42 protein-coding genes and 2 pseudogenes are annotated in these 43449 nt (G+C 66.6%); 23 read left to right on the top strand and 21 right to left on the bottom strand.

The genetic code is table 11. The features are described from left to right. Positions 1-409 (top strand): annotated as a pseudogene (locus A5788_RS24135) (HNH endonuclease); the annotation flags it as partial. A 160-nt stretch (positions 410-569) separates the two neighbouring features. Here the strand turns inward: A5788_RS24135 and A5788_RS20890 are convergent. After that, complete coding sequence (locus A5788_RS20890; RefSeq protein WP_064870438.1) at positions 570-1589, bottom strand: glycine betaine ABC transporter substrate-binding protein; 1020 nt, start codon at positions 1587-1589, stop codon at positions 570-572. A 13-nt stretch (positions 1590-1602) separates the two neighbouring features. Here A5788_RS20890 and A5788_RS20885 point away from each other — a divergent pair, with 13 nt between their 5' ends. Then, positions 1603-2673: a magnesium and cobalt transport protein CorA gene (locus tag A5788_RS20885; protein WP_049699499.1), complete on the top strand. Its 1071-nt coding sequence runs from the start codon at positions 1603-1605 to the stop codon at positions 2671-2673. Between the two features lie 48 nt (positions 2674-2721). Here A5788_RS20885 and A5788_RS20880 read toward each other — a convergent pair whose 3' ends face one another. Together A5788_RS20880 and A5788_RS20875 are read right to left on the bottom strand one after the other, a co-directional pair. Next, on the bottom strand, positions 2722-3297 hold the full coding sequence (locus A5788_RS20880) for a suppressor of fused domain protein (RefSeq protein WP_197494579.1): 576 nt from the start codon (positions 3295-3297) through the stop codon (positions 2722-2724). A 24-nt stretch (positions 3298-3321) separates the two neighbouring features. After that, positions 3322-3609, bottom strand: a complete 288-nt coding sequence (locus A5788_RS20875) for an FmdB family zinc ribbon protein (RefSeq protein WP_049699501.1) — start codon at positions 3607-3609, stop codon at positions 3322-3324. A gap of 75 nt (positions 3610-3684) precedes the next feature. Here A5788_RS20875 and fmdA point away from each other — a divergent pair, with 75 nt between their 5' ends. From fmdA to A5788_RS20860, 3 genes are read left to right on the top strand one after another with little or no spacing between them, the layout of a single operon-like run. Continuing rightward, positions 3685-4938, top strand: coding sequence for a formamidase (gene fmdA, locus A5788_RS20870; RefSeq protein ID WP_064870441.1), 1254 nt, complete (start codon positions 3685-3687; stop codon positions 4936-4938). Between the two features lie 44 nt (positions 4939-4982). After that, entirely contained in the window at positions 4983-5669 is a 687-nt protein-coding gene (locus A5788_RS20865; RefSeq protein ID WP_064870442.1) for a metallophosphoesterase family protein, read from the top strand. After that, positions 5659-6516: a ParB N-terminal domain-containing protein gene (locus A5788_RS20860; protein WP_064870443.1), complete on the top strand. Its 858-nt coding sequence runs from the start codon at positions 5659-5661 to the stop codon at positions 6514-6516. The genes A5788_RS20865 and A5788_RS20860 overlap by 11 nt, the downstream gene beginning before the upstream one ends. Positions 6517-6653: 137 nt before the next feature. On the opposite strand, the gene A5788_RS20855 is transcribed toward A5788_RS20860, so the two are convergent. The 5 genes from A5788_RS20855 to A5788_RS20835 all read right to left on the bottom strand — a co-directional run bounded on the left by A5788_RS20855 (position 6654) and on the right by A5788_RS20835 (position 12238). After that, positions 6654-7829 carry an ABC transporter ATP-binding protein gene (locus A5788_RS20855; RefSeq protein WP_049699505.1) on the bottom strand — a complete coding sequence of 392 codons (1176 nt, stop codon included), beginning with the start codon at positions 7827-7829 and terminating at the stop codon, positions 6654-6656. Between the two features lie 5 nt (positions 7830-7834). Further along, a complete protein-coding gene (locus tag A5788_RS20850) occupies positions 7835-8665 on the bottom strand; it encodes a carbohydrate ABC transporter permease (protein ID WP_049699506.1) in 831 nt (276 codons plus the stop codon). Positions 8666-8671: 6 nt separating this feature from the next. Continuing rightward, a complete protein-coding gene (locus tag A5788_RS20845) occupies positions 8672-9982 on the bottom strand; it encodes an ABC transporter permease subunit (protein ID WP_082938066.1) in 1311 nt (436 codons plus the stop codon). Further along, complete coding sequence (locus A5788_RS20840) at positions 9979-11397, bottom strand: extracellular solute-binding protein (protein WP_064870444.1); 1419 nt, start codon at positions 11395-11397, stop codon at positions 9979-9981. The genes A5788_RS20845 and A5788_RS20840 overlap by 4 nt, the downstream gene beginning before the upstream one ends. Before the next feature lie 352 nt (positions 11398-11749). Beyond that, on the bottom strand, positions 11750-12238 hold the full coding sequence (locus tag A5788_RS20835; RefSeq protein WP_049699508.1) for a general stress protein: 489 nt from the start codon (positions 12236-12238) through the stop codon (positions 11750-11752). 35 nt (positions 12239-12273) lie between these two features. Between A5788_RS20835 and A5788_RS20830 the strand changes: the two genes are divergently transcribed. The 4 genes from A5788_RS20830 (at position 12274) to A5788_RS20815 (ending at position 16873) form a co-directional block, all read left to right on the top strand. Next, positions 12274-13605: a magnesium transporter MgtE N-terminal domain-containing protein gene (locus A5788_RS20830; RefSeq protein ID WP_049699509.1), complete on the top strand. Its 1332-nt coding sequence runs from the start codon at positions 12274-12276 to the stop codon at positions 13603-13605. Next, positions 13602-14144, top strand: coding sequence for a DUF1003 domain-containing protein (locus A5788_RS20825; protein WP_064870445.1), 543 nt, complete (start codon positions 13602-13604; stop codon positions 14142-14144). The genes A5788_RS20830 and A5788_RS20825 overlap by 4 nt, the downstream gene beginning before the upstream one ends. 365 nt (positions 14145-14509) lie before the next feature. Beyond that, entirely contained in the window at positions 14510-15622 is a 1113-nt protein-coding gene (locus A5788_RS20820; protein ID WP_197494580.1) for a lytic transglycosylase domain-containing protein, read from the top strand. 105 nt (positions 15623-15727) lie between these two features. After that, positions 15728-16873, top strand: coding sequence for an Mrp/NBP35 family ATP-binding protein (locus A5788_RS20815; protein ID WP_049699512.1), 1146 nt, complete (start codon positions 15728-15730; stop codon positions 16871-16873). Positions 16874-16915: 42 nt separating this feature from the next. On the opposite strand, the gene tatB is transcribed toward A5788_RS20815, so the two are convergent. From tatB to sigE, 4 genes are all read right to left on the bottom strand, one after another. Next, positions 16916-17386 carry a Sec-independent protein translocase protein TatB gene (gene tatB / locus A5788_RS20810; RefSeq protein WP_064870447.1) on the bottom strand — a complete coding sequence of 157 codons (471 nt, stop codon included), beginning with the start codon at positions 17384-17386 and terminating at the stop codon, positions 16916-16918. A gap of 55 nt (positions 17387-17441) precedes the next feature. Next, positions 17442-19025: a trypsin-like peptidase domain-containing protein gene (locus tag A5788_RS20805; protein WP_064870448.1), complete on the bottom strand. Its 1584-nt coding sequence runs from the start codon at positions 19023-19025 to the stop codon at positions 17442-17444. 17 nt (positions 19026-19042) lie between these two features. After that, the gene (locus tag A5788_RS24630) at positions 19043-19837 is read right to left on the bottom strand and encodes a hypothetical protein (RefSeq protein WP_442902900.1); all 795 of its coding nucleotides are present in this window, start codon (positions 19835-19837) and stop codon (positions 19043-19045) included. Between the two features lie 152 nt (positions 19838-19989). Next, positions 19990-20628: an RNA polymerase sigma factor SigE gene (gene sigE / locus A5788_RS20795; protein ID WP_049699515.1), complete on the bottom strand. Its 639-nt coding sequence runs from the start codon at positions 20626-20628 to the stop codon at positions 19990-19992. A 357-nt stretch (positions 20629-20985) separates the two neighbouring features. Between sigE and A5788_RS20790 the strand changes: the two genes are divergently transcribed. Further along, positions 20986-21642, top strand: coding sequence for an O-methyltransferase (locus A5788_RS20790; RefSeq protein WP_049699516.1), 657 nt, complete (start codon positions 20986-20988; stop codon positions 21640-21642). A 6-nt stretch (positions 21643-21648) separates the two neighbouring features. Here A5788_RS20790 and A5788_RS20785 read toward each other — a convergent pair whose 3' ends face one another. The 3 genes from A5788_RS20785 to rfbD all read right to left on the bottom strand — a co-directional run bounded on the left by A5788_RS20785 (position 21649) and on the right by rfbD (position 24755). Then, the gene (locus A5788_RS20785; RefSeq protein ID WP_231894289.1) at positions 21649-22719 is read right to left on the bottom strand and encodes a sugar phosphate nucleotidyltransferase; all 1071 of its coding nucleotides are present in this window, start codon (positions 22717-22719) and stop codon (positions 21649-21651) included. A gap of 59 nt (positions 22720-22778) precedes the next feature. Further along, the gene (locus A5788_RS20780) at positions 22779-23684 is read right to left on the bottom strand and encodes a glycosyltransferase family 2 protein (RefSeq protein ID WP_197494581.1); all 906 of its coding nucleotides are present in this window, start codon (positions 23682-23684) and stop codon (positions 22779-22781) included. 81 nt (positions 23685-23765) lie between these two features. Next, positions 23766-24755 carry a dTDP-4-dehydrorhamnose reductase gene (gene rfbD, locus A5788_RS20775; protein WP_082938067.1) on the bottom strand — a complete coding sequence of 330 codons (990 nt, stop codon included), beginning with the start codon at positions 24753-24755 and terminating at the stop codon, positions 23766-23768. A 193-nt stretch (positions 24756-24948) separates the two neighbouring features. Between rfbD and A5788_RS23630 the strand changes: the two genes are divergently transcribed. The 5 genes and pseudogenes from A5788_RS23630 to A5788_RS20755 all read left to right on the top strand — a co-directional run bounded on the left by A5788_RS23630 (position 24949) and on the right by A5788_RS20755 (position 29085). Further along, the gene (locus tag A5788_RS23630; protein ID WP_082938068.1) at positions 24949-25296 is read left to right on the top strand and encodes a hypothetical protein; all 348 of its coding nucleotides are present in this window, start codon (positions 24949-24951) and stop codon (positions 25294-25296) included. Continuing rightward, the gene (locus tag A5788_RS20770) at positions 25293-27029 is read left to right on the top strand and encodes an LCP family protein (RefSeq protein ID WP_231894287.1); all 1737 of its coding nucleotides are present in this window, start codon (positions 25293-25295) and stop codon (positions 27027-27029) included. Before A5788_RS23630 ends, A5788_RS20770 begins: the two co-directional genes overlap by 4 nt. Further along, positions 27029-27739: a TIGR03089 family protein gene (locus A5788_RS20765; RefSeq protein ID WP_064870451.1), complete on the top strand. Its 711-nt coding sequence runs from the start codon at positions 27029-27031 to the stop codon at positions 27737-27739. The genes A5788_RS20770 and A5788_RS20765 overlap by 1 nt, the downstream gene beginning before the upstream one ends. Positions 27740-27813: 74 nt before the next feature. Then, positions 27814-28236 (top strand): nitroreductase family deazaflavin-dependent oxidoreductase, encoded by a 423-nt coding sequence (locus tag A5788_RS20760; protein WP_064861537.1) that lies wholly within the window; start codon positions 27814-27816, stop codon positions 28234-28236. Then, positions 28233-29085: pseudogene (locus A5788_RS20755) on the top strand (dienelactone hydrolase family protein). Before A5788_RS20760 ends, A5788_RS20755 begins: the two are co-directional and overlap by 4 nt. 31 nt (positions 29086-29116) lie before the next feature. On the opposite strand, the gene purE reads toward A5788_RS20755, so the two are convergent. The 5 genes from purE to A5788_RS20730 all read right to left on the bottom strand — a co-directional run bounded on the left by purE (position 29117) and on the right by A5788_RS20730 (position 33884). Further along, positions 29117-29638, bottom strand: coding sequence for a 5-(carboxyamino)imidazole ribonucleotide mutase (gene purE, locus A5788_RS20750; RefSeq protein WP_269449580.1), 522 nt, complete (start codon positions 29636-29638; stop codon positions 29117-29119). 257 nt (positions 29639-29895) lie between these two features. Next, positions 29896-31185 carry a 5-(carboxyamino)imidazole ribonucleotide synthase gene (locus tag A5788_RS20745; RefSeq protein ID WP_082938069.1) on the bottom strand — a complete coding sequence of 430 codons (1290 nt, stop codon included), beginning with the start codon at positions 31183-31185 and terminating at the stop codon, positions 29896-29898. Between the two features lie 58 nt (positions 31186-31243). Continuing rightward, positions 31244-32599 carry a sensor histidine kinase gene (locus A5788_RS20740; protein WP_064870452.1) on the bottom strand — a complete coding sequence of 452 codons (1356 nt, stop codon included), beginning with the start codon at positions 32597-32599 and terminating at the stop codon, positions 31244-31246. 14 nt (positions 32600-32613) lie between these two features. Beyond that, positions 32614-33288: a response regulator transcription factor gene (locus A5788_RS20735; protein WP_064870453.1), complete on the bottom strand. Its 675-nt coding sequence runs from the start codon at positions 33286-33288 to the stop codon at positions 32614-32616. Beyond that, entirely contained in the window at positions 33285-33884 is a 600-nt protein-coding gene (locus A5788_RS20730) for a PH domain-containing protein (protein WP_064870462.1), read from the bottom strand. The genes A5788_RS20735 and A5788_RS20730 overlap by 4 nt, the downstream gene beginning before the upstream one ends. A 108-nt stretch (positions 33885-33992) precedes the next feature. Between A5788_RS20730 and A5788_RS20725 the strand changes: the two genes are divergently transcribed. Next, positions 33993-34643, top strand: a complete 651-nt coding sequence (locus tag A5788_RS20725) for a DUF6069 family protein (protein ID WP_064870454.1) — start codon at positions 33993-33995, stop codon at positions 34641-34643. A gap of 49 nt (positions 34644-34692) precedes the next feature. On the opposite strand, the gene A5788_RS20720 is transcribed toward A5788_RS20725, so the two are convergent. After that, positions 34693-35526 carry a biotin--[acetyl-CoA-carboxylase] ligase gene (locus A5788_RS20720; protein ID WP_442902902.1) on the bottom strand — a complete coding sequence of 278 codons (834 nt, stop codon included), beginning with the start codon at positions 35524-35526 and terminating at the stop codon, positions 34693-34695. 143 nt (positions 35527-35669) lie between these two features. On the opposite strand from A5788_RS20720, the gene A5788_RS20715 reads away from it, so the two are divergent. From A5788_RS20715 to A5788_RS20685, 7 genes are all read left to right on the top strand, one after another. Beyond that, on the top strand, positions 35670-37298 hold the full coding sequence (locus A5788_RS20715) for an acyl-CoA carboxylase subunit beta (protein WP_064870455.1): 1629 nt from the start codon (positions 35670-35672) through the stop codon (positions 37296-37298). Then, a complete protein-coding gene (locus tag A5788_RS20710; protein WP_064870456.1) occupies positions 37295-37540 on the top strand; it encodes an acyl-CoA carboxylase subunit epsilon in 246 nt (81 codons plus the stop codon). The genes A5788_RS20715 and A5788_RS20710 overlap by 4 nt, the downstream gene beginning before the upstream one ends. 34 nt (positions 37541-37574) lie before the next feature. Beyond that, positions 37575-38264: a Maf family protein gene (locus A5788_RS20705; RefSeq protein ID WP_064870464.1), complete on the top strand. Its 690-nt coding sequence runs from the start codon at positions 37575-37577 to the stop codon at positions 38262-38264. A gap of 174 nt (positions 38265-38438) precedes the next feature. Continuing rightward, positions 38439-39329, top strand: a complete 891-nt coding sequence (locus tag A5788_RS20700) for a sulfurtransferase (protein WP_049699787.1) — start codon at positions 38439-38441, stop codon at positions 39327-39329. Between the two features lie 9 nt (positions 39330-39338). Further along, positions 39339-39770 (top strand): SufE family protein, encoded by a 432-nt coding sequence (locus A5788_RS20695; RefSeq protein WP_064870457.1) that lies wholly within the window; start codon positions 39339-39341, stop codon positions 39768-39770. Continuing rightward, positions 39767-41263 carry a condensation domain-containing protein gene (locus A5788_RS20690; protein ID WP_064870458.1) on the top strand — a complete coding sequence of 499 codons (1497 nt, stop codon included), beginning with the start codon at positions 39767-39769 and terminating at the stop codon, positions 41261-41263. The genes A5788_RS20695 and A5788_RS20690 overlap by 4 nt, the downstream gene beginning before the upstream one ends. 261 nt (positions 41264-41524) lie before the next feature. Then, the gene (locus A5788_RS20685) at positions 41525-43354 is read left to right on the top strand and encodes an acetyl/propionyl/methylcrotonyl-CoA carboxylase subunit alpha (RefSeq protein WP_197494582.1); all 1830 of its coding nucleotides are present in this window, start codon (positions 41525-41527) and stop codon (positions 43352-43354) included. Positions 43355-43449 lie beyond the last annotated feature (95 nt).

The following is a 43449-nucleotide window of genomic DNA, read 5'->3' as shown; positions in this document are numbered from 1 at the left end:
GCCGGAGAATCCCGAACGCATCAACCGCATCGCCGACGTCAAAGCCGACTTCCACGACTACCTCGCCGCCGAACACATCAGCAACGAGGCCGCCGCCGCGGCACGCGCGGCTGGTACCGACAAAGACACAGACATAACCGTCACCGCGATTGTGCCTCCGCCCTTAGTGTCCAACCCGCCCGCCGGGCGGGTCGAGCTCGCTCTGGTGGGCGCAATGCCCTCCGGCGACACCGTGCGCCTCAGCTCGCGGGTCGACATCGGGTGGAACCTACCGCCACTCGAACTTGACCCCGAGCCACCCACAGACCCGGACGCGCCAACAGGTCCCGCCCCACCAGGCGGCCCCAACCGCATCGGCGGCGTCGACCCACCCGGAGGCGTCGACCCACCGTTGTCCGACGCCGCCTGACCAACGGTCACCTGACCGACGCGCCAACCCCCTAGCCTGGGTGAACCGTCGAATCAGGTTGTGCTGCAACCCGTCTACACCCCGCCACCACACCCCGGTGGCGTGGCAGACGTGGTTGGGCAACGTGGTTTGGGCGACGAAACCTCCTGCCCCGCTCCAACTAGAGGCCGTGCTCGCCGAGCCACCCGACCGCGAGGTCGCGTGGTTCGGCGCCCGCGTCTGCGCGTCGTGCCAGTTCGGCCAGATCGGCGGTGGTGATCTCCCCCGCGACACGATTGATCTGCTTGACCTCGCTGCGGGTCAGCGCGGCGGTCCGATACACCGGCACGAGATTCTGCGCGCGCGGACCGCTCTGCGGAGACGGAGTCGGAGACTGAGGTGAAGTCGCCGGGTTGGAGGGGGTCGACGGCTGTCCCGCGTCGTCCTGCGTCGGCGCGGGGACTCTGAGCGCCTGGATCTGTGGCGCTGCGGGGTCGAGAGCGACCGCGGCGTCGAGTGCCGTCACCACTCCGACAGCCCGCGCCGTCCCGACTCGTGCGATCACCTCGCGGGCCGATCCGACCGACTCCACCGCACCGAAGCGGCAACCCTGCGCTGCGAACGCAGCCATATCCGCGGGCTCCGGACGTCCGACGACAACGACGGGTAGCCCCTCGGGCAGTCGCCCACACTCCGATAGATCGGTGACATTGCTCGACTGCGCCAGCGACGTCGCGACAAAGACCTGTGGTGTCGCACTGACGGGTGTCGCATCGCCCACCGAAACACTCTGGGGCAGAGAGCGATTGAGCTCTTCGTAGACGTCGTCCGACGACGTGACCGTGGCCTTCGGTGCCAGCGAGGTGAGTAGTTCGCCACTGAACGCGGGAAACAGGTCGACCCGCGCGCGATCCATCTCGTCGAGCAATGCGGTGTCGTCGCCGCGGATCAAGTCATCTGCAACAGGTGCACCGACGTCGCGCAATGCTCCCGCGTAGATCTCGGCCATCACCCGCAGCGCAGGGTCGTCGGCCGAGCCGAGATGCAACAGCCGACTCGACGACGCGGAGTCACGCGACGAATCCGAACATCCCGCGAGCACCCCGGTGACAACCGTCGCAACCGCAATGACGACAGCGGTGGCCCACACACGATTCCGCACGGCTCTCACGGTATAACGATGCCCCTGCACGAGTAGCATCCACCTCGTGCCAATGCCCAACCTCCGCCCAGGTGCACGGAACGCGCGTGGGGCGCGTCCGCTCCCCCGGATTCCGGTCCCCGTCGCACGGGCGGTCGTCGACTGCGCGGTCTATGTCGACGGAATCAGACAGCCGGGGCGCATCACCTACGCTGACGCATTCGCGCAGGTACGCGAGACCGGCAAGGGGTTCGTGTGGCTCGGACTCGCCGCGCCCGACGACGAGCAGATGACCGGCGTCGGCGAGGTGTTCGGCCTGCATGAGCTGGTCGTCGAGGACGCGGTGCACGCTCACCAACGTCCCAAGCTCGAGGTCTACGACGACACGCAGTTCCTCGTGCTCCGGACGGTCAAGTACGTCGAGCACGAGTCGATGGAGAAGGCCAGCGAGGTCGTCGAAACCGGCGAGATCATGGTCTTCGCCGGCCGCGACTTCGTCATCACCGTTCGCCACGGCGACCACACCCATCTACACAATCTGCGTCGACGACTCGAAGCCCGACCAGAACGCCTCGTGCTCGGACCGACCGCCGTGCTGCACGCCATCGCCGACAAGGTCGTCGACTCCTACCTCGCCGTCTCCGAACGGATGGAGGACGACGTGGTGTCGATCGAGAGCACCGTCTTCTCCCGACAGCAGCGTTGGCTCAACATCGAACCGGTCTATCTGCTCCGCCGCGAGGTTCTCGAACTGCGCCGCGCGGTCACACCGCTGGCAGGCCCGCTGTCACGGCTGGCGTCGGACAACACGTTGGTGCCCAAAGAGATTCGACGCCAGTTCCGCGATGTGTCCGACCACCTCAGCACCGTGATCGAGCATGTCGTCGAATACGACGAGGTCCTCAGTTCGCTACTCGACGCCGCCGCGACGAAGGTGAGCATCCAGCAGAACAGCGACATGCGCAAGATCTCGGCATGGGTGGCAATCGCCGCGGTGCCGACGATGGTCGCGGGCCTGTACGGAATGAATTTCGACATCCTGCCCGGCATGCACGACCGGCAGGGCTTCGGCATTCTCTGCCTGACGATGTTCCTCATCTGCGGCGCCCTGTGGGCGACGTTCCGGCGAAGTCACTGGCTGTAAGCGCCGCCCCCGGCTGCCTAGACAGAAGGGCCGCCTCGATTCACCGGGTCACATGCTGGCAGGCGAACGCCTCGCGTCGGCGATGTCGATGCTCGCCTCTGCCCACGCCTCGCGCAGGGCGTCGGCTCCCTTGAGGCGCACCCACGCGGCTTCGTTCGCCGTGATCGGGATGGCGCGCAGGAACCGCACCGGTTCCATGGGGTCGGGAAGCACCACCTCGCCGAGGTCGTCGGCAGCGGTCAGTAGTGCGGTGAACGGCGCACCATCCCAGAGGGGCTCGCCGAGATCGACGAGTGCGTCCGGTGCGAGGATGAGCCCCTCGACCGCCGGTGCCGCGGCGACGGTTGCCAAACGTCGGTGCAGCCCCGGCATCGCAACCCCCGTGTGCATCCGCACCACGAGCTCGACGCGCGGGCCGCGCAGCGGGTCGGCATGAATGTCACTGGGGTCGGTCATCGGATGACGAGCGCACCCGACGGTCACGAACACCACGTCGTCGTCGAGTGCGAATCGTTCGACGTCGATCGGCTCGACACCGAGGAAGGTCACAGACGCCCGCTGCGGCTCGACGCCGAGTTCGGAGACGACATATTCGTGCACGGTGTCGGTGACGGAAGGACTCACGACACTCAACGGTAGCCGGGCGGTTCAGGGACGCGGTAGCCGCCGGTGCAGCGGGTTGGTGGTCACCGGCGTCGACCGTCGAGGCGAACCGGGCACCGATGACACCACCGTCGGCGCGTCCGCAGTCGCGCGCGTCGCGTCATGTGCCCGCATGGCAGCACTGTCGCCGACGCCGAGCCTCGCTGCGGTGACGATTCGTCGAGCGCGCTCCGAACAGACCGGACACTCCACGTCGTCGGGGACAGTGAGCATCGAGTGCACCTGTTCGACGTCATCGCATGCCTGCCGGCACCGGAAGACGTAGGTTGGCATGTGCAGACCATAGCGCGACCTGTGCGTCGCGGGATCTCGAAAGGCACTGCACCGTCGCGCCACCAGGAGGCTGTCATGCCGGAGTTGCTCTTCTCGTTGGACTCATCGAAGCCGTTCACCGCGCAGCAGATCGTCGGCCACAACCGGTGGCATCCCGATATTCCGCCTGCGGTGACGGTGAAACCGGGCGACACCTTTCGCGCGCACTGCCGCGAGTGGTTCGACGGCGCGATCCACAACGACGATTCGGCCGATGACATCCTCAACGCGCCGCTGAACAACGTGCACACACTCTCCGGACCGTTCGCTATCGAAGGGGCGCAACCCGGCGACCTGCTGATCGTCGACATTCTCGACGTCGGTCCCATCCCCCAGGAGGATTCGGGTCCGCTCGCAGGCCAGGGCTGGGGTTACACGGGCATCTTCGCCAAGCTCAACGGCGGAGGGTTTCTCACCGAGCAGTTCCCCGACGCGTACAAAGCGATCTGGGATTTCGCCGGGCAGCGTGCGACGAGTCGCCATGTGCCGCATGTGAAGTACACCGGAATCGTGCATCCGGGCCTTATGGGCACGGCCCCGAGCCCGCAGTTGCTGGCAACCTGGAACGCGCGAGAGGGCGCGCTGATCGCCACCGACCCCGAACGTGTTCCGCCACTGGCACTTCCACCCGAACCGGACGGCGCCATCCTCGGATCGCTGAGCGGGGCCGAGTTCGATCGAGTCGCCGCAGAGGCTGCACGAACGGCACCGCCTCGTGAAAACGGCGGCAATCAGGACATCAAGAATCTCACCAAGGGCAGTCGCGTCTTCTATCCCGTCTTCGTGCCGGGCGCCAACCTGTCGTTCGGCGATCTCCACTTCTCGCAGGGCGATGGTGAGATCACCTTCTGCGGGGCCATCGAAATGGGCGGCTTCATCGATCTGCACGTCGACCTGATCAAGGGCGGCATGGAGACCTACGGCGTCACCGAGAATGCAATCTTCATGCCCGGCAACACCGATCCGCAGTACTCGGAGTGGATCGCCTTCTCGGGCACGTCGGTGACGCTCGACGGCGAGCAGCGCTACCTCGACTCCGACCTCGCCTACCAACGGGCATGTCTGCACGCGATCGAGTACCTCACGAAGTTCGGATACAGCCCCGAACAGGCCTATCTGCTTCTCGGTTCTGCGCCGATCGAGGGGCGACTGTCCGGAGTCGTCGACATTCCCAATTCCTGTGCGACCGTGTACATTCCGACCGCGATTTTCGACTTTCCGGTCGCGCCTTCCAAGGACGGGCCGGTGCGGATCGACCCGGGAATCGGCGCCCCGCACGCCAGCTTCTAGGAGCTCGGCACCGTGCGCCGCGCTCCGGGCTTACGCTGACTCACATGGTGAGTGTTCTTGCTGTCGCCGACGAGGTGGTCGACTCCCTCGTTCTCGGCATCGGCGTTCAGGGTCGCCCCGACCTGATCGTCGCAGCGGGCGACCTCCCGTTCAAGTATGTGGACGGCCTCATGGCGACCTACGACGTTCCCGCCGTATACGTGCCGGGAAATCACGACCCGGACCTTCGCGGCTATCGGCAATCGCGCACCGGATGGCTGCGCGCCGGACTGCCCGCAGCAGACCCCGGCCCGCTCGGCGCCCTCAACGCCGACGGACGGACCGTCGAGGCTGCCGGGCTGCGCATCAGCGGACTCGGCGGCTCAATTCGCTACAACGACGGCCCGAACCAGTACACCGAGGCTCAACAGCGGTGGCGCAGCTGGAGAGTTCGCGTCGGTGCACACCTGACGCGGCGTCGGCCCGACATCGTCTTGACGCACAGCCCGGCGCAGGGCGTCGGCGACGGAGACGATCCGGCGCACAGGGGTTTCGCCTGCTTTCACCCGCTCGTCGACGATCTCGAGCCGACGCTATTGGTGCACGGACACGTACATCCCTACGGCGGACACCCGACCGACAAGGCGATCGGCACGCACACCACATCGGTCAACGTGGTCGGATACTGCCAGTTCGACATCGATCCCGGGCACCGCGACTTCACGATCGTGAGGCGACGATATGGCGCGTGACACCGGATTTCCCGACGCCGACGCCGAGAACGACTTCGCGCGCATGCGGCGCCAGGCCGAACTGGCCCGTCTCACGCACTGGTTCACCCGCCAACCCGCCGACGTCAACACGATCCTGCCGTTCGACGAAGTGGTGCGCGCACTGGGCAGAACCGGCGAGACCAACCTGGGCCTGCAGCAGGTCAACGTGCGCGACATCGTCGGAAGTGTCGACCGCACAAAGGATTTCGACAAGTACTTTCGCCCGACGTCGTCGCGCATCCGGCAACGTTGGCAACGTCTTGCCGCCGCGCAACGTCGGGGCGAGTCGGTGCCGCCGGTCTTGCTGTACACGATCGGATCGATGTACTTCGTGATCGACGGCCATCATCGTGTCTCGATCGCGATCGCCCGCCATCTCGAGACGATCGACGCCTACGTCACCGAGATCCACACACGCATCACACCAGACGGAATCAACGCTCCGTCCGACCTCGTGCTCAAAGACCACCGTCGACTCTTTCTCGCACGCGTTCCCCTCGCGGGCGCGCAGGCGGATGCCGTGCGCCTGTCCGACCCGTTCTCTTACGCAGAACTGGCAGAAGCCGTCGAGGCGTGGGGTTTTCGGCTCAGCCAGGAAGTCGGAGAGTTCCTGAGCAGGCCCGAGGTCGCGCGCCGGTGGTTCGGCGAAGAGTTTCTACCGGTGGTCCGCATGGCACGCCGCGCCGAGGTTCGGCCGGACATCACCGACGACGCCGAGCTCTACATGTGGGTCGCGGGCGAACGCTATCGCCTTGTGCGCAGGCACATCTGGGACGACGAGATCATCGAGGAGCTCCGCGAGCAGTCGCAGCGCCGCCGGCGGTAGTGGTCTCGACAGGCTCGACCAGCGGGTTGATGCTCGAGCAGCGGGTGGGCGCTCGAGCAGCGGTGGTCTCGACAGGCTCGACCAGCGGATGGCACTCGACCAGCGGTGGTCCCGACAGGCTCGACCAGCGGGGGCGATCACCTGCGGCGCAGGCTCACTCCCGACTGCTGGTCGAACACGGCGATCTTGTCGGTGTCGAACACCAACTCGGCACGCGAGTTCTTCGTCACCGCAGACTCCGGCGAGAGCCTGGCGACCATCTCACCGGTGCCGAGGTCTGAGCCCGAATCCGCCGCCAGTTCGGCCAGGGCGTCGTTGGCTGCGCGGCCGGAATCGATGGTGAAGTAGGCGTACTTGTCCGAACCCATCGATTCGAGAACGTCGATGTCGGCGGTGAACGTCGTGCCACGCGCCTTCACGGCCGGGTCGATGAGCGAAGCGTCTTCGATCTGCTCGGGCCGGATGCCGATCAGCACCTCGCCGTTGCTGCCTTCCTTCTTCGCCTCGGCCGCAATGGCATCGTGGTCGTCGAGAACCAATCGTCCCAGCGGAGTGTCGATCGCGTCGGCACTCAGGGTGCCCGGCAAGAAGTTCATCGACGGCGAACCGATGAACCCTGCGACGAACACGTTGACCGGGTTGTTGTAGAGCTCGTTGGGTGCTCCGACCTGCTGGACGTATCCGTTGCGCATCACCACCACGCGATCACCGAGGGTCATCGCCTCGGTCTGATCGTGCGTGACGTAGACGGTCGTCGTACTCAGCCGCGTCTGCAGGCGTGAGATCTCGGTGCGCATCTGCACGCGAAGCTTGGCGTCGAGGTTCGACAGCGGCTCGTCCATGAGAAATGCCTTGGGCGACCGCACGATCGCGCGCCCCATGGCGACGCGTTGGCGCTGGCCGCCGGATAGATTCGACGGTTTGCGGTCGAGGTACTGAGTCAGATCGAGAATCTTGGCGGCCTCGTCGACCTTCTTGTTGACCTCGTCCTTGGGCAGCTTCGCCAGGGTGAGCGGGAACGCGATGTTCTGTCGGACCGTCATGTGCGGGTAGAGCGCGTAGCTCTGAAAGACCATGGCGATGTCGCGGTCCTTGGGCGACTTGTCGTTGACCCGCTCTCCACCGATGTACAGGTCGCCGCTGCTGATGTCCTCGAGACCCGCGATCATGTTGAGGGTCGTCGACTTTCCGCAGCCCGACGGCCCCACGAGGATGATGAACTCGCCGTCGGCGATCGTGAGGGTGAAGTCGTGAACGGCGACAGTGCCGTCCGCGTATTTCTTGCTGACGTTGTCGAGCACGATCTCTGCCATGGGGACTATCCCTTCACCGCGCCGGAGGTCAAGCCGGCGACGATTCGACGTTGGAAGAAGAGCACAAAGATGATGATGGGGATGGTGATGACGACCGCCGCAGCAGCGATGGAGCCGGTCGGCTCCTCGAATTGCGAACTGCCGGTGAAGTTCGCGATCGCGACGGGAGCGGTGATCGCCCGCTCGGTCGAGGTCAACGACAGTGCGAGGAGCAGGTCGTTCCAGGCGAAGATGAACACCAGGATCGCCGCGGTCACAACACCGGGCGCTGCGAGCGGCGCGATGACCTTACGGAACGCCTGAAATGGCGTGGCGCCGTCCATCTTTGCCGCTTTCTCCAACTCCCACGGGATCTCCCGGAAGAAGGCCGACAGCGTGTAGATGGCCAGCGGCAGAGCAAACGTGATGTACGGAAGGATCAGGCCGAGCCAGGTGTCGAAGAGTCCGATGCTGCGCTCGATGTTGAACAGCGGTGTGACCAGCGAGATCTGGGGGAACATCGCAATCAACAGTGCAGCGCCGACGAGCAGCTTCTTGCCGGGAAAGTCCAGGCGCGCAACCGCATAGGCGGCCATCGTGCCGATCGCGACGGCGATCAGCGTGGTGATGAGGCCGATACCGAGCGAGTTACGCAGCGCAGAGGTGAACGCGCTCGTCTGGAAGATCCCCGAGTAGTTCTCCAGGGTCCACTGCGTCGGGATGAATTTGCCGTCGGTCACGCTGCTCGCCGGCTTGAACGACAGGCTGATGATCCACAGCAGCGGAATGATCGCGTAGAGCACGACCAGGATGTCGGCGATCAGCCAGCCGACCCGAGATTTGGCGGTGCGATTCATGGCGTCCTACCTCCCCTCGTTGTCGGAACCGGGCGCGGCTGTGCCGAAGCCCTTGATGAAGATGAAGGCGATGATCGCGACACAGATGAAGATGAGTATCGAAATCGCTGATCCCACACCCAGATTGAACGCCTTGAACAGGTTGTCGTAGCCGAGCATCGAGACCGAGTACGTGTTGTTGTTGCCTGCCGTCAACACATAGATGTTGTCGAAGATGCGGAACGCATCGAGCGTACGGAACAGCAGCGCGACCAGGATCGCGGGCTTCATCATCGGAATGATGATGCGCCGCAGGCGGGTCCATGCACCCGCGCCGTCGACCTCAGCGGCCTTGAGTAGTTCGTCGGGCACCAACGCGAGACCGGCGAGCAGCAGCAGCGCCATGAACGGCGTGGTCTTCCAGACCTCGGCGAGCACAATGATTGCCAATGATGGCCACTGCTGCGTCAGCGGCGCACTACCGTCTGGCAGGAGGTTGGCGAGGTAACCGGTTCCGGGTGTCCACGCGTAGTACCACGAGAACGCGGCCGCGACCGTCACGATGCCGTACGGGATCAGCACGACGGTTCGGATCACACCGCGCCCGAAGATCGTGCGGTGCATCACGATCGCGATCGCCATGCCGAGCACCAACTCGATGACGACCGAGACCACCGTGATGCCGAGCGTGACGAAGAAGGCCGTCCACCAGTAGTTGGAACTGAGCACCGTGCCGTAGTTGCTGAACCACGTGAACTCGCGCTCGCCCGGCGCGGACAGGCTGGACTTGTTGAGCGACAACCAGAATGCGTAGACGATCGGATACGCCGTGACAACCAGCATGAGGATCACGGCCGGAGCGATCAACCAATACGCCAGTCGACGTTCCTGCTTCTTGCCCTCACTCACCTCACCGGATCGCTTCGCGCGCTTCGACGACGTCGCCGGCCGCTCCAGAGTCGCCGTGGACGTCCCGCCTGCCGACCGTGTGGCATCCGCGCGGGAAGCGGCCCCGACCACGGTCGCTTGCGCGGCGGTGGGCGTCAGCGGCGCCGACTTCTCCAAGGACGAGGTTTCGGAGGACGGAATCTCGGAGGACGGGGTACTCGACGTCGGCGCGGCGTGCTCGGGTGCGCCTCCGGTGGGCTGACCGAGACGCTCTGGTGGCGTCCACGCGTCCGAATGCACTGTGCGACCGTACGATCCGGGCCCGTGCCCCGATCCGGACCCCTGCGCCGCCGACGATCCCCCGGTGTCGTCGCCGTCGCCGGGCATCGCGTGCCTACCCCTGCGCTCCTCGGCCGGGTCGTTGCCCGTGCCGTCGTTACCGGATGTCATGGGATGAGTCCCTCCCCGTCGATCGCCTTTTGTACCTGCTCGGCAAGCTGGTCGACCAGAGTCTCGGGGTCCCACGAGCCAACCGGAGAGAGCTTGGCCTGCAGCAGCGTCGAGATCGCTTGGTAGTCAGGCGATTTCGGACGCAGTGCCGCATGCTCGGGTTCGAGCTGGAGTTTGATGTCGTCAGCCATCGGATACGCCGCACGGAAATCGGGATCGCTGTAGAGCGACGAGATGACCGGCGGGGTGCCCGCGTCGATCGAATAGAACTTCTGCGCCCGCGCGTTCGTCAGACACATCGCCGCCTCGAACGCCAGGTCCTTCTGCTGCGAGGTGTTCGCCACCGCGATATTCAACCCGCCGACCGTGCTCTTGGCCGGAATTCCCTCCGTCACACCGGGATAGGGAGCGAAATCGAACTTCTGCCGTACCGCGCGAGTCACCGGCGCCAGTTGTTCGTCTGTCGGAGTGTTGTCCTTGTCGGCGAACAGACCGGCATACTGCTGCATGTCGGTCAGGAACGGCACGCTGCCCGAGGCGGCGTTCTCTCGCATCGAGGAGAGCACGAACGGCCAGTTGACCTGGTAGATCGCCTTTCCCGTCTCCATGCCCAGACGCGAACTGGTCTCGTCGCCGTTGGTCAACGATGGATCATGTCCCGGCGCGGTCGCGACGGCCTTGAGCACGCTGAGCGCCTTCACCGTGGCGGCGCGGTGCTCCGGGGTGTCGTTGAGCGTCACCTTGTTCGGATCGTTGGGGTCGACCACCTCGCCGCCTGCGCTCGCGAGGACCGAGTTGAACCACACCATCAGGCCCTCGTACTGCTTGCCCTGCACCATGATGTAGCTCGGCCCGCCCTTGGCGAGGCTGCGGGTCGCGTCGGCCACCATGCCGTCCCACGTCTTGGCGGGCTGCCCCTTGTCGAGGGTGTCGCGCAGAACATCCTTGCGGTACCAGAGCAATTGGGTGTTGGTCCAGATCGGGATCGCGTAAAGCCGTTCCGCGTCATCGCTCTTCGTCTTCCACTTGGCGGTCTCGAGCGGACCACCCAGTGTTCGACCCTCCACCTCACCCGCGATGCTCTCGGGCACCGGTGTGAGCCATCCGGCGTCGGCGAACTCCGCGGTCCACACGACGTCCATGCCCATCAGGTCGAGACTCTTGTCGTTGCCCGAAAGTCGTCGCGCCAACTGCAGACGCTGGTCGTCGGCCGCCTTGGGCAAGGCCGTCGTCACGATCCGATATTTGCCACCGGATTCCTGAGAACACTTGTCGCCCATGGATTTGATCGAACCGGCGCCGTCGGCGGGCGGATACAGATTCAGGACTCCCGGCTCATGCCCGGAACCGCATGCCGACACGATCGGGAGCACCGTGACCAGTGCCGCCGCTGCGACGGCCGCCTTCACCGACATACGTCGTGATCGACCCCGCCCCGATGCCCTGCCGGCCACGTCTGCGGCCCTGCGACGCCGGACTACAACGCCTGTATCCCTGTTGCTCGAATCCGTAGTGCTCGAATCCGTGTTGCCCGAATCGGTGTTGCCCGAATCCCTGTCGCGATCGCCGCTACCGGCTTGGTCACCGTCGCTCCGCACGCAGCCTCCTCGATGTCGCACGCAGCACAACGCGCGTCACCGCGCGCCATGGCGTTGGTGGCTACGCTAGTCCGGCGCGGTAGTGACAAGCAACACATTCGGCGCGACCGTGCCAATGTTCTTCGCGCGCGCCGGTTCTACGCACGCGCCAATGGCATCGAGGTACGACTCAGGGATTGAGGCGGGCGAGCATGTCGCGGGCCTTCTCTGCGCTCTTCGGGTCGCAGAGCACGTCGTAGCGTCCGGCGACGAGTTGCATCGTCGACGCGAAGTCACGCTGACCGCGAGTGGCCGCGTACGGGATCGTCGTCGAGATGACGCCGAAGACAATGCCGCCGACGAGACCGAACAGAATGGGCACCAATGCGTTGCCGCTGACGACGAGCGAGACCAGCAGTCCGAAGAAGAGTCCGAGCCACGCTCCCGAGACCACACCGCCGCCGATCACCTTGCCCCAGGTGAGTCGGCCGATGACACGCTCGACCTGCATGAGGTCGACGCCGACGATCGTCACGTCCTGAACGGTGAAGTTCTCGTCGGAGAGATAGTCGACAGCACGTTGTGCCTCAGCGTAAGTCGAGTACGAGCCGATCGGCCATCCTTTGGGCGGCGTCGGGAGACCCGGCGTCTGCCGACCGGAACTCATCGGGTTGGTCATGTCATGTCCTCCACTCGGCCACTACCCTTACCCACATGGCGTCGGTGAGCAAGGTCTTCGTGGCCAGATTAGTCGGATTGGCGGTCCTTGGTCCCGACGGTGAATCGATCGGCCGCGTCCGCGACGCCGTGATCGCCGTTCGACTCCCAGGACAGCAGCCTCGCGTGCTCGGCCTCGCCGTCGAATTGGCCACGCGCCGACGGATCTTCGTCCCCATGCTGCGGGTCACGTCCATCGATCCCACCGCGGTGACCCTCAACACCGGAACCGTGAGCCTGCGACGACTGCACCTGCGTCCGGGCGAAGCCCTCGCGATCGGACAGATCCTGGACTCACGGGTGCGGATCGACGATCCCGATCACGAGGACCTCAAGGGCATCGACATGATCGTCGTCGACCTCGGGATCGAGCGGACACGTACTCGCGACTGGGTGGTCTCCCGTGTCGCGGCACGTCCGGCACGGCGCGGACTGCGGCGCGGCGAAACCATTGTCGTGGAGTGGAATCGGGTCCAGGGGCTCACCGCAAGCGCACTGGAACTGCCCGGACAGGGTGTGGCACAGGCACTTTCCCAGTTCGAGGGGATGCGAGCCGCCGACGTCGCGAATGCTCTGCGCGAGCTGCCGCCGAAACGTCGAGACGAGATCGCCGAGGCCCTCGACGATGAGCGCCTCGCCGACGTGCTGCAGGAACTACCGCCGGACGATCAAACCGAAGTGCTCACACACCTCGGCGTCGAACGTGCCGCCGATGTGCTCGAGGCCATGGATCCCGACGACGCGGCCGACCTCCTCGGCGAACTGTCGGACACCGAGGCGGAGTCACTGCTCGAACGAATGGACCCCGAGGAATCGGCGCCTGTGCGACGACTGCTGACCCACTCCCCGGACACCGCGGGCGGCCTCATGACCTCGGAGCCGCTGATCGTCACCGCCTCGACGACTATCGCCGAAGCACTCGCCCGCGTGCGCGACCCGGATGTGACCCCGGCAGCCGCCAGCATGATCTTCGTCGTGCGTCCGCCGACTGCGACGCCGACCGGACGCTATCTCGGGTGTGTCCACCTGCAGGCGCTGCTGCGCGAGCCACCTGCGAACATCGTCGGTGGCATCCTCGACACGGATCTGCAATCGTTGCATCCCGACGATTCACTCGAGACGGTCACGCGCTACTTCGCGACCTACAACCTCGTGTGTGGCCCGGTGGTCGACGACGAGAACCACCTCCTCGGTGCGGTCAGCGTCGACGACCTCCTCGACGAGATGCTCCCGCGTGACTGGCGCGAGAATGAACCCGAGGACAACGAACCAGAGTCGGAGACGGCAGGTGCCGCAAGCGGCAACGGCACAGCAGGAGCGAGTGAATGACGAGCGAGCAGAGCACGCGCCGCCTCGACACCCCGCGCGTGAACCGACGGCCATCGTTCCACGTCGACAGCGACCTGATCGGCATGTACGCCGAGCGGATCGCGCGGTTCCTCGGTACCGGCCGCTATCTGGCGATTCAGACGGTCATCGTCATCGTGTGGATCATCATCAATCTGAGCTGGGTCGCGCTGCGCTTCGACCCGTACCCGTTCATCCTGCTCAACCTGGCGTTCTCGACGCAGGCCGCCTACGCCGCTCCCCTGATTCTCCTGGCCCAGAACCGGCAGGAGAACCGCGACCGCGTCGCGCTCGATGAGGATCGTGCCCGTGCCGCGCAGACCAAGGCCGACACTGAGTTCCTCGCGCGAGAGCTCGCCGCGGTCCGCCTCGCCGTCGGCGATACCGTCACCCGCGACTACCTGCGAAAAGAACTCGACGACATGCTCGACGACCTCACCGACCGACTCGTCGCCCGGCTCGAGGGACTCGACGGTTCGGCAGACACCGAGAAGTCGCGGCGCCACCACCCCGAGCGCTAGCACCGCGACGCACGTGACTTCGGAGTACGTGACTTCGGAGTACGTAGCTTCGGAGTACGTAGCTTCGGCGCACGTAACGTCAACGCACGTAACTTCACGGACAGATCACGCGATGACTTTCACATGGTGAACTTTTGTGGAGGTTCCGCACTCGGACGCTCGACCCATATGTATGGTGGGTCACAGCCGGAGTGCCGTCGGACATCAGCCGATGGTGACGCCCGGCGTTTGTTTCCGGGGTGGACCCTCCTGCATGTGCACCGGCACGGTGAGACGGGCGCCAACGGACTGTGTGGAGGCAATGGAGTGTCGATGACGGGTCAGACTCGACTGTTGGGTGCGAGCGATCTGGGGAAGGTCCGAGATTGAGAGCGCCACACCCTTTTCGACGTCGTCGCGGGCCCAAGCGCACCCGACTCCCGGGGAGAGCTCTCGCCGTCGGCGCGGGCGGTGTCCTCGTCGGTGTGATGGTGCTCGGAGCCGCGACGTCGAGTGCCCAGGGCGGGGTTCGGGTCGCGGTGCGCGCCGAACCCGCGAAGCCGACGGTCCTCGCGGCGGTCGCACCCGCCGAACCGGTCGCGCTGCTGGGATTCGCGCCCCCGCCGACCGTCTCGGCCAGCGCAGCAGCCGCTGCGGCGACCGCAACCGCCCCGCAGTATCGTCTCGCCGCTGATCTGCCATCGGGCCCGCTGGGAATTCCCGGCGTCGTCCTGCAGGCGTACAAACTGGCCGCGAACCGCATCGGTACCGAGGAACCACAGTGCAAGCTCCCGTGGTTCCTGCTTGCCGGCATCGGCAGGATCGAGTCGAATCACGCGAGCAACGGGTCCGTCGACCAGTACGGAAACACCATCAATCCCATCGAGGGGCCTGTGCTCGACGGCTCCCTCGCCGGAAACGAGGTGATTCGCCACCAGGGCGGTTATGCGCGCGCGATGGGACCAATGCAGTTCATTCCCGGCACGTGGGCCGCGTGGGGAGCCGACGGTAACGGCGACGGCAAGGTCGACCCGAACAACATCTTCGACTCCACCTACTCTGCCGGCCGCTACCTGTGCTCGGGATTCACCGACATCATGACCGACAAGAACAAGGTCGCAGCGGTGTACCGGTACAACCACTCGATGGATTACGTGACCAACGTCCTCGCCTGGGCCGGGGCGTATGCGACCGGCGTGATGCCGACCAACCCCATTCCCGAACCGAAGCGGCCGTCTTCGTCGTCTTCGTCGTCGAGTTCCAAGCCGTCGAAGCCACCCAAGCCCGGTGCGCCGAGTGCGCCCGGCTCATCGTCGGATTCGTCGACGCCATCGACACCGACGACTCCCACGCAGCAGTGTCTTGGCGCGATCTGCCTGCCCCCGGGCATCACGATCCCCGGCCAGCCCGCACCCAAGCCCGCACCGAAGCAGAACGCGCCGCGCAATCCCGGACCAGCGACGACGAGCACGCCGGCGCTCAAGGTCGTGCCGCAATAGGCTCGCGGTCGCAGTCGCGTAGTCGGAGCGACCGTGTGATCGTCATGCCGTGGGGCACCCCACCCGTTCTCTACCTGCGCTGATCGCGGCGCTAAGCTGGCGGAGATGACTACCGGAGTCCAGCCAACCGAATCCGCGATCCGCTCCGCGCTGAGCAAGGTCAACGATCCCGAGATCGGCAAGCCGATCACCGACCTGGGAATGCTCAAGTCGGTGCAGATCAACGACGACTCGAGCGTCGATGTCACCATCTACCTCACGACGTCGGGTTGTCCGATGCGCACCGAGATCTCGGGCCGGGTGGAGAAGGCCGTGGCCGACGTCCCCGGCGTCGGCACGATCCGCGTCGATCTCGACGTGATGGACGACGAACAGCGCACCGAGCTACGCAAGAAGCTCCGCGGCGACAAGGCAGAGCCGGTCATTCCGTTCGCGCAACCCGGTTCGCTGACCAGGGTGTATGCCGTCGCGTCCGGCAAGGGCGGCGTCGGAAAGTCGTCGGTCACGGTGAATCTGGCGACGGCCCTCGCGCAACGCGGACTGTCAGTTGGCGTACTCGACGCAGACATCTACGGCCATTCCGTGCCGCGCATGCTCGGCAGCGACGCCAAGCCGACGCAGGTCGAGAAGATGATCATGCCGCCGATCAGCCACGACGTGAGGTTCATCTCGATCGGGCAATTCACCGACGGCAATACCCCGGTCACCTGGCGCGGACCGATGCTGCACCGCGCGCTTCAGCAGTTCCTCGCCGACGTCTACTGGGGAGATCTCGACGTGCTCCTCCTCGACCTGCCACCGGGGACCGGCGACGTCGCGATCTCGATCGCACAGCTCATCCCGGGCGCGGAGATCCTCGTGGTGACGACCCCGCAGCAGGCCGCTGCCGAGGTCGCCGAACGCGCGGGTGCGATCGCGCTGCAGACAAGGCAGAAGATCCTCGGCGTCGTCGAGAACATGTCGTGGCTCGAACTGCCCGACGGTACGCGCATGGAGCCGTTCGGCTCCGGAGGCGGCGAGAAGGTCGCCGAGCGGTTGACCCGGGCCGTCGGGTCGAGCGTCGACTTGCTCGGCCAGGTGCCGCTGGAGACCGCGCTGCGCGAGGGCGGCGATTCCGGTGAGCCCGTCGTGCTCTCGGCTCCCGATTCAGCGTCGGGGCGCGCGCTACGCGCGATCGCCGACAAGCTCGCGGTTCGTCGACGTGGCCTTGCGGGCATGAGCCTCGGCATCGACACGACGCGTCACGGCTGACACGTCTGTTCCCCAGGCTCGACGATCAGCCGGGATGGTAAGTCAGGTGGCGTCCCAGTCGGTCACATCGTGCCGACGCGAACTCTGCTCTGATGTCCTCTGCTCTGATGTCGACGCACTCGTATTCGAACTCGCGCGCTGACCCTCCTTGGTCATCGGCACGGGCGCGGAGACCGGCTTGATCGGCGGGGTCTGCGAGTCACGCTCGACGGTGTTCGACGACGGTCCGCTGGTGAAGATCGACGAGTCGCCGTCGAAGAGATGCTTGGTGATCATCGACTGCGGAGTGAGTCCGCGTAGCTCGTTCAGTTGCGAGAGCGGCTTACGCAGCTCGTCGAATTCGGGGCCGAAGTCGTTTTTCAACTGATCGGTGGCACCCGTCGCGTACTCGCGCGCCTTGCGCAGCGACTGCATGCTCCACGACACGGCCCCCGGGAGCCGCTCCGGGCCGAGAATGACCAGCGCAGCGACGAGCAGCACGAGGATCTCACCCCAACCGATGCTGCTGAACATGACACTTCCCTACTCTGAAACCGATCTACGCCAGTCGCTGGGTGGCCGAGCCGCGCTAGTCGCTGGCTGTGGTGATCGAACCGTTGAATGTTCGACCGTCCCGCCAGTAGGTGAACGGCACCCGCTCACCGATCTTCGTCGTGCGCACCGCCACCGTCAATTCGTCGGCGCTTTCGATGCTGCGGCCGTTGAAGGAGGTGATGACATCGTTCTCCCTGACGCCCGCCTGTGCCGCCGGTCCGTCGGCGACGACGTTGCGCACGCCCGCGCCGAGTACTCGGTCATTGCGGACAGAGCTCGCGCTCACGCCGATCTGCGGATGGTTGACTTTGCCGTCCCGGATCAGTGACTGGGCGATGGGGATGGCCTGGCTGATGGGAATGGCGAAGCCGAGACCTATCGAGCCGCCGGCACCGGAGGCGATTGCCGTGTTGATCCCGACCACCGCCGCCGACTCGTCGACGAGCGGACCACCCGAATTGCCGGGGTTGATCGCGGCATCGGTCTGGATCGCGTCGATCACGGCGTCGGTGTCCGACTCGGCGTCGGGTGGCAGCGGGACCGCGCGGTGCGTCGCGCTGACGATCCCGCTGGTGACAGTGCGGTCGAGGCCCAGCGGCGAACCGAAAGCGATGACCTCTTCACCGATCTGCAGATCGTCGGAGTTGCCGATCTTCGCAACCGTCAGGTTCGCCACGTTGTCGACCTTGAGCACAGCGAGGTCGGTGTGGATATCGCGGCCGACGATGCGAGCGGGCACTCGGTTGCGATCGGAGAAGACGACCTCGAGCTTGGCGCTGCGGTCGTTCGCCGCCATCGAGATCACGTGGTTGTTGGTGAGGATGTAACCGTCTGCGTCGATCACGAAACCCGAACCGGTGCCGTAGGCGCTCGCTGTCCGCACATCGACCGACACCACCGATTTCTCGACGGCCTTGGCGACGCGTGCGACGGCCGATTTCGGTTCTCCCCCACCATCTCCGCCGTCGCCCGTCGAGAGTTTCACCGTGTTGCTGTTCAGCGGCGACGCGACCTCTGCGGTGTAGCGGCCGATCAATCCGCCGACCAACCCGATCAGCAATGCCAGGACGGCGAGGGTGGCCAGGGCATACCACGTCACCCTCTTACCGAAGAGCAGATCCTTGACGCCCAGCTTCGGACCGGCGACCGTCGGGTCTATCGCAGACTCGTCGACGAGCGCGGGTGCGTCGAGGGAGGCGATGCTCTCCGGGTCGCGCCACGGATCCGGCGGCGCGGGCTCGTCGGTCGGGACGCCGTAGGCGGCGAGTGGATCGCGCTGGAGTGTCTCGTCGGAACCCTCCGGCCTGCCGAACGCCTCGGCGAGCACCGCGTCGGGTGGCGCGATCTGCGGAGCGGGCCTCGACGACGACGGAGTGCTCGCGAACGAACCACGAACGCCTGCGGGGCGGCCGAACACCTGCGCGGTAGCCGGCGACACAGGGACGTGTCGCTGCTGGCCGCGGGAAGCGCCGTCGCCGGGTGGCGTCTCGGCAGGTGGTGTCGCACCTCCCGTGGCAGCGGCGTTCTCACGGCTGAAGGGTGAATCGTCCGGCTGCGAACGGCGCTGACCGCCGTCAGATCCGCCGGCGTCGGTCTCGTCGATGTCGTCTGCTCCCACGCGTTCGTTTCCGGTGCTCAGCGTCCGCGCCAGCGGTTGCGGCGCCCACGGTCGGGCTCACCGCGGACCGCGTCGGTTGGCGCAGTGGCGGGACGCGATGCCTCGTGCCCGAAGTCGGTGTGCCCGTAGTCGGTCTGTGTGTTCACCGGCGGCAAGCCCGACGCAGCGAGCGGTCCGGGCGTGGCAAAAGGTCCGTGGAACCGTCCGTCCGGAAACGGACTGGAGTGAAAGGTGTCGCGACGAGAGGGATTCGGACCAACCGGGCCGTCAGAACGACCCTGTTCGCGACGGTCGCGCACACCGGTCATGTCGATCTCGCGCGTGGGAATCTGGCTCAACTGACCGAGCAGGTCAGCGGGCATCGCCACCGTCCCGGAGTCGCGCAGCCGCGTGCGGGCGTCGAGTTGAGCGTCGACGGCATCCATGCATTCACGGCATAGCGCGAGGTGGTGTGTGGCCCGCACATGTGCGGTCATACCGAGCTCACCGTCGACGAATGCTGCGACGGCCTCGGACGCGAGATGCTCGGTCGAAGCGAATCGACGCGGGCGGGGACGTCGGAAAGCGGGGTTGGGCGCGAAGGAGGACGTCGCGGGTGACCACGTGGCGGGGTTCCACGGAGAACGCCTACGGCCCCGTAGATCGGGCGAAGCAGCCACACCGTCGGCGTGCCCTGCGGTGTCGACATGCGATGCTCCCTCAGCAGGCGGACCGTCGGCGAGCGCGCCACTACCGGGCGGGCTGTTGTCGACGTGAGCTCGTTTGTCGGCGTCCGCTGCGGAATCTCGTCGATCCCGTCGGCCGTCCATCATGTGTGGTTCACCCCTCTTCACAGGTCGGTCTCCGCGAGCGAACCGGTCGGGTCCGTAAGGCGGAGGGCGCTGCGTGCCCGTGCCGGCAACACAGCCTATCCGAATCCCAAACGGCACGACGGTGCCCGGGGTTCCCGAATCGGGTGAAAACGTCAGTTTCCGACGGCTACCGAACGTCGATTGTCGTGGCCGCGAGCTGCGAGGTAATCCCGGATCGTCTGCCGTCCGCGGTGGATACGACTACGCACGGTGCCGAGCTTGACGCCCAGCGTCGCGGCGATCTCCTCGTAGGAAAGTCCCTCGATGTCACAGAGGACGACTGCGGCGCGGAAATCGGGGGTCAGCGAGTCGAGCGCCGCCTGGAGGTCGGGGTCGAGGTTGGCGTCGGCGTAGATCTGCTGAGGATCGGGAGTGTCGCCGGGAACACGGTCGTACTCCTCGGGCAGGGCCTCCATGCGGATCTTGTTGCGACGACGGACCATGTCGAGGAACAGGTTGGTGGTGATGCGGTGCAGCCACCCCTCGAACGTTCCCGGCCGATAATTCGACAGCGAGCGGAACACCCTGATGAAGGTCTCCTGCGTCAGATCCTCGGCGTCGTGCTGATTGCCGGAGAGACGGTAGGCGAGCCGGTAGACGCGGTCAGCGTGCTCACGGACCAGCTCGTCCCACGTCGGCATCAAGAACTCATCGCCGGTTGCGTCGAAGCCCGCCGTCCCCGAGGGGATGACGTCGATCGTCTCGACCGCCGTGTTCAACTCTGCGGTGGTGGATGCCTGGGGATCAGTCATCGCGGGTGGCCGGTTCCCTTCTTTTGCTGTCGAGCGGCTCGAGTCCGTTTCGACACGAATTCGCTATCTTGAACACCTGCGCATCGACGGCTATTCCGACCACCGCGCCCGTGCTGTTGTCTCACCCTCTCCCATCGCGGTGTGGTCGCAGTGTGAGGCGGCTGAGGTTTCACTGAGTAAGTCTTCGCTGAGGACGCTTTGCCGAGCAGGTCTGCACTGCTGAGCACGTCTTCACTGAAGTACGTCGGAGCCCGCGACGATTCGGATGGGTCGGGTTTACGACTCGTCGACCTCCGTCAACACCCGAATCGGGCGTGCCACTGACATGGCGGGCCGTGTCCGGCCTAATCTCATGGAATGACCGATGCACCCACCGGTACCGATGCCGCGGCCGCGGCCCTTATCGACTACGCCGAATCGGCGATCGTTGAAGACGATGCGCTGGCCGCCGCGAGGGCACGCGCAGACGAATTGGGGACCGAACCAGTCAGCCCGGCAGTGGGTGCACTGCTGGCGTTGCTCGCCCGCTCGTGCGACGCACACGCCATTGCCGAGATCGGCACCGGCACCGGGGTGAGTGGCCTCTGGCTTCTCAACGGAATGTCGGGCGACGGGGTCCTCACCACCATCGACCCCGAACCCGAACACCACCGCGCCGCGCGCGCGTCGTTCGCAGGCGCCGACATCCCGCCCGGCAGGACCCGGCTGATCAACGGCACTCCGCGAGAGGTATTGCCGCGACTGTCCGACGGCTCCTACGACCTCGTGTTCATCGACGGTCCGCTGATCGACCTCCCGACGTTCGTCGACGAGGCCGTCCGGATGCTGCGCCCTGGCGGCGTGGTCGTGGTGCACAACGCCACAGCGTCGGGGGCGGTCGGCGACCCGACACGCACGGACCCGGTAACGAGCGCAGCGCGGTCCGCCGCGCTGCGCATCGCCGACGACGATCAGTTGCTGCCCGTGGTGGTTCCCCTCGGGGGTGGAGTACTCGCAGCGGCGAAAGCCCGCTGAGCGCGCTCAGACGTCGGTGGAGAAGCGCACGCCGCCGTCGGGCAGCTGCACGCCCGGCCATACGCGCGCGCCGCGCAGCAGTTCACACCGTGCGCCGACCTCTGCGCCGTCGCCGATGACGGTGTCGCGGATGAGCGCACGCGGGCCGATACGCGCACCCTTTCCGACGATGCTGCGCTCCACGACGGCACCCGCTTCGACGACCGAGCCGTCGAACAACACCGCGCCGTCGAGTCGAGCCCGTGGGCCGACCTCACAGCCGCGACCCACGACAGTTCCGCCGACGAGGACGGCACCGGGAGCAACGCCCGCACCCTCGTGGACCAGCGATTCGCCGTGACGGTCACCGAGGGCAGGCGAGGGCGCGATACCGCGCACGAGGTCGGCCGAGCCACGCACGAAATCCTCCGGCGTGCCCATGTCACGCCAGTAGGTGTTGTCGACGTAGGCCTGGACGCGCTTGCCGTCGGCGAGCAGGCTCGGGAACACCTCGCGCTCCACGGACACCTCGCGGCCCGCCGGGATCTGCTCGATGACCCCGCGGCGGAACACGTAGGTGCCCGCGTTGATCTGATCGGTAGGCGGGTCCTGGGTCTTCTCCAGGAACGCCGTGACCCTGCCGTTGTCGTCGGTGGGCACGGAGCCGTACGCACGCGGATCACCGACGCGCACGAGATGCAGCGTGACGTCGGCCTCGGTGCGCTGATGTGTCGCGACGACCTGGCTGATGTCGGTCCCGCTGAGCACGTCGCCGTTGAACACCACGATGTCCTCGGCGGTGAGCAGATCGAGCACGTTGCGGATACCGCCGCCGGTGCCCAGCGGCTCGTCCTCGGTCACGTAGCGAAGGTTCAGATCGAGCTTCGAGCCATCGCCGTAGTACTCCGAGAACACACTCGCCTTGAAGGACGTGCTGAGCACGACGTCGGTGATCCCTGCTGCGCGGATTCGCGACAACATATGTGTGAGGAAGGGCAGTCCGGCAACGGGCAGCATCGGCTTGGGCGCCGACAACGTCAGCGGGCGCAACCGTGTGCCCTTACCACCGACGAGGATCACCGCCTGGGTCTTCGACATGTCGACGTCAGCGCTGGGCGCCGACGTCGAGGTGGCCGTGCTCGGAACGGTAAATCCGGTCACTGGTCGTGTCCTCTCGAGTGGGTCGAACCATCATCATCAACGATCGTGTCGCGCCCCGCAGCGCGGACCGCCAGGCGCGAACGAAGCGCGAGGCCGAGCCTCAGCGCGAGGCGCAGCGGTGCGCGCAGCAGTCCCGGATTGCGGTCAGCCTGGAACATGTACGCGCTGCGGTGGTGCGCCGGCAGCATCGCGCCGGGGTCACGACCTGCGCTGTGGCCCTTCGTGTGAGTGACCTCGGCGCCCGGCACGTAGAGGTTGAGCCATCCGGCTTTGCCGAGTCGGTCTCCGAGGTCGACGTCCTCCATGTACATGAAGTACCGCTCGTCGAAGCCGCCGATCGCCTCGAAGGCCTCGCGGCGCACCAGCAGGCACGATCCCGACAGCCAGCCGACGGGTCGCTCGCTGGGGGCGACGTCGTCGGCGCGGTAGGCCGCAGTCCACGGGTTCGACTTCCACACGGTCCCCAGCAGTGCGTGCCCCGTTCCCGAGACCAGTCTCGGGACACTGCGTGCCGACGGGTAGACCGAACCATCCGGTTCGTAGATCAGGGGCCCCAACGCACCGGCCCGCGGCCACCGCGCGGCGGCCGCGACCAATTCGTCGATCGCACCGGGCGACCACTCGACGTCAGGGTTGGCGATCACGATGAAGTCGACGTCGGTGCCGAGCTCGGCGACCGCCCTGTTGATGCCTCCGCCGTAGCCGATGTTGCCGCCGGTGTGCACCAGCGTGACGTTGTCGTGGTCGCGTGCCGCGGCCTCGGGTGCGCCGTCGCCGGAGCCGTTGTCGGCGATGATGACGCGGGGTACAGCTGAGGTCGCGTGGTCGAGACTCTTCAAGAAGGTCTCCACGTGGCCGCCGGACCAATAGGTCACCGTCACGACACCGATGGCAGAAGTCACCCGGTCAGGGTAACCAACCACCGACCGGATCCCCGACGTCCCTCCCGCGTATGTCACGCGTCCGTGGGGATCGGCGATACCTCATTCATTCCGAACGTCGGGTTCCGCGATCGCCGCACCCAGCGCATCCCGCCAGCCCCGCAGCGGGGTCAGCCCCGCGTCAGCCCACGCCGACGCGTCGAGGACCGAATAGGCGGGCCGCGGCGCGGGTCGGGGGAACTCGTCCGTCGTCACGGGCGATACGCGGGACGGATCGGCACCCACGCCCTCGAAGACGGCCTGCGCGACGTCGAACCACGTCGCTGCGCCCGAGTTGGTGGCGTGCAGGACGGCCCCGGTCACGGCGTCGTCGCCGACACGTGATGCCAACTCCCACACTCCGTCGGCCAGGTCTCGCGCATAGGTCGGTGAGCCGGTCTGGTCGTCGACGACGGTGATCGTGTCGCGGGACGCCTCGAGGCGGCGCATCGTGCCGACGAAGTCGGGGCTTTCGCGACCTCCCGTGTACACCCAGGCGGTTCGGACGATGGTGGCGGTCGGATCGGCGGCTCGCGCGGCACGCTCACCCTCGAGTTTCGTTGCGCCGTAGACGGTTTCGGGAGCGAGGTCGTCCTCGACCATGGTCGCTTCATATGGCGTGGTCCGCGGCGCGGGCCGGGTCTCACCCTCGCGCGGGCTGCCCGCGGCGGCTCCGCCGAAGACGTAGTCGGTGGAGATGTGGATCAACCACGCACCGGCTCGGGCTGTCTGCGTCGCCAGATTCGCCGGCCCGCTCGCATTGACCGCCACGGCCCGCTCGCGATCGGATTCCGCGGCGTCGACATTGGTGTAGGCCGCGCAGTTGACCACGACGTCTCCCGCTGCGAGGTCGGCGAATGCCCGGGCGACCGACTCGGAGTCGGAGATGTCGACGTCGCGCGAAGTCAGTGCGCGAACGTGGCCGGGCTTGTACTCGGAATCGAGCAGCGCTGTGCCGAGCTGGCCGCCTGCCCCCACGATCCACACCGTGCGTTCCTTCGCTGCGCTGCCGCTGTTCGATGGTTCCGTATCGACGTCGTCGCCCCTGTGCATGGCCTCATCGTGCCGCACGAATCGTGGTCACGCGCACGTGACCCGGGACACGAGGTGTTGATCGTCACGTCGGCAGGGTGAGGGGCGACGAGATCGCGTCGGCGTTGCAACCGCGATATTGCGCGCCACTTCAGTAGCCTGACGTCAGTACAACAACTTCAGCAACGTCAACCTCTTGAATAACGGCATTCACATGCGTCCCGCGGGGAACGGGACGCGATCCCCCGAGGAGCCGAACGCCGGATTCGACGATCGCAAAGGACCTGACCACTCGTGGAGTCACGACCCGAAGGCGCGCGTCGGCGGCCAAGCGGCCCTCGGCGCCCAACCTCGGACGCGCACGACGAGTCCCGGGCGGCCCATCCCCGACGCCCAGCCCAGGACGCGCACGACGAGCAACGCGCCCCCCGGCCCACACGGCCCCGCCCCGAAGGCGCGACACCGGACCGGCGAGAGGGCACCGGAGATCCGCGGCGACGACACCCAGGCAAGCAGGGACGCACCGGCCAGCAAGAACGTCAGCGAACAGAGCGGCGGGTGAACCCCGACGCGCCTCGCCGCCCGGGTCCCGACGGTCAACGCCCGCGCACGCCGCAACCGCCTCGACGAAATCGGCCCGATGCCCGCCAACGCCCGACCTCCCAGTCCCCCGACGACACCGGCGCGCCCGCGAAGCCGGGCGTCACTCGTCGTCCGCGCCAGCGTCGCTCCGGAGAAATCCACACCAAGGGTGCTGCCGCCACCACGAGCGCGAGCACACGGGAGCAGAAGCCGCAGGGCCACGACGACCAGGGCCAGAATCCACCCCCGCCTGCCCGCGGCGCACTCGCGGCGGTCGGCGGATTCGGACGCAAAGCCTGGGGCCGCGGACTGATCGCGCTGGTCTCGGTCGCTGTGCTCGTCTGCACCGGATACGCATGGAGCAGCGTCAACGGACTGACGTCGAAGATCACCCAGCTCGGCGGCCTCGACCTCGGCGGGGGCGACGACGGCGCCACCGACATCCTGCTGGTCGGCACTGATTCGCGCACCGACGCCAAGGGCAACCCGCTCTCGTCCGAGGAGCTGAAGTGGCTTCGCGCAGGTGACGACATCTCCACCAACACCGACACCATCCTGCTCATTCGCATTCCCAACGACGGATCGTCGGCCACGGCGATCTCGATCCCACGCGATTCGTACGTGTCGGTTCCCGGTATCGGGTTGTCGAAGATCAACGCCGCGTACGGCACCACCCGCGAAGGCGCGCGCAAGCGCGCGGTCGAAGCGGGCAAGCCGGAAGAGGATGCCGAGCGCGAGGGCACGCTCGCCGGCCGCAAGGCACTCATCGACACGGTTGCCGACCTCACCGGCGTCAAGGTCGACCACTACGCCGAGGTCGGATTGCTCGGGTTCGCCTTGTTGACCAAGGCGGTCGGTGGCGTCGAGGTATGCCTCAAAGACGCTGTGAACGAACCGCTTTCGGGAGCACGATTCAAAGCCGGACGCCAAACCCTCAACGGCCCACAGGCATTGAGCTTCGTCAGGCAACGCCACGAGCTGCCCCGCGGCGATCTCGACCGCATCACGCGCCAGCAGGTCTACATGGCGTCGCTGACGCAGAAGATCCTCTCGGCGCACACCCTCACCGATCCGTCGAAGCTGAACGACCTCGAGGACGCCGTATCGCGCTCGGTGGTGATCGACGACGACTGGAACGTCGTGCAATTCGCTGAGCAACTCAAGGATCTCAGCGGCGGGCGCGTCAAGTTCGCGACCATTCCCGTGCTCGACGAACAGGGGTGGAGCGAAGACGGACAGCAGAGCGTCGTGACGGTCGACCCCAACGCCGTGCACACCTTCACCAGCAATCTGCTCAACGACGGCGCGTCCAAGTCACAATCACGACGCGGCGACTACACCGTCGACGTCGACAACGCGGGCACCATCGACGGACTGGCAAGCAACGTCTCGAACATCCTGACCAACAAGGGATTCCAGGCAGGCAAGACCAGCAGCACCCCAGCCGACATCAAGGACTCGGTGATCTACGCACACAGCGCCGACAACCCCGGCGCACAGTTGCTCGCGAAGGATCTGCGTGCGGTGCGCGTCGAGGCGCAACCAGACCTCGACGAGCATCACCTGAAGTTGGTGCTCACCAACACCTTTGCCGGTCCGGGATCGATCAACGACACCGGACCACAGACCAACAACACACCCGCCAGCCAGCGCGTGGGCAACAACGCCCCACCGATCACGGCGGGCACCGACGGACCGGTGTGTGTGAACTGATGACCGACGACACGCTGACCACCTCCCTGCTCGCGCGCATCGACGACTGGGCCCGCCCACTGCTCACCTACTACGACGACCACACCGGCGAACGCACCGAACTGTCGGGGGCGACTCTGGGCAACTGGGCAGCGAAGACCGCCAACTATCTCGTCGTCGAACTCGGTCTCGCACCCGGCGACGACGTCGTCGTCGACCTACCCGAACACTGGCAGAGCGCCGCAATCCTGTTGGGCGCGTGGTGGGCAGGGGCGCATGTGCATGTCACCACCGAGGTCGACGCCCCGCGGGTCGCGTTCACCAGCGCCGCGGGAATCGACGAGCACCCCGACGCCGACGAACTCGTCGTCGCCTCGCTCGATCCGTTTGCACTCGGCGTCGCCGACCTTCCACCGGGGGTCACCGACTATGCGTCGGCGGTCCGCGTGCACGGCGATCAATACTCGCCGCCTCGATATTCGGGGCCTGCGCTCGACGGCGCCCCTGCGGCCGACATCCTCGCCACCGCATCGGCCACAGCATCCGCCGACGGGGTCTCCGCACACAGCCGGGTGCTCTCGACACGTGAATGGCGCACGGGTGCAGGCATTCTGAGTAATCTCATCGCGCCGCTGAGCGTCGGCGCCAGTCTCGTGTGGGTCTCCCCGACCCCCGACACCGACCTTGCGGCGCGTGCGGCCTCCGAGCGCGCAGACGTCGTTCTCGACTGACCACGACGCCCTCGAGGTGAACACTTGTTCCGGAGTGGTTCACGGCGGGCGCCTCATGCGGCAGAGTGGGCCACATGCAGCTACCCGACTGGTTGGCCCGCGCCAACAAGAAGATCACCAATCCCCTGCAACGACGCTGGGCGCCCTATCTGGCGCCGTGGGCAATGATCCATCACGTCGGACGCAAGAGTGGGCGAATCTACTCGAACCCGGTGCTCGCGTGGGTCAGTGAGACGGGCGACGAAAAGAAGATCTACATCATCCTGACCTACGGGCGCGACACCGACTGGGTACGTAACACGCTCGCCGCGGGCTCGGCCGGGATCACTCGAAAAGGCAAGCAGTACACACTGGTCCGGCCCACCATCATTCCCGCCGACTCACCCGACCTTCCGCTCGCAGCCGGTCTCGCAGGCCGCGCGTTCGAGTGGGCACTCCAGGGCACCCTCGTCGCCCCTGACGGACGCGAGGCGTGGTCGACAGGCACGTCGCGGTGACCCGACACACCGCCGACGACCCGCTCTCCGACTTCGACGTACGGATCGCAACCCACCACGGCACCCCTCGCCGCATCCACAGCATCGGCGAGGGACCCGCCGTGATCATCATCACCGAGATGCCCGGTATCAGTCCCGCCGTCGCCGACTTCGCCAGACGGGTCGCGGGTATCGGAGCAACCGCGGTCATGCCGTCGATCTACGGTGTCGACGGTCAGGACCCGTCACCGTCGAATCTCGGGGTCATCGGGGCGCGTCGAACATGCTCGGCACGATGGGACGCGCCTGCATCAGCAGGGATTCACGATCCTGGCGACGGGCAGGACCTCACCTGCCGTCGAGTGGATGCGGGCATTGGCCGCCGAGGAACACCAGCGCTGCGGCGGGCCAGGTGTCGGCGCGATCGGCATGTGCTTCACCGGCGGGTTCGCCCTCGCGATGGCCACCGACGAACGCATCCTTGCGCCCGTCCTGGCTCAACCGTCGCTGCCGTTCGCGATCAGCCCCCGTCGTGCACGATCACTCGACATCTCCGACGACGACCTCGCAACGGTCGTCGGACGGTGCGCACGCGGACTCGACGTCATGGGCGTGCGATTCGAGGGCGATCGGATGTCGCCACCGTCGCGCTTTCGGTTCCTACGCGAAGTCCTCGGCGACGCATTCCTCGCGATCGAACTGCCCGATTCGGCGGCCAATCCGGAATCACCGTTGCCGACACCGCATTCCGCGCTCACCAACGACCTCGTCGACGTTCCGGGCGAACCGACGCACGACGCCCTGGTCGCGGTACTCGACTTCTTCGCCGAGCGGCTCGGGATCACCAAGCCGGTCGCGGACGATCAGTAGCCGCTGATCAGTAGCTGGTCAGCCCAGCTTCTCAGTCGCCGCCGAGCAGCCGCTGACGCAGGGCGGCGTCCTTGTCGAGCACGAGCTGTTCGAGGCCACGCTGGAAGGCCTCCATACGTGCCCGCAGCACCGGGTCGGATGAACCGAGGATGCGTACCGCGAGCAGCCCCGCGTTGCGCGCGCCGCCCACCGACACGGTCGCGACCGGGACGCCCGCGGGCATCTGCACGATGGACAGCAGCGAGTCCATGCCGTCGAGGTAGCGCAGCGGTACCGGCACACCGATGACGGGCAGCGGGGTGGCAGCGGCGACCATTCCCGGGAGATGAGCCGCGCCTCCCGCACCCGCAATGATGACCTCGATGCCCTCGCCCGCAGCCGACTTCGCGTAGTCGAGCATGCGCTGCGGGGTGCGATGCGCCGACACGACACCGACCTCGAACGGGACGTCGAACTCCGCAAGCGCTTCGGCCGCGGCCTCCATCGTCGGCCAGTCCGAATCGCTGCCCATGATCAGTCCGACGCGGGCCCGGCTGCGGATCGGCGGCGACACCGGCTCGGCTTCAAAAGCGGTGCCGGTTTCAAAAGCGGCGCCCGCCTCGGTGGCGGTGCCGGACCCGGGAGCGGCGTCGGACTCGCCGGCCACCTCCGGCGCGGATGTCGCGTCGGCCTCGCTGGTCCTGGCCTCCGACGCGCCGGGCTCGGTCGTCCCGGTCTCCGTTGCCCCAGCCTCGGTCGTGTCTGTCTCGTGGTCCACCAGGTCGCCTGTCGTTTCGTCGTTCACGGTCTCGTCGTTCACGGTCTCGTCGTTCATGAATGCGGGTCCCAACCGTCCGTCCACTCGGCGTCGGACATCCAGTGCGCCGCGCGTTCTGCACGCTCGCGGACGGCTGCGACGTCTTCTCCCGGCTTCCCCACGATGTTGACATGCCCGATCTTCCGATCGGGGCGTTCGCCCTTTCCGTACAGATGAATTCGCGCGTCGGGCATGCGCGCCATCAAATGGTGCGTGCGCTCGTCCATCGACATCTCCGGCGCCTGCGCAGCACCGAGGATGTTGGCCATCACGGTCACCTCGGCGCGCGGGGCGGTGTCGCCGAGCGGGTAGTCGAGAACAGCCCGGAGGTGCTGCTCGAACTGCGACGTCACAGCCCCGTCCATCGTCCAGTGGCCACTGTTGTGCGGGCGCATCGCGAGCTCGTTGACCAGCAGCTCGCCATCGATGGTCTCGAACAGTTCCATCGCCATCACACCGACGACACCGAGCTCCGACGCCAACCGCAGCGACATCTCCTGTGCGCGTTCGGCGGTCTCGGCGCTCAGATCCGGCGCGGGGGCGATGACCACCGCGCACTGTCCCCGACGTTGCACGGTCTCGACCACGGGCCATGCGCCACCCTGCCCGAACGGCGAGCGCGCGATCATCGCCGACAGTTCGCGGCGCATCTGCACCTTTTCCTCGGCGATCAGGTCGACGCCGGCAGCGAACTGCTCGTCGAACACCGCGAGCGCGTCCGGCCCGTTGTCGACGATCCACACGCCACGTCCGTCGTATCCGCCGCGTACGGCCTTCAACACGATGTTCCAGCCGTGCCGTTCACCGAATTCGACGAGTCGGCCGCGAGCCAGACCGAGGTCACCTGCGAGGTCGGCGAAATCGGGTACAGGTAGCCCCAATTCGCTCAGCTTCACCCGCATCGCCCGCTTGTCCTGCGCGAACACCAGCGCGGCCGACGGCGGCCGCACCGCGACGCCCTCGGACTCCAGCACCCGAAGATGCTCGAGGGGCACCCCCTCGTGGTCGAAGGTCAGCGCCACCGCACCAGTGGCGGCGCGTCGGAGATCGTCGAGATCGTCGTGCGAGCCGAGCACGACGTCCGCACTGACCTGGGCGGCGGGATCTGTCGCACTCGCGGCGAGCACGCGCAGACACTCGCCCAGCGCGATCGAGGCCTGGTGAGTCATCCGGGCGAGCTGACCACCACCGATCATCGTCACGGTCGGCAAGATGTCGCGTTCGGGAATCGCTCGGGCGGCCACATCGGGCGGTGCCGCGGCGTTTGCGCCGGTATCTGGATCTCGGGCAGTCACGCGATACATCGTGGCATGGCCGGCGTGACTGCCGCTTCACCGACCATGCAAAGGGCATCCACCCACATCACCGATGAGGTACCCGGTCACGCCGCAGCCCCACCCGTGCACCGACATCGCGCGGCGTCGACGATGCGCCGGCGCCCTGGGGTCGAGCGTTCTCGTCGTCGGCCGCGGGCACCACGATCGCGAACACCGGCGGCCGTCGCGACGTGAGTTCGAGTCGCCCGCCGTCGGCCTCCACGAGTGCACGCGCGAGCGAGAGTCCGACACCGTTGCCCGCGCCGCCGGAGTACCCTCGGCGGAAGATGTCGGTCGCCACGTCGTCGGCGACGCCGGGGCCCTCGTCGGACACGATGATGCGCAGCATGTCGCCCTTGAGGTCGCTGACGGAGATTCGACACTCCCCGCTGCCGTGCTGTAGCGCGTTGTCGACGAGCACGCTGACCGCTTCCCGCAGCCGACCGGGACCGGCGCTGCGCGCAATCGCGTCGCCGGAGAATGATGCGGCCAACGTGCGGCCCTCGGCGGTGAAGGCCTGATCGAAGTCACCGACAAGGGTCATGATCAGCGACGACACGTCGATGCTGTGGGGTTGTACCGGTTCGTCGCGTGAGGCCGCAACGAGTTCGTCGAGTTCCGCGGCGAGACGCTCAACCTGCCCGAGCGCGGCTTCGGCCTCGCTCACGACGGCCGGATCGTCGTGCAGCGAGAGTTCGTCGAGTCGCAGTTGAATCGCGGTGAGGCGCGATCGAATCTGGTGCGAGACATCGCCGACGATCTCGCCCTCGCGTTCGAGCCGCAGTGCGATCTCGGCGTTCGCGTCACCCAGCGCGCGCGAGACGCGGTCGAGCTCGTCGATGCCGTAGGTCTTCCACCGCGACCGGAAGTCGCCGCGAGCCATGGCCTCCGAACGGTCGGCGAGGTCGATGAGAGGGTCGGCGATGCGCCCGGCCGTCACCGCAGCCGCGACGGTGCCGGCGGCCATCGATCCCGCGACCACGAGGCAGACGATCCCGACAGCGGCGAGTTGGTCGCTGCGGACGCTGTCCATCGGGATCTCGAGAATCAACGTGCCCGCAGCGCCGAGGCCGATCGAATCCGACATCGTCGCGCCGGTGATGTCGGCGCCGATCGACGTGATGGCCCGCCTACCGTTGGCGTCCTGATAGCGCAGTGTGAGCCTGCCGTCCTCGGGAAGCATGAGCCGAATCGACTCCGAGTCGATGGCCGCGTTGTTGAGGTGTTCGCCCATCTCCGCCTGGCGGATGATCTGATCGGAGATCGTCTTCAGACGCGAATCCATCAACTGGTGCGCGCTGTCGGCCACCCACCACCATGCGATGACGCTGAGCGGGATTCCCAGCAGCGCGCCGACCGCCATGAGCATGGCGATCATCGTGTAGAGGATTCGACGGCGCATTGGAAGGTCTCTCCCTAGGCGTCGAACCGAAAGCCGACGCCGCGCACCGTCACGATGTGGCGCGGTCTGTCATGACGGTCGTCGCCGATCTTGCGGCGCAACCAGGAGATGTGCATGTCGAGGGTCTTCGACGAGCGCAGGTCCGCAGAACCCCACACCTCGGTCAGGATCTCGTCGCGCGACACCACCTCACCGGCACGCTCCATGAGGAAGCGCAGCAGGTCGAACTCTCGGTTCGCGAGCACCAGGTCTTCTCCGCTGACGAGCACCCGCCGCCCGCGCGCGTCGAGTTGGATGTCGCCGCCGGTGAGCACGACGTCGACGGTCTGCCGTCGCCGCAGCAGTGCGCGCACCCGCGCGAGCAGTTCGGCCAACCGGAAGGGTTTGCCCACGTAGTCGTCGGCGCCCGCGTCGAGTCCGACGACGAAGTCGACCTCGTCGGTGCGCGCGGTCAGCATCAACACCGCGAGCTCGGGACGTTCGACGCGCACGCGCCGACACACCTCGAGTCCGTCGATCTCGGGAAGCCCGAGGTCGAGGATGAGTAACTCGTAGCGTTGATCGCGGGCCTGCTCGAGCGCAGCCGATCCGGTCCCCACGACGTCGCATCCGTAGCCCTCGCGGGCGAGCGCACGCGCCAGGGGTTCAGCGATCGCCGCGTCGTCTTCTGCCAGCAATACGTCCGTCATCGCCTGTCGACCTCCACGCGGCGAGAGTACGCGGAGTCGCCGTCGTGTCGGCGACCCTCGTGTCTGTCGGCCAGGTCATAGTGGTCGCCGAAGTCATCCTCGTGTTCGTCGAGCACCTCGTGATACAGGAGCGAATGCACCCGTTCGACCTGCGGCACGTCGTCGAACAGGAGCGGTTCATCGGACGCCGACTCGATGACCAGGGTGCCGGTGCGCAGCATGCGGTCGAGGAGTCCGTGTCGAAATTCGACGGTGTTGATCCGTCGGATGGGAATGTCGATACCCGAGCGGGTGAGCACTCCCCTGCGGAAGATCACGCGACGGTCGGTGAGTACGAAGTGCGTCGATTTCCATGCGATGAGCGGACGGACGAAGAACCAGACCGCGGCAGCGACCCAGCACGCCGCGACAACCACGTTGAGAATCAGCGCGAGCGTCGTGTTCATTGTCGACGCCCCGATCGCCCCCGCCGCGAGTCCTGCGAGTCCGGTGCACACGATGAAGATCGAGAACGGGCCGATCAGACACTTCCAGTGCGGGTGGTGATGCACGACGACGCGCTCACCACTCGCGAGGTTGTCCCTGGGAAACGACATGAATCTCAGCATATCCGCAGATGAACGGGCGGTCGGTCAACCCGGCCCGGCCCCTGCCGCCCGCTCGGTAGACTGCGTGCACACGACGCGCAACAGGTCAGGAGAACCATGAGCTACCGCGACCCCCGCGACCCCCGAGATCAAGATCCCAGGGATCAGGGAACGGCGCGCTACGAGACCGGCTACTCGCCGCAGTCGCGTGCCTACAGCCAGCCGACCGATCGGTACCAGCAGCAATACGGCAATCAGCAGCCCGGCGACCCTCGCTATAACACCGGCCAGTCCGACCCGAGATACGCCGCCGCGGGCTCGTACGGGAACCAGCCCAAGCAGCGTCGACGACCGAACATCAACGCGGGTCTCTACGCCGGCGGCGTCGTGATGACCGGCGTCGTGACCGGCCTGGCCGCCTGGCTGGTGGCGTGGATCATCCGGGCCATCGCCCAACGCGTCAACGAGGCGGGCAATCTCGGCGTCTGGAATCCACTCGCGCAGGATGAGTATTGGTTCGCGATCACCGGATTCCTGTGCGCACTCGCGGGCGGCGCCCTCTGGTACGTCCTCTACCTGACGACCCCGTCGCCCAACCAGTTCTACCGCTGGATCGTCGGGCTACTGATCGCCGCAGCGGCAATCATCCCGCTTGTGCTGTCGGCGCAGATATCCACCGGGATCGGTACGGCCGTGGTCCATCTCGTCATAGGACTCCCGGTGCTGTCGCTGATCCCCGCAATGGGCGAGAAGAGCATCCAGCGCTGAATCCGTGGGCGCTGAATTCCGCAGGCGCTGAATTCCGTCGGGGCCGTGCTCAGTCCTGCGCGGGACGCAGGTGCAGCACGTCGCCCGCGGCGGCCGTGAATTTCTGGCCGTCATCGGTGCGCACTGTGATCCGCCCCTGCTCGTCGATGTCGTCGGCAACACCCTCGACGTCGCGGTCGCCCGGCAGCGAAAGCCGAACACGACGGCCGAGTGTGTCGCAGCGATCCCGATAACGTCGCGCGACCTCGGCGATGTCGTCGGGCCACGGCGCGTCGGCCAGTGCCCGTAGGTACTCCGCCACTAGTGCGGCAACGTCGACCGGGCGGCCGCTTTCCACCCGGAGGCTCGTGGCCGTCGGCACCGGAAGCTCGTCGGCAGTCATGCCGGTGTTGATTCCGATCCCGACGACCACCACACCGCCCGTCGGCGCCGGGATGTATTCGGCGAGGATGCCTGCCACCTTTTTCCCGTCGACGAGCACGTCGTTGGGCCACTTGAGTGTGGGACGTACGCCCGTTGCCGACTCGATGGCCGACGCTGCGGCCACCCCCGTCGCCAACGACAACCAGCCCAGCTGCTCGGTCTGATCGCCCGCGTCGAGCGCCACCGAGATGGCCACCTGCCCTCCCGCGGGAGCCGACCACACCCGCGCGTGCCTGCCTCGCCCCGACGTCTGGTCGGTGGTGATGCGCACCGTTCCGACGATCCCCGGCTCCCCCGCACGCGCTGCGAGGTCGGCGTTGGTCGACCCCGTCGACTCGACGACCTCGATCGTCGATCCCACACCGCTTGCGGGCGAACCGAAGCGTTCCACGATGGCTGCGCGCAACGCATCGGCGTCCTGAGATGGTCGGGAATCCTGTGGTGTCTGCTCGTCGCTCACAGGTATCGAGATTAGTCACCCGAGCAGCGTCGTCGTGGCACACTTCGACACCTGGACGTGGCACCGATCACGAGAAAGATGAGGGCGATCTCATATTGGGGTGGTTGACGCGGGCTACCGAGCGCTCGATAGCATCGGCTGTTATGACCTCTGCGCCGCAGCAGCCCGACGCTGCTCCAGACATCCACACCACCGCGGGCAAACTCGCCGACCTGCGCGAGCGTCTCGACGAGACGTTGCATCCGGTCGGTGAGGCCGCCATCGAGAAGATCCACGACAAGGGCAGACTCACCGCCCGCGAGCGCATCACGCACCTTCTCGACGAGGGGTCGTTCGTCGAACTCGACGCGCTGGCCCGTCATCGCAGCACCAACTTCGGTCTCGCAGAACGCCGCCCCGTCGGCGACGGTGTCGTGACCGGGTACGGCACCATCGACGGCCGCGAGGTCTGTGTCTTCAGCCAGGATGTCACCGTCTTCGGCGGCAGCCTCGGCGAGGTCTACGGCGAGAAGATCGTCAAGGTCATGGACCTCGCGATCAAGACCGGCCGCCCACTGATCGGCATCAACGAGGGTGCGGGCGCCCGCATCCAGGAGGGCGTGGTCTCCCTCGGTCTCTATGCCGACATCTTCTATCGCAATGTGCGCGCATCCGGCGTGATCCCCCAGATCTCGCTGATCATGGGACCTGCTGCCGGCGGCCACGTCTACTCGCCCGCGCTGACCGACTTCGTCGTGATGGTCGACCAGCAGAGCCAGATGTTCATCACCGGTCCCGACGTCATCAAGACGGTCACCGGTGAAGACGTGACGATGGAGGCGCTCGGCGGCGCCAACACCCACATGACCAAGTCGGGTGTGGCCCACTATGTGGCGTCCGACGAGGAGGACGCACTCGAATATGTCCGCGATCTGCTCGCCTACCTGCCGAGCAATAACCGCGCAGATCCGCCGCGGCTGCCCGTCGACGAACCCGCCGCCGGTTCGATCGAGGACACCCTCACCGATGAGGATCTCGAACTCGACACGCTCATCCCCGACTCACCGAACCAGCCGTACGACATGCACGAGGTCATCCGGCGCATCCTCGACGACGACGAGTTCCTCGAGGTGCAGGCCGAGTACGCGACCAACATCGTCGTCGGTCTCGGCCGGGTCGACGGACGCAGCGTCGGCATCGTCGCCAACCAGCCGACCCAGTTCGCAGGCTGCCTCGACATCAACGCATCGGAGAAAGCCGCGCGTTTCGTGCGCACCTGCGACGCGTTCAACGTCCCGATCGTGACCCTCGTCGACGTTCCGGGATTCCTGCCCGGCACCGACCAGGAATACAACGGCATCATCCGCCGCGGGGCCAAGCTGCTCTACGCCTACGGCGAGGCGACCGTCGGCAAGATCACCGTCATCACCCGCAAGGCCTACGGCGGCGCGTATGACGTCATGGGTTCCAAGCACATGGGCGCCGACGTCAACCTCGCGTGGCCGACCGCCCAGATCGCCGTGATGGGCGCATCCGGAGCCGTCGGATTCGTCTATCGCGCGCGACTCAAGGAGGCCGCGGCCAACGGCGAGGATGTCGACGCACTGCGCCTCCAACTGCAGGAGGAGTACGAGGACACGCTGGTCAACCCCTACGTCGCCGCCGAGCGCGGCTACGTCGACGCGGTCATCCCGCCGAGCCACACGCGCGGGCAGATCGCGACCGCGCTCAAGCTCCTCGAGCGCAAGGTCGTCAACGTACCGCCCAAGAAGCATGGGAACATTCCGCTGTGAGCTCATCTGACGGCAACACGCCCGCCGACGCGGACGCCGGACAGCAGTCGGCCCGCCCCGTGTTGCGTGTGGTGAAGGGCAACCCGACCGACGAGGACGTCGCGGTTCTGGTGGCATTGCTCGCGACCGGTGGCGGTGGCGCTCCGGAACCGGAAAGCGCGGAGCCACGCAACGACTGGGGCCGCCCGATCGACCGCCTCCGTCCCGTGTGGGGTTCAGCGTCGTCGTTCCTGCGTTTCTGACGGGCAGGCCGACGTGTCCAGCGTGGAGTCCGACGTGACAGGGGCCGATCGACGCTACGAGGTGATCCTCGGCTCGGCGTCGCCCGCGCGCCTGACGGTGCTGCGTCATGCGGGTCTCGACCCGAGAGTCGTCGTAGCCGACGTCGACGAGGACCACCTCCTCGAAACCATGGCGGCCGAGAATCCGGGCGACGCCGTGACGCGCCTCGCGCAGGCGAAGGCCGACTCGGTGATCGCAACCCTGTTGAACGAACGCGTCGACCACGCCGCATCCTCCGACGCGCAGACCCTCCCCGACCTCGTCGTGCTCACCTGCGATTCGATGCTCCTGTATCGAGGCACGCTGACGGGTAAACCACACTCGGCGCAGGTGGCGATCGAGCAGTGGAAGCGAGTGCGCGGCGACGAAGCCCAGCTCCTGACGGGCCACTGCGTGGCACACATCCGCGGACTCGACGTGGTGGGGCGTTCGGCGGAGTCCGCGTCGACGGTGGTCCGGTTCGCCTCCGTCGACGACGACGAGATCGAGGCGTATGTGTCTACGGGCGAACCGCTCGAGGTCGCCGGTGCGTTCACGCTCGACGGTCGTGGTGGGTGGTTCATCGCGGGCATCGAGGGCGATCCGTCGTCGGTGATCGGCATCGGACTCCCGACCGTTCGACACCTCTTGCGCCGCTTGGACATCCCCGTCACGTCCCTGTGGTCCCCCACCCCGACTGCGTAAGACCCGCGGCAAAGGTAATACCCGACACGACCACCCCGACGTGTCTAGGTGGTCACAGAACAACCGGTGAACCGCGCCCGCCCAACCGTGCGGGCGCATCGTTGTCGACTAGGCTGAATTTCGCCGTCCTGCGCCGCCTGCGCCGTGGCCCGATCCGAGCTGGAGAATCTCACCGTGACTGTGGAAACCGATCCGAACCCGGCATTCGCCGGTTACGCGCACCCAGAGCGTCTGGTCACCACGCAGTGGCTATCCGCGCACCTGGGGGCCAAGGGTCTCAAGATCATCGAGTCCGACGAAGATGTCCTGCTCTACGACATCGGTCACATCCCGACCGCACAGAAGGTCGACTGGCACCTGCACCTGAACGATCACGTGGTGCGCGACTACATCGACGGCGAGCAGTTCGCAGAGTTGATGCGCAGCAAGGGAATCGAGCGCGATGACACCATCGTCATCTACGGCGACAAGAGCAACTGGTGGGCCGCATACGCACTGTGGGTCTTCACGTTGTTCGGGCACGAGGACGTTCGCCTGCTCGACGGAGGCCGCGACGCATGGATGTCGGAGGATCGCGACACCTCCTTCGACGTACCCGAGTACCCGCGCTCCGACTACCCCGTCGTCGAGCGCGACGATTCGTTGATACGCGCCTTCGAGTCGGATGTGCGCGCCTCGCTCGGCACCGAGCCGCTGGTCGACGTGCGTTCGCCGCAGGAGTACACCGGTGAGCGCACCCACATGCCCGATTACCCCGAAGAGGGCGCGCTGCGCGGTGGCCACATCCCGACGGCGATCTCGATCCCGTGGGCAAAGGCGGCACGCGCCGACAGTCGCTTCCGCTCACGCGCCGAACTCGACGAGATCTATGGCGACCTCGACCCCGAAACCCCGACCATCGCGTATTGCCGCATCGGCGAACGGTCGAGCCACACCTGGTTCGTGCTGACCCATCTGCTCGGGTTCACACACGTGCGCAACTACGACGGGTCGTGGACCGAGTGGGGCAACGCCGTGCGCGTCCCCATCGCGGTCGGTGAAGAACCCGGCGACGCACCCGCGTAGGACATTCCGATGGGCACACTCCCCGCATCCCTCGCCGAGATCGTCGACGACTTTGCCGCGCTTGGCGATTCGGACAAGGTGACACTCCTCCTCGAGTTCGCGGGCGAACTCCCCGCGCTCCCCGACGACCTCGCGACCGAGGCGATGGAACCGGTACCGGAGTGCCAATCTCCGGTGTTCCTGTCGGTCGACGCGGCCGACGCCGACTCCGTGAGGCTCTATTTCAGCGCCCCACCCGAGGCCCCGACGACACGCGGTTTCGCGTCGATCCTCGCCCAGGGCCTCGACGGCGAATCCGCCGACGCGATCCTCGCAGTGCCTGGCGACTTCTACCACGACCTCGGACTCGACGCCGCGGTCAGTCCGCTGCGCCTTCGCGGTATGGCCGGGATGCTCGGCCGGGTGAAGAACCAGGTGCGCAGTCAGACCGGTCGTCAGTGAAGTTCATCCAGATCCTCGAGGAGCCGATCGAACCGGGTGGCCTCGTCGAGTGGGTTCCGTCGGTTCCCGGCGGCCTCGGGGGCTGGCTCGACGACACACGGCTGACCTCTCACAACCACGAGCAGCATCTGCGCGACGCATTCGACTATCGCGTGCGCACCCGCAAGGAGGGCGGTCGCGAGTCGTGGCTCGGCCTGTCGATCAACTTCGACGAGCCGCTGTCGATTCCCGCGATCCGTGCAGCGTTGTCGCAGTGGATCGATCGCCACGAGGTACTGCGCAGCCACGTCATCATCAAGGCCGACGGTCTGCACCGGTTGAGCACGCCGGAGGGAACCGTTCAGCTGAAGATGGGCCGGATCGGGTGGTACACCGAGTCCGGTCCGCTCCTCGAACAGATCGCTGGCGCCTTCGACCGCGCGGCCGCACCGATGCAGTGGCCCGCCTACATGTTCGCGACGGTCGGCCGCGAATCGTCGTTCACGCTGCTGTTCGCCGCCGACCACTCGTTGGTCGACGGCTACTCGCTGATCATGGCCCAACACGAGCTGATCACCCTGTACCGAGCCGCGCGCGACCGCACCGACGCGGCGCTGCCGGAGGTCGGCAGCTACGTCGACTTCAGCGCTCAGGAGCGACGACTCGCCGACCAGGCCGGAGCCGATCACCCCAGCGTGTCCACCTGGACGTCGTTCCTGAAGGCGGGCGCGGGCGACATGCCGCCGTTCCAGGTCCCGGGAGCGAACACCGCCGTCGCCGAGCCGCCCGATCCCGCTGTCGATGTCCCACAGGAGTCGCTGTCGGGTGTCATCGTCGACGACGAGGCCGCCAACCGCTTCACCGCGGTGTGTTCCGAGGCGGGCGGCACTCTCACCGCAGGGATCCTCGCCGCGTTCGCGATCGTCCATCACCGCCGCACCGACGATCGGGAGTTCCGCTGCGTCCTGCCCCGGCACACGCGAAACGAGCAGCGATGGCTCACCGCACTCGGGTGGTTCGTCGCCGTCGCCCCGTTCTGCCTCGACATGTCGGATTCGCCCACCTTCGACCAAGCGGTGGCCCGCGCAACCGACGAACTCAAACGCGCACGTCAGGGAGCATCGCTCCCCTTCCTGCGCGTTGCCGATCTCATCGGCTACCGAGGTGAGCCGCAGTTCGTCATCTCGTTCATCGACACTCGCTACGCTCCGGGAGCCGCCGAGGCGGACAGCGGTCGCGCCACGGTGATCAGAAGCCACAGTTACGCCCGCAACGAGGTCTTCATCTGGATCAACCGCACACCGTCGGGCATGCGTTTCTCGGCACGATTTCCCCAGGAGAGCCCTGCCGGCGACGTCGTCGGCCCCACCTTGGTCGCCGACCCCGAAGCACGCGCCGGAACGCCACCCGGTGAGATCATCCCCAACGAGGGACCGGTACACGCCTACCTGCACGATTTCGCCGCATTCGTCCGGTCCGTCGGTGACGCAAGCACATTCAGTCCCACAGTGTGACCCCGAGCGCAACCGAACGATTGCTCGGTGGGCTAGGGTAAACCGCGGAACCCACCCGATAGACTCGAGTGGTTGACGTCGCCCAGGTGACACCTCCAGGTGAGTGCACAATCCACGTGACAACACCGCACAGGCGTGACACCGGTACGACGAAGCCGCACGAACAACAAACGAGTGGCGAGACGAGGGGGACGTCGCATACCGGCGGCAGTACCCCGTGAAGACAGCTCAGCACAGAGCCAGGCCCAGGAGATCAAGCAAGTGCCCAGTGAACAAGCGCCCAACTCCACGATCAGCTCCAGCTCGACGATCAACAAGGTCCTGATCGCCAATCGAGGAGAGATCGCGGTCCGCGTCATCCGCGCCGCGCGCGACGCCGGAATCCCCAGTGTCGCGGTCTACGCGGAACCTGACGCCAACGCCAAGTTCGTGAAGCTCGCCGACGAGGCATTCGCCCTCGGCGGCCAGACCTCCGCAGAGTCGTACCTGGTCTTCGACAAGATCCTCGACGCCGCGGCGAAGTCGGGCGCCAACGCCATCCATCCCGGCTACGGATTCCTGTCCGAGAACGCCGACTTCGCCCAGGCAGTCCTCGACGCAGGCCTCATCTGGATCGGACCGTCGCCGCAGTCGATCCGCGATCTCGGCGACAAGGTCACCGCACGCCACATCGCGCTGAAGGCCGACGCCCCGATGGCTCCGGGCACCAAGGACCCGGTCAAGAACGCCGACGAGGTCGTCGAGTTCGCCAAGGAGTACGGCGTGCCGGTCGCGATCAAGGCAGCGTTCGGCGGTGGCGGCCGCGGCATGAAGGTGGCTTACACCATCGAGGAGATCCCCGAGCTGTTCGAGTCGGCCACCCGTGAGGCCATCTCCGCATTCGGCCGCGGAGAGTGCTTCGTCGAGCGCTACCTCGACAAGGCGCGCCACGTCGAGGCGCAGGTCATCGCCGATCAGCACGGCAACGTGATCGTCGCCGGTACCCGCGACTGCTCGCTGCAGCGTCGCTTCCAGAAGCTCGTCGAGGAAGCACCCGCACCGTTCCTCACCGACGAACAGCGCAATCGCATCCACTCGTCGGCGAAGGCCATCTGCCGCGAGGCGGGTTACTACGGTGCGGGCACCGTCGAGTTCCTCGTCGGCAACGACGGCCTGGTCTCCTTCCTCGAGGTCAACACCCGCCTGCAGGTCGAGCACCCGGTCACCGAGGAGACGTCGGGTATCGACCTCGTCCGCCAGCAGTTCCGCATCGCCAACGGCGAGAAGCTCGAGTTCTCCGAAGATCCCGCACCGCGTGGACACTCCATCGAGTTCCGGATCAACGGCGAGGATCCGGGGCGCAACTTCCTGCCCGCTCCCGGACCGATCACCGTCTACAAGGAGCCGTCCGGCCCGGGTGTGCGCGTCGATTCCGGCGTCGAGCAGGGCGACGTCATCGGCGGACAGTTCGATTCGATGCTCGCCAAGCTCATCGTCACCGGCGAGAACCGCGAGCAGGCGCTCGAGCGCGCCCGCCGCGCCCTCGACGAGTTCGAGGTCGAGGGACTCGCAACGGTCCTCCCCTTCGACCGTCACATCGTCACCAACCCCGCGTTCGTCGGCCACACCGATGAGAACGGCGTCGAGACGTTCGACGTCTACACCAAGTGGATCGAAACCGACTGGGACAACCCGATCGAGCCCTACACCGGTGGCGCAGCCATCGAAGAGGACGATTCGGCGCCGCGTCAGAACGTGGTCGTCGAGGTCGGTGGCCGTCGCGTCGAGGTCTCGCTGCCCGGCGATCTCGCGCTCGGCGGAGGCTCGTCGAGCAACGGCGTCGTCCGCAAGAAGCCCAAGCCGCGCACACGCAGCAAGGGTGCCGGTGCAGCCGCGTCCGGCGACTCGGTTGCCGCGCCCATGCAGGGCACCGTCGTCAAGATCGCCGTCGAGGAGGGTCAGGAGGTCTCCGCAGGCGACCTCGTCGTGGTGCTCGAGGCGATGAAGATGGAGAACCCGGTGACCGCGCACAAGGACGGTGTCGTGACCGGCCTCGCCATCGAGGCGGGCGCGGCCGTCACCCAGGGCACCGTGCTGCTCGAGATCAAGTAGCCCCCCACACCCACCCGATCGGGCCCCCCCCCGCGGGGGGGGGCGCCGGCAGTTTGGCGGGATTGCGGGGGGGACCCAGGCGGGAAAACCGGGGT

The organism is Gordonia sp. 852002-50816_SCH5313054-c (assembly GCF_001665925.1).
GTDB lineage: Bacteria > Actinomycetota > Actinomycetes > Mycobacteriales > Mycobacteriaceae > Gordonia > Gordonia jacobaea.
Note: the sequence above shows the minus strand (reverse complement) of the source record. Positions and strands in the feature narration are given on the sequence as shown.

Excerpts from the sequence above, each read along its gene's own strand:
- A5788_RS23630 (WP_082938068.1), top strand. The coding sequence starts at position 24,949 with ATGCGTCCCGCGGGGAACGGGACGCGATCCCCCGAGGAGCCGAACGCC.
- A5788_RS24630 (WP_442902900.1), bottom strand. The coding sequence starts at position 19,837 with ATGATGGACGGCCGACGGGATCGACGAGATTCCGCAGCGGACGCCGAC.
- fmdA (WP_064870441.1), top strand. The coding sequence starts at position 3,685 with ATGCCGGAGTTGCTCTTCTCGTTGGACTCATCGAAGCCGTTCACCGCG.
- A5788_RS20875 (WP_049699501.1), bottom strand. The coding sequence starts at position 3,609 with ATGCCAACCTACGTCTTCCGGTGCCGGCAGGCATGCGATGACGTCGAA.
- A5788_RS20860 (WP_064870443.1), top strand. The coding sequence starts at position 5,659 with ATGGCGCGTGACACCGGATTTCCCGACGCCGACGCCGAGAACGACTTC.
- A5788_RS20735 (WP_064870453.1), bottom strand. The coding sequence starts at position 33,288 with ATGACGGACGTATTGCTGGCAGAAGACGACGCGGCGATCGCTGAACCC.
- A5788_RS20785 (WP_231894289.1), bottom strand. The coding sequence starts at position 22,719 with ATGTCGAAGACCCAGGCGGTGATCCTCGTCGGTGGTAAGGGCACACGG.
- A5788_RS20695 (WP_064870457.1), top strand. The coding sequence starts at position 39,339 with ATGGGCACACTCCCCGCATCCCTCGCCGAGATCGTCGACGACTTTGCC.
- rfbD (WP_082938067.1), bottom strand. The coding sequence starts at position 24,755 with ATGCACAGGGGCGACGACGTCGATACGGAACCATCGAACAGCGGCAGC.
- A5788_RS20885 (WP_049699499.1), top strand. The coding sequence starts at position 1,603 with ATGCCCAACCTCCGCCCAGGTGCACGGAACGCGCGTGGGGCGCGTCCG.
- A5788_RS20830 (WP_049699509.1), top strand. The coding sequence starts at position 12,274 with ATGGCGTCGGTGAGCAAGGTCTTCGTGGCCAGATTAGTCGGATTGGCG.
- A5788_RS20725 (WP_064870454.1), top strand. The coding sequence starts at position 33,993 with ATGAGCTACCGCGACCCCCGCGACCCCCGAGATCAAGATCCCAGGGAT.
- A5788_RS20890 (WP_064870438.1), bottom strand. The coding sequence starts at position 1,589 with ATGCTACTCGTGCAGGGGCATCGTTATACCGTGAGAGCCGTGCGGAAT.
- A5788_RS20825 (WP_064870445.1), top strand. The coding sequence starts at position 13,602 with ATGACGAGCGAGCAGAGCACGCGCCGCCTCGACACCCCGCGCGTGAAC.
- A5788_RS20745 (WP_082938069.1), bottom strand. The coding sequence starts at position 31,185 with ATGTATCGCGTGACTGCCCGAGATCCAGATACCGGCGCAAACGCCGCG.
- A5788_RS20840 (WP_064870444.1), bottom strand. The coding sequence starts at position 11,397 with ATGTCGGTGAAGGCGGCCGTCGCAGCGGCGGCACTGGTCACGGTGCTC.
- A5788_RS20815 (WP_049699512.1), top strand. The coding sequence starts at position 15,728 with ATGACTACCGGAGTCCAGCCAACCGAATCCGCGATCCGCTCCGCGCTG.
- A5788_RS20790 (WP_049699516.1), top strand. The coding sequence starts at position 20,986 with ATGACCGATGCACCCACCGGTACCGATGCCGCGGCCGCGGCCCTTATC.
- sigE (WP_049699515.1), bottom strand. The coding sequence starts at position 20,628 with ATGACTGATCCCCAGGCATCCACCACCGCAGAGTTGAACACGGCGGTC.
- A5788_RS20855 (WP_049699505.1), bottom strand. The coding sequence starts at position 7,829 with ATGGCAGAGATCGTGCTCGACAACGTCAGCAAGAAATACGCGGACGGC.
- A5788_RS20850 (WP_049699506.1), bottom strand. The coding sequence starts at position 8,665 with ATGAATCGCACCGCCAAATCTCGGGTCGGCTGGCTGATCGCCGACATC.
- A5788_RS20760 (WP_064861537.1), top strand. The coding sequence starts at position 27,814 with ATGCAGCTACCCGACTGGTTGGCCCGCGCCAACAAGAAGATCACCAAT.
- A5788_RS20835 (WP_049699508.1), bottom strand. The coding sequence starts at position 12,238 with ATGACCAACCCGATGAGTTCCGGTCGGCAGACGCCGGGTCTCCCGACG.
- A5788_RS20865 (WP_064870442.1), top strand. The coding sequence starts at position 4,983 with ATGGTGAGTGTTCTTGCTGTCGCCGACGAGGTGGTCGACTCCCTCGTT.
- A5788_RS20845 (WP_082938066.1), bottom strand. The coding sequence starts at position 9,982 with ATGACATCCGGTAACGACGGCACGGGCAACGACCCGGCCGAGGAGCGC.
- A5788_RS20730 (WP_064870462.1), bottom strand. The coding sequence starts at position 33,884 with ATGTCGTTTCCCAGGGACAACCTCGCGAGTGGTGAGCGCGTCGTCGTG.
- A5788_RS20765 (WP_064870451.1), top strand. The coding sequence starts at position 27,029 with ATGACCGACGACACGCTGACCACCTCCCTGCTCGCGCGCATCGACGAC.
- tatB (WP_064870447.1), bottom strand. The coding sequence starts at position 17,386 with ATGTTCAGCAGCATCGGTTGGGGTGAGATCCTCGTGCTGCTCGTCGCT.
- A5788_RS20740 (WP_064870452.1), bottom strand. The coding sequence starts at position 32,599 with ATGCGCCGTCGAATCCTCTACACGATGATCGCCATGCTCATGGCGGTC.
- A5788_RS20715 (WP_064870455.1), top strand. The coding sequence starts at position 35,670 with ATGACCTCTGCGCCGCAGCAGCCCGACGCTGCTCCAGACATCCACACC.